We start from the raw sequence: 54,647 nt of genomic DNA, 5'->3' as shown, positions 1-54,647 counted from the left end.
GGGCATCGGCGTCGACCGCCATCTCCTCGAAGACGATCTGGCAGGTATCCGAGCATTTCTGGCCGAGTTTCTTCTCGATGCTGGCCACCCGGAAGCCGGGCGTGTCGGTCGGGACCACGAAACAGGAAATCCCGCGCTTGCCCTGCCCCGGATCGGTAACGGCAAAGACCAGGGCGGCCTTCGCGATCGAACCGGAGGTAATGAACTGCTTCACGCCGCTGATCACCCAGCGGTCGCCGTCGCGGCTGGCCCGCGTCTTCAGCGCCGAGGCATCGGAGCCGGCCTGCGGCTCGGTTAGGCAGAAGGCGCCGATCCATTCGCCGCGTGCCAGCGGCTTCAGATACCGTTCCTTCTGCGCCGCACTGCCGTAGCGCAGCAGGGCTGCGCATACAGGAGAGTTGTTGACGGACATGATCGTGCTGACGGCACCATCGGCCGCCGCGATCTCTTCCAGCGCCAGCACATAGGCGACGAAATCGGCGCCGGCGCCGCCCCATTCCTCTGGCACGCCCATGCCCAGCAGGCCGAGCCCGCCCATCTCGGCCAGCAGGTCGCGCGGCGGCTCGCCGCTGCGGTCGCGCTCGGCCGCGCCCGGCGCCAGCCGCTCGCGGGCGAAATCCCGCGCCATGTCGCGGACCATCTGCTGTTCTTCGGTCAGCATGGGTTCCCTTCCCTCAATGCCGGTCAGGTCCGGCGGCGGGCCGTCACTTCGATTTCGATTTTCATCTTCGGATCGATCAGCCGGCAGACCAGCGCCGTCGCCGCCGGCCGGGCCGTGGCGAAATGCCGGCCGCAGACCGGTGCGATCCGCTCAAACCAGGCGGGCTCGGTCAGGTAGTAATGCACCCGCACCACGTCATCGAGGCTGCAGCCGGCCTGCTGCAGGGCGGCGGCGATGTTGCGGAACGTCTGCTCGGTCTGCGCCACCACATCCTCGGCGATGGTCATCGACGCATAATCGTATCCGGTGGTGCCGGAGACATGCACCCAGTCGCCATCGACCACGGCGCGGGAATATCCCATCGCCTCTTCAAAGGGCGACCCGGACGATATCAAACGACGTTCTGCCACCATTCCCTCCGTTATTTCGGCGCCGACATTTTCAGATTGGCCGCCACCGCCGCGGCCGCCTCGGGCGGCAGCGGCTGGCCGGCAGCGACGCAGTAGACGGCGTCCATCCGCAGGCTGCCCTCGGTCAGCGGTTCGTCGGTGCGTGCGGGCTTGCCATTCGGCGCCGCATAAAGCCCCAGCACCATGCATTGCCGCGGTCCCAGTTCGAAGCGGCGCGACAGGCCGATGCCGGCGCCGGTGCCGAGCCGGCGGTCCTTGTCGTCCAGCGCCTTCGGCACCGGTGCTTCCAGCCCCTTCAGCACGGCGGTCGCGAATTTCATCAGGTCGACCGGCCCGCTGAGGTAATGGTCGTCATCCGTCAGGTCGCGCAGCACGGCGATGGCGAAGGTGCCGGCCGGCTTCTGCGCCTTCCACAGATAGCGCTCCAGCCGGTAGCCGAGCGGTGCGGTGAAGCTTTCGGCCATCTGCGGCATGTCGCTCAGTCCGGCGGCGGCCCAGCCGATCCGCCGCTGCGGCGGTTCGATCTCGGTCCAGCGCGCGGCATCGTCTGCATGCGCGGCCGTGCCGGCGATCAGACAGGACAGGGCGGCAATGACACAGGCACGGCGGACAGACACAGGATGCAACCCTCTCACTTGGTTTCTTCAAAAATCTCGCGGCCGATCAGCATACGCCGGATTTCCGACGTGCCGGCACCGATCTCGTACAGCTTGGCGTCGCGCAGCAGGCGGCCGGTCGGGTAGTCGTTGATATAGCCGTTGCCGCCGAGGATCTGGATCGCATCCAGCGCCAGCTTGGTCGCCTTCTCGGCCGCGAAGAGAATGGCGCCCGCGGCATCCTTGCGGGTGGTCTGGCCGCGGTCGCAGGCCTTCGCCACCGTATAGACATAGGCGCGGGCCGCATTCATCTCGGTATACATGTCGGCGACCTTGCCCTGGATCAGCTGGAAGCTGCCGATCGGCTGGCCGAACTGCTTGCGCTCGTGCACATAGGGCAGCACGACATCCATCGCCGCCTGCATGATGCCGAGCGGACCGGCAGCCAGAACGGCACGTTCGTAATCGAGGCCGCTCATCAGCACATTGACGCCACGGCCGACCTGGCCCAGCACATTCTCTTCAGGGATTTCACAATCCTGGAACACCAGCTCGCCGGTATCCGAGCCGCGCATGCCGAGCTTGTCGAGCTTCTGCGCGGTCGAGAAGCCCTTGAAACCCTTCTCGACCAGAAACGCCGTGATGCCGCGCGGACCGGCCGCCGGATCGGTCTTGGCATAGACCACCAGCACGTCGGCAGTCGGGCCGTTGGTGATCCACATCTTGTTGCCGTTGAGGATGTAGCGGTCGCCCTTCCTGTCGGCACGCAGCTTCATCGACACGACATCCGACCCGGCATTGGGCTCGCTCATCGCCAGGGCGCCGAGATGCTCACCGCTGATCAGCTTCGGCAGGTACTTCTTCTTCTGGGCCTCGCTGCCGTTGCGGCGCAGCTGGTTGACGCAGAGATTGGAATGGGCGCCGTAGGACAGGCCGACCGAGGCCGATCCGCGGCTGACTTCCTCCATCGCCACGCAATGCTCGAGATAGCCGAGGCCGGAGCCGCCGTATTCTTCCTCCACGGTGATGCCGTGCAGGCCGAGATCGCCCAGCTTCGTCCACAGGTCGCGTGGAAACTCGTTGGTCCGGTCGATGGCATCGGCGCGCGGCGCCAGTTCGGCATCGACGAAGCCGCGCACGGACTGGCGCAGCATGTCGGCGGTTTCCCCGAGGCCGAAATCGAGTGTCGGATAGGAATTGGAAATCATGGCGAGACCCTTTGCGGAATCGGTGGCGGGATATTAGCGGATCGCCCCCCGGCCTGCATCCCGGGGGCGGATGGCATCAGCGCGGCGTATCGGCCCGCCCATGCAGGCAGATCATGGTGGCGAGGCCGGTGGCGCAGTGGGTTTCCGCGCCGTCCACCCAGGAGAACACGTCGAGGCTGCAGATGGTCAGGGTACGGCCATGCCTCGTGACCCGGCTGCGGGCGACGAGACGGTCGCCGGCAGCCGGCGCCATCAGGTTCAGCTTGTACTCGACGGTCATCACCGTGGAATCGGCGGGAAACAGGCTGTACGCGGCATAACCGGCGGCGCTGTCGGCGATCATCCCCACCACGCCGCCATGGATCAGGCCATGCTGCTGGGTGATCTCGGCGCGCCGCGGCAGTTCGATCTCGCAATGGCCGGGGGCCACCAGGCTGAGCCGCGCCCCGATCAGGTGCATGGCCGGCTGACGGTTGAAGCTGTCGCGGACCCGGGCTTCGAAACCGGGGTCGCTGGGGCGGAATTCCGGCAGGGCGGTCATGCGGCGACCTTTCTGGGCGGTTCGGGCGAGATGCCGAAGGTATCGGCGATCCGGGCGACGAAATCCGCCGGAAAAGCCCGGGACCGGCGCTGCACGAGATCGATGCAGACCCCGGTCAGCCGCGCCGACATGGCCAGCTTCTCGTCGCCGATCCGGATCAGCCGGTGCCGGAACACGATCTTGCGTTCGGCAATGCTCTCCACGGTGCTCTCCATCCGCACCATATCGCCGCCGCGCAGTTCCGCCTGATAGTCGATTTCCATGCGAACGGCGGCCGTGCCGATCTGCTCGGCCTCCACCCTTTCGCGGGTCATGCCGTGCAGGGCACCGATGGCAAAGGCGGCATCGCCGAGCCAGCCCGCGTAAAAACTAACATTCACATGGCCCAGATGATCGCACTGCCAGGCCTGGGTCATCAGGCGCAGGGTTTCGATATAGCGGTCGGTCATGGCCGCCTCCTCCGGTCGTTTCCTCTCCTGCCCTGATACCGCGGCCCGATGAATAGAGAAAATCAATTGTTTTTATGATCCGGATAGGGTTTTTCTATGCCATGAACCTGACCCTGATCCGCTATTTCATGGCGGTGGCCGAAACCGGCAGCTTTACCCGGGGGGCCGAGCGCGCCAACGTGACCCAGCCCACCCTGTCGGCCGGCATCCGCCGCCTCGAGGACTCCCTGGGCGTGACCCTGTTCGAGCGCGGCCGCACCGCCCAGCTGACCCCGGCCGGCGCCCGGTTCATGCCGCGGGCCCGGCTGCTGCTGCAGGAATGGACCGCCGCGCGGCGGGAATTGCGGCAGGCCAGGCCGTCGCGCCAGCGCCTGCGGCTGGGCTACAGCCCCGGCCTGCCACCCCAGCGGCTGGCCGCCCTGCTGGGCGGCTTCGCCGCCGCACACCCGGATGTGGCGCTGGAAACCCTGGAGGCCCCGGCCGCCACACTGAGCCGGCGGCTGGATACCGGCCGCATCGAGGCCGCCATCCAGCCGCTGGAGGCCGAACGCGAGGACAACCTGCTGGTGCTGTTCCGCCAGCGTTACCTGCTGGCCGTGCCGCCCCGGCATCCCCTGGCCCACCGCAACACCGCGCGGGTCGCCGACCTGCAGGATCTGCCTTTCGTGATCCGGCCGCAGGCCGAGATCATGCCGGCCGCCGAGAAGCTGTTCGCCGCCCAGAATGTGCGGCCGCGCATCGTCGGGCGCGCCGAGAGCGATGCCGGCCTGCTCGGGCTTGTGGAAGCCGGGCTCGGCGTGGCGATCCTACCGCACTGGCTGGATGGCGGCGGCATCGCCACCCTCTCGCTGCCGGAACTGCGCGAGGTGCACCGCATCGGCCTGGTCTGGCGCAATGGCGAGGATGCAGCCGTCGCGCAGCTGCGCAGCTTTGCGGCCGGTCATGACTGGGATGCCGCAACGCGGCAGCCCGTCATCGGTCACTGAGCGGCGGTCATATCCGCAGGACCGTTACGTCCGCAGCCACTGCCCCATCACGCCATCGGCATGATCCTGCGCATCAACCACCGCCACCGCACTCATGTTGACGAGGCCGCGGACGGTGACATTGCGCGACACGATATGGGCCGACTTGCCGGCGCCCATCAGGATCGGGCCGACATAGAAGCCCTGCTCCATCTGCCGCACCAGGTTGGCCGCGATATTGGCCGCATCCAGGTTGGGCATGACCAGCAGGTTGGCAACGCCCTTCAGGTTGCTGTCGGGCATCAGCTTCTCGCGGATCGATTCCGAGACGGCGGCATCGGCCTTCATCTCGCCCTCGATCTCGATATCCGGCAGCATGTCCTGCAGCTTCTGCACGGCTTCGCGCATCTTGCGGGCCGAAGGCGCCGAGGACGACCCGAAGTTGGAATGCGACAGCAGGGCGATTTTCGGCGTCAGGCCGAAGCGGCGCACTTCCTCGGCTGCCAGCCGCGCGATGGCGACGATCTCGTCGGGCGTCGGGTCGAGATTGACGTTGCTGTCGGCGATGAACAGCATGCCCTGCGGCAGCACCAGCAGCTGCATGGCCGCCGGCAGCTGGGCGCCGGGCCGCAGGCCCAGCACGTCGACGATATGCGGCAGGTGCTGGTCATACTGGCCGATGGCGCCGCACAGCATGGCATCCGCCTCGCCGCGCTGCACCGCCATGGCGGCGATCACCGTTGGGTTGGTGCGGATGATGGTGCGGGCATCGTCGGGGGCCACGCCCTTGCGCTTCATCAGCGCCAGATAGCCGGTCCAGTATTCGTTGTAGCGGTCGTCCTTCTCCGGATCGACCAGCTCGATATTGCTGCCGATCTTCAGGCGCAGGCCGAGCCGTTCGATGCGGCTTTCGACCACCGACCGGCGGCCGATCAGGGTCGGCTGGGCCAGTTTTTCGTCCAGCACGATCTGGGCGGCGCGCAGCACGCGCTCGTCCTCGCCCTCGGCATAGATCAGCCGCATCGGCCGGCGCTTGGCGCGCTCCATAGTCGGCCGCATCACCAGGCCGGTGCGGTAGACGAACCGCTCCAGCCCGTGCCGATAGGCATCCATGTCGGCGATCGGCCGGCTGGCGACGCCGCTGTCCATGGCCGCCTGGGCCACGGCCGGCGCGATATGCAGGATCAGGCGGGGATCGAACGGTTTCGGGATGAAATATTCCGGCCCGAAGCTGAGCTGCTCGTCGGCGCCATAGGCGCGGGCGACGATGTCGGAAATCTCGGCCGTGGCCAGGTCGGCGATGGCGCGCACCGCCGCCAGTTCCATCTCGGTGTTGATGGTGGTGGCCCCCACATCCAGCGCGCCGCGGAACAGGAACGGGAAGCACAGCACGTTGTTGACCTGGTTCGGATAATCCGACCGGCCGGTGGCGATCACGGCGTCCGGCCGCGCCTGCTTGGCCAGTTCCGGCAGGATTTCCGGCGACGGATTGGCCAGCGCCAGGATCAGCGGCTTCGGCCCCATCGCCGCCACCATGTCCGGCTTCAGCACATTGGCCGCCGACAGGCCGAGGAACACGTCGGCCCCGGCAATCGCATCGCCCAGCGTGCGGTGATTGGTCGGCCGCGCATAGCGGGCCTTGAAATCGTCCATCTGCTCGGTGCGGCCCTCATAGACCACCCCGGCGATGTCGGTGACGACGATATTCTCCTTCTTCACGCCCAGCGCGACCAGCAGGTCGAGGCAGGCCAGCGCGGCGGCGCCGGCGCCGGAGGCCACCAGGCGGACCTCGTCGATCTTCTTGCCCACCACCCGCAGGCCGTTGAGGATCGCCGCCGCCACGGTGATCGCGGTGCCATGCTGGTCGTCGTGGAAGACCGGAATCTTCATCTTCTGGCGCAGGGCGCCTTCGACGATGAAGCATTCCGGCGCCTTGATGTCTTCCAGATTGATGCCGCCGAAGGTCGGTTCCAGCGCGGCGATGATGTCGACCAGCCTGGCCGGGTCGGTCTCGTTGATCTCGATGTCGAAGACATCGATGCCGGCGAATTTCTTGAACAGGACCGCCTTGCCCTCCATCACCGGCTTGGCGGCCAGCGGACCGATATTGCCCAGCCCCAGCACGGCGGTGCCGTTGGAGATGACCGCCACGAGGTTGCCGCGGCCGGTCAGCTCGGCGGCCTGGGCCGGATCCTCGACGATGGCGGTGCAGGCGGCGGCCACGCCCGGGCTGTAGGCCAGCGCCAGGTCGCGCTGGGTGCCGAGCGGCTTGGTGGGGGTGATCTCCAGCTTCCCGGGCTTCGGCAGCCGGTGGTATTCCAGCGCCGCGCGGTCGAGATCGTTTTTCATCGGATAGGGCTCTTCAGGAATCGTGATGGAAAATCAGGGTCCGGGCGCAGTATGCCGCAAAGCTGCCGTAACGGCAGCCTCGGGAGGGTCATAAATTGCAGGATCCTGGTCAGGTTTCCGCCCGGAAGGGAGAGGCGCCCGGCGGGGATGGTGCGGTCGAAAAGACTCGAACTTTCACGGCCTTTCGGCCACAGCGACCTCAACGCTGCGCGTCTACCAATTCCGCCACGACCGCATATCGGGCGACGCGGGGGAATAGCAAATCCCCGCGCCCGGTTCAAGGCCGGGCAAGGGTTAATCGTCCGACATCGTGTCGGTGATGGAGATCGCAACCTTTTCGCCGGAAATGACGATTTCGCCCCGGGCGATCAGCTTGTTGTTGGCGAAGATCCAGGCATGGTCGTCGACGCTGGCATCCAGTTCGATGACGGCGCCGCGGCCGACCTTCAGCACCTGGTGGATCGGCATCGTCGCCTTGCCGAGAACCACGGAAATCTCAACCGAGACATCGTTGACAGCCGTGTTGGTGGCCATGCCGCACCTTCCTTCCGCATGCCTGGGGCGTTAAATAGCCGGGTCAAGGTTAGCACAGGGTTAAGCCCGAGGTCGCCCAGAGATGTCCGCCCTGCCCGTCATCGAGGAAACACTGCCTGCCCCGGTCGAGGTCCTGGAAACCCCGGCCGGCCCTGTGGAATGGCTGGTCAGCGATTCCCCGGTGCCCTACGCGGCCGCGCTGGCGGCGATGGAAGCGCGGGTGGCCGGCATCCATGACGGCCGGGCCCGCGAGGCGATCTGGCTGCTGGAGCATCCGGCCCTGTACACGGCCGGCACCTCGGCCCGGGACGGCGACCTGCTGGACCCGCGCTTTCCGGTCTTCCGGACCGGCCGGGGCGGTCAGTATACGTATCATGGTCCCGGCCAGCGCATCGCCTACCTGATGCTCGACCTCAACCGGCGCGGCAGGGATGTCCGTGCCTTCGTCTGCCGCATGGAGGACTGGGTCATCGCCGCCCTGGCCAGCTTCGGCATCCGCGGCGTGATCCGCGACGGCCGGGTCGGGGTCTGGGTCGACCGCAGCGCCAGCCAGGGACCGGGCCGCGAGGACAAGATCGCCGCCATCGGGGTCCGGGTCCGCCGCTGGGTCACCTTCCACGGGCTCAGCTTCAACGTGGAGCCGGACCTGACCCATTACGATGGCATCGTCGCCTGCGGCATCCGGCAGTCGGAAACCGAACCCTTCGGCGTCACCTCGCTGGTCGATCTCGGCATCCCCGCCACCCTGCCCGATGTCGATGCCGCCCTGCGCGAGGCCGTCGGCCCCGCCCTGCTTGACCGGCTGGGAACGGGGCATTGCCAGCAGGACTGATCCAGAGGATCAGGAATTCATACTAACCATATATATTGTAATTACTTTATCTTTCTCTTTGCCGCCCTTTTCTGCTGGCGGCTCAGCCCGGCATCGGATTCGGCCGCCGGCCGACCTGACGTGAATTTTCCAGCAATGTAAAACACATAAACGGCTGTAAAGCCGATCAGAACGCCGCCGCCGATCCAGGCATCGCCGGTTGCCCACCAGGCCAGTCCGCCAAACCCGAGCGAGCCGGCATAGCAGATTGCCCACTGCCGGAATGTAAGCTTCATTTTCTCTTTTTTTTCAGCCATTTGTGTCAGATTTCAAACCTTCTCTGGAAACTTGGGCTGGTTACCCCCGGCCGCCACCCGGCCGTGCGATCCTTTCGTGACCGCTGGTGACCATTCCTGACCGCCAGTGACCGCTGCGGTTCGTTTCTGACCGCTGGTGACCGCTGATGACCGTTCCGGACCGCTGGTGACCGCTGGTGACCGCTGGTGACCGTTCCGGTCCGCTCGTGACCGCTGCGGCTTATTTCACCTTCCGGGTGTATAGACTCCCTTTTCAGCACACCTTTCATAGTCGAGCCCAATGCCCGATGGGCCTGGCCCTGCCCGCCGGCCGCACATCGCCGTGTCTCCATGCCAGCGTGAACATATAGGGCACACGCCCGGCCGGTCAAGCGGCCGCCGGCATCGCTGGTCCGCAGGGCTGTCATACGGTCTCGGTCTGCTCGAATGCCGTGGCCCTGGCCGCCAGCTCGGCCTCCTCCGGGGTGACCGGTGCCGGCTCCACCGCCGTCACCATGGCCGCGGGCGGCCCGCCGGCCAGTTCCCTTTCAAGGACATCGAGGATTTCCCTGTCGCCATAGGCGACCACCTCGACCCGGCCGTCGCGGCGGTTGCGCACCCAGCCGACCAGCCTGTGATGCCGGGCGCGGCCGACCACCCAGTAGCGGAAGCCAACCCCCTGGACGCGGCCGGTCACAAAGTAGCGGCTGGTCATTTTCGTGGGGTTCTTCGCCATGGGCAAAAGCTTACCGGCCCGGTCGCCCGGATTCCAGCCCGCGCCGCCCCCGCCAGTGCTGGCCCTGCCTGTGCCGCGCTGCCCGGGCCTCCCGGCGGACGCCGCCGGCAGACCGGCAGCGGAGACTTAAGGTGGGTTGTCTTCCGCGCTCCGCAATTTAAATTAGCATACAACTGGGGGACTACTACAAAGGGGGCGGCCATGATCCGTTGGCGTGTCGGAACCAAGATCATCAGCATCGGGGTCATCGTCCTGGTTGCTTTCGTGGCGATCACCGCCTTCTACACGGTGGTGAACCGGAAAGTGGACGTGCTCAATGCCGCCGACGAGGAAGCCACCTTCCATGTCGAAAAAACCTCGATCACCCGGGACGCCTTCCTGAAGGCCCGGATCGCGGAACGCAGCTTCAACGAGAACCCGGACGAAGCGACCGCCCGCATCGCCCGCGACCATACCGCCCTCGCCCGCCAGACCCTGGCCGCAATGGCGGCAAAGACGGTCCAGCCCGACGAGAAAACCGAGGTCGCCACGGCCATCGCCGCGCTGGAAGCCTATGGCCGCCAGTTCGACTCCCTGCAGACCCTGTGGGAGAAGCTGGGTTACGACGAGAACAAGGGGCTGCAGGGATCGCTGCGCAAATCGGTGCATGGCATCGAGACCGGCCTGAAGGATGCCGGCGCGGACCCGGCCCTGCTGTCGCAGATGCTGACGCTGCGCCGCCACGAGAAGGATTTCATCCTGCGCCGGTCGCGCAGCTATCTGGAGCGTTTCGACAAGACCGTCGACGAGTTCCGCAGCGCCCTGACCACCGCCGGCCAGCAGAACCTGCTGCCCATGCTGGACTCCTACCAGAAGGATTTCACCGCCCTGGTCGAGGGCACCCTGACCGTCAATGCCGCCAATGCCGCCCTGGAAAAGGCCGCCGCCGGTTTCCTGCCGCTGATCGATGCCCTGTTCCGGCGCAATCTCGATGAAATGAACGCGGCGAAAACCGCCGCCGCCGAGATGCGGGCCTTCGCCACCATGAGTTCCACCATCGGCCTGCTGGCGGTGGCCATTTTCAGCCTGCTGGTCGCCTATGCCGTCGGCCGCAGCATCGGCCGCCCGCTGGCCTACATGACCGACGTGATGACGGCCCTTGCCGGCGGCGACCTCAGCAAGGAGGTGCCGGAGATGAAACGCTCCGACGAGGTCGCCGACATGGCCAGGGCCTTGCGGGTGTTCAAGACCAATGCCGTCGAAAAGGCCAGGCTGGACACGGCCGAACGCACCCGGCTGGAAACCGAACAGCGCGCGGCGGCAGAAGCCCGCGAGCGCGATGCCCGGATCAGCCGCCAGATCGCCGAATTCTGTGCGGCGGTGGGCGGTGGCCGGCTGGACGAGCGCATTGCCACGGACGGCCTGCAGGGCGTGTTCCGCGATCTGGCCGGCCAGATGAACGGCCTTGCCGCCACCCTGCAGGGCATGGCGGGCGAGCTGGCCAAGGTGATGGGGGCGATGGTCGAGGGCGACCTGACCCACCGGGTGACCGGAAATTACGAGGGCGTCTTCGGTGACCTGAAATCCAGTTCCAACCGCATGGGCGAAACCCTGCGCGACTTCGCCCAGCGCCTGTCGCAGAATGCCGAAGCCGTGAAGGCCGCCTCGGCGGAAATCTCCTCCGGCAGCCAGGACCTGGCCCAGCGCACGGAATCGCAGGCCGCCTCGATCGAGGAAACGGCGGCATCCATGCACGAGATCACCACAACCGTGAAACACAATGCCGACAATGCCCAGGCGGCCAACCAGCTGGCCGGCACCGCGCGACAGACGGCCGAAAAGGGCGGCGCCGTCACCGCCGATGCCGTCGCCGCGGTGCGCCGGATCGAGGAAAGCGCGCAGAAGATCGCCGACATCGTCGGCCTGATCGACGAGATCGCCTTCCAGACCAACCTGCTGGCGCTGAACGCTTCGGTGGAAGCTGCGCGTGCGGGCGAAGCCGGCAAGGGCTTCGCCGTCGTCGCGCAGGAGGTGCGGGCTCTGGCGCAGCGTTCGGCCAATGCGTCGAAGGACATCAAGGCGCTGATCACCGAATCCAGCGGCCAGGTGAAGACCGGGGCCAGCCTTGTCGATCAGACCGGCGCCGCGCTGGAAGATATTGTCGAGGCCATCAAGAAGGTCAGCGACATCGTCGCCGAGATTGCCGCGGCCAGCCGCGAGCAGGCGACCGGGCTCGACCAGATCAACACCGCCGTCAGCAGCATGGACGAGATGACCCAGCGCAACGGTGCGCTGGTGGAGGAGACCTCGGCCTCGGCCCAGGCACTGGCCAACCAGGCGGCCGATCTCGCCCGGCTGGTCAGCTTCTTCCGCAGCTGATCCTCATCCGGCAGCCAGCGCCCGGTCCATGCTGTCATGGAACCAGGCGCAGCCCTGTTCGAAGCGGCCGAAGGTGATGTGGCTGTTGGCACCGGAGCGGAAGCCGGACTGGATCGCCTGTCCCATCTGGAAATCCTCGTCGAGGGCATCCCAGAAGATCTTCACGTTCCTGTCCCAGTGGACCCGCGCCTTCTCCGTGGCCGGTGCTTCGGGGATCAGCGCACCGCCCTGGATGCGGCACTCGTCCGTCCCGTGGGGGAAGGTGATCATCGCCGTGGCATGATCCGGCTGGATCAGGATGATCAGGTTCGGAAAGATGTAATAGAGCGGGTTGCCGTAATCGCGCACGGACCGGCTGCCTGCTCCGTCTCCGGTCCCGTCTCCGGCCAGCTCCTTTGCCGCGCGCTTGGTGAAATACAGCCGCATATGCGGGTCCAGCCGGTCGGCGACGGCAACGTTGTCGGCGAACATCGGCGCAATGGTGGCCCGGTGCGCATGCTGGACATGGTAGGTTTCCAGCCCGCCCTCGATCACCACCTTCCAGTTCGCCGCCACGGCGATCTCGCGCTCGTCATGCAGCACATGCCCGCCGAGGCCGAAACTGTCGAGATCGTCGCGGATGGGGGCGAGGAAACCGTCGAAATCGTAATCCTCGCCCGGCGCCGGCACGACGAAGACGATGCCGAATGCCTCGGCAACCGGCAGCCGCACCAGACCGTGGGTCGCCCTGTCGATGCCCGTGAAGCCGTCTTCATGGGGGATACCGCGCAGCCGGCCGGCCGGATCGTAGGTCCAGGCATGATACGGACAGACGAAGGCACGCCTGCCGCAGCCGCCGCGCTCCCAGACCAGCCTGACGCCGCGATGCCGGCAGACATTGAGAAAGGCATTGAGCCGGCCGGTCTGGTCGCGGGTCAGCAGGATCGGCAGGCCGAGCAGGTCATGGGTGACGTAATCCCCCGGCCTGGCCAGTTTCGACGAGAAGCTGACCGCCACCGGAAAGCGGCGGAACAGCATCCGCTCCTCGCGGGCCAGCCGCGCCGGATCGGTATAGCGCGCCGTGTCGATCCGCGTGATCGTCTCGGCCATGTCGGTGCTGCCCGCCGCCATATGCCGGCGGGTGCGGTCGAGCCAGTCGGTCTGGGTCGCTGCCTTCATGACGAAGCCTCCTGCAGCCGGGCGGCGCCGGCGATGAACTGCCAGAGCTGGGCGGCCAGCCGGTCGCGGGCCAGGCGATCATGGGCAGGCCGGCGCGACGACAGAGCATGCGACTGGGCCAGTGCCAGGCCAACCGCCTGCCGCAGGCCGCCGAGGATCATCGCCCCCAGCAGATGCGCATCCAGCCCGGCCGGAATCTCGCCGCGCCCCTGCGCCAGCTCGATGTTGCGGGCGGCCAGCGCGACATGGCGGGCGATGCGGTCGGCCTCGACCGCCGCCACTTCCGGTTCGCGCGCCAGCCGGCCCAGCACCAGCGGCGCCAGCGCATCGGCATACAGGAAGTCGACCAGGCGGCCGGTGCGGATTTTCTCGCGGTCGGCCCAGCCGGCCCCCGGTTTCGGATTCACGTCCATCACCGCGGCCTCGTAGCGGTCGTAGAAATCCTCGACCAGCGCGGCGATCAGCCCGGCCTTGGAGCCGAAATAGTGATAGCTGAGACCCGCCGACACGCCGGCCAGCCGCGCGACATCGCCGATCTCGCAGACGCCGCCGCCCTGCACCAGCGCCCGTGCCGCGGCATCGAGGATGCGCCGGCGCGTTTCGGCGCCGCGCGGCGGCGGCGCGGCATCGTCGGGCGGGCGGGCGGCCATGGGGCTCGGACGGGGCATCACTGCAGCTTAATTGAATTCAATTCAATTTTATAGAAGGAATATACACCCTATTCCCCTGCCTGCATCGCTGCGATATCAGAGTATATAAAGAACATTTGGAGGCATAAATGCGTATTCTTGCGTGGCTCGCCTTCCTGATCCTGCTGCCGGCCCTCTCCGCGCCGGCTTACACCCAGAATGACAACCGGCAGAATGATGGCCGGCAGAATGATGGCCGGCATCCACGGCAGATCGACGGCATCCCGCAGGATCGGCAGGACACCGCACTGCAGGGCAAGGACGCGCGGGAGGCCATGCAGAAAGCCGGATTGCTGGCGGTCATCAGCAGCCCCTACTGCAGCAAGCCGACCCTCCGCTACAGCACCGTGCCGCTGGCCGGCCCGGCCGGGATCGACAGGCCGGCCCAGCAGGCGGAAATCTGGTATTTCCAGTGTCCGGAAATCGCACCGGTCCTGGTGCACTATACGCAGGCGGATGACGGCACCGTCGGCAACATCCATGTCCACGAATTCTATACCTTCATGCGGGACCTGCCGCTGAGCCTGCTGGCGACCCGCCGCAACCCGGCCGTCAACGCCAAAAACTTCCCGAAGCGCAGCGCACTCCACGAGGCTTCCTGCTTCGGCATCCTGTCGGAAGACGTCCTGGAAAGGGTGATGGCCAAAGTGCCGCGCATGGCCACTGCCGATGCCGACAGAGAACAGCGCCAGATGTGCCTGCGGGCACGGGCCTGCAACACCATCGAACCCGAACTCGACATCCTGCAGGACATCTCGCTGGGCAGCGATGCCGACAGGGATTCACGCAACGCCCTGCAGGGTTTCGTGACCTGATGCAACGCCAGGGAGGCCCGCATCCTGCTGGCCGAGGAACCGGAATTCGCTTACGGCCTGATGCATCTGCTGCCGAACGTTCCGCAGATGACCGATCAGGATGAAGCCGCGTTCAAAAGGGACAGGCGGAAATAGCTAGAAACCGACCGGATAGCTGAGGAAGCCGCGGAAGCGCGCCCTGCCCCCGCGCACCGGATCGCCCGCGCGGCGGAAATCCGGGAACCGGGCCAGCAGCCGGCCAATGGCGATCTGCCCTTCGATGCGGGCCAGCGACATGCCGGCGCAGGCATGGATGCCGGCGCCGAAGGCCAGGTGGCGGTTCGGCTGGCGGCCGACATCCAGCCGGTCGGGATCGGGGAACTGCGCCGGGTCGCGGTTGGCCGCCCCGATGCACAGGGTGACCAGGCTGCCCGGCTGCAGGGTCACGCCGCCGATGACGACACTTTCGACCACCCGGCGGTTGCCCAGCTGGTTCGAGCTTTCGAAGCGCAGGAATTCCTCGACCGCCGTCTTCATCAGCCCCGGATCTCCGGTCAGCCGGCGGCGCTCCTCCGGCCAGTCCAGCAATGCCGCAATGCCGTTGCCGATCAGGTTGGCGGTCGTCTCGTGGCCGGCATTGAGCAGGAAGATGCAGTTCTGCACCAGTTCGTCGGCGGTCAGCGCCTCGCCATTCTCGCCGCGGACCAGGCCGGTCAGCACATCGCCATAGCCATCGGCACCGGCGGTGCCGTCGGCGTCCATCCGCTGCCGCCAGTGCGCCAGATGCCGGTCGAGATAGGCCTCGAATTCCTGCATGGCGCGGTTGCCGGCCTCGGCCCGCTCCGGCGTCAGCACCGGTTCCAGCGCGCCGAGGATGGCCAGCGACCAGTCGCGCAGCAGATGCCGGTCTTCCGATGGAACCGCCAGCATGTCGCCGATGATCTCCACCGGCAGGGCGGCGGCGAAATCCGTCACCACATCCATGCCGCCCTGCTTCGCCGCGCGGTCGAGCAGCCGGTCGACCAGCGCAACGAAGCGTGCCTCCAGCAGCTTCAGGGCGCGCGGCGTGAAGGCCGGCGCCAGCAGCCGCCGCACGCGGGTATGCAGCGGCGGATCGTTGAAGACCAGGCTGGTGGTGTGATGCCGGTAGAGCGGCGTGTCGCCGAATTTCGGCCGGAACTCGATCTTCTTGTCGGAGCTGAACCGCTTCGGGTCGCGGTAGACCGCCTGCAGGTCGTCGTAGCGGGTCAGGAACCAGCTGCCATCGGGCATCCGGCGCACCGGCTCATGCTGCCGCAGCAGGTGATAGACCGGATACGGGTCGTCGAGGAAGTCGCGGTCGAGGGCGCGCAGGTCGAAGGCGGCCACCGCCGCCCGGCAGGCGGCCTCGCCGGCGCCACGATAGCGGCCGAGATCGACGCCGTTCAGCCCGTCAGGGCGTGAATCCCCCGTTCTCGACGGATGCGGGTTTCCTGTCTGCACCGGCTTTTCCTCCAGCACCGCTCTTGACCGGCGGCATTTTCTCCGGCGGCACGATCACGCCGCAGGAGATGATCAGTTTCATGGCCTCGTCGACGCTCATCGACAGGATCACCACGTCACTGCGGCGGAAATAGGCCATGTAGCCGCCGGTGGGATTGGGCGTGGTCGGCACGTAGACGGTGACGAGCTCATCGTCGAGCCGCCTGGCGATCTCGCCCTGCACGTAGTTGGTGACGAAGGCGATGGTCCACGACCCCGGCGAGGGCCACGGCACCAGGGCCACCTGGCGGAAGGAATTGCCCGACTGGCTGAACACCGTCTCGAAAACCTGTTTCAGCGCGCTGTAGATGCCGCGCACCACCGGCATGCGGGCGACGATCCGCTCGCCCAGCCGCAGCAGGGTGCGGCCGAGGAAGTTGGTGGCCAGGAAGCCGATCAGGGTCAGCAGCAGCAGCGCCGCGACAATGCCGAGGCCGGGAATGCCATAGGGCAGATGCACCGGGATGAAGCGTTCGGGCTCGTAGCCCTGCGGGATCAGGCGCTGCACATTGCGGTCGATCGCCTCGATGGTGATCACCACCAGATAGATGGTCAGGCCGATCGGCGCCGTCACGATGATGCCGGCGAGGAAATAGTTGCGCAGCCGGGCGAACAGGCTCATCCGCGGCGGCGGCGGCAGCAGGATGCTGGGGCTGTCGGATGCGTCCGGGGTCGGATTGTCAGGCGGCGGTGTGGTCACGGCTTCCTCTTCCCGGCATCAGCCGGCAAAAAACTGCTGCAGCGCCAGCAGGGTTTCTTCCGGCGCCTCCTCGGGCAGGAAATGCCCGCTCGGCATGGCGGCGGCCCGGACCGGGCCCGCGGCCTTGTCCCGCCAGGCTGCCGGCACGTCATAGGCCCGGTGCATCAGCCCCTTCTCGCCCCACAGCACCAGCAGCGGGCAGGCGATGCGGGCGGCCTCGTCGGCGCGGTCATGCACGAGGTCGATGCTGGCGGCCGCGCGGTAATCCTCGCAGCTGGCATGGATGGTGGCCGGATCGCGGAAGCAGCGCGCATATTCGGCCCAGGCCTGCGGATCGAAGGCGAAGTCGGCGCCCGACCACTGCCCGGTCTTGCGGCGCAGGTAGTATTTCGGATCGGATCCGATCATGCGTTCCGGCATGTCGAAGGGCTGGATCAGGAAGAACCAGTGGTAATAGCCGGTCGCCACCTGCTGGTTCACCGTCTCGAACAGGGTGCGGGTCGGGATGATGTCGAGCACCGCCAGCTTCTCGACGGCGGCCGGATGATCGAGCGCCAGCCGGTGCGAAACCCGGCCGCCGCGGTCATGGCCGGCCAGCCGGAAACGGTCGAAGCCAAGCGCCTGCATCACCGCCACCATGTCGGCGGCCATCGCCCGCTTGCTGTACGGCATGTGCTCGGCATCGGTGGCCGGCTTCGATGAATCGCCGTAGCCGCGCAGGTCCGGGCAGACCACGGTATAGTCTGCCGCCAGACGCGGCGCGATGCGGTGCCACATGGCATGGGTCTGCGGATAGCCGTGCAGCAGCAGCAGCGGCGGTCCGCTGCCGCCGACCCGCAGGTTGATCTCCGCGCCGGCGCCGGCAAGGCGCTTCTGCTCGAAACCGGGAAACAACACGCGGCGGTCTCCTCCTCTGCTGCGGCCTCTGGCTGCGGGGCTAGGGCGCCCTGGTGAAAAACTCCGGCCTGCTCGCCAGGGCCGCGGCATCCCAGATCACCATGATCCGGCCGCGCTTCTGTTGTGCGTATACCGGTTTCGGGGCGCTGTCGAGTTGCGCCTCCCGGTAGCGGGTCACCACCCAGCCATCGGGATGGGCGGCGAGCCATGCCGGAATTTCCGAAACGCCGATCTCGGCCAGCGGCCTCGCCAGGCGGCCGAGAAACTGGTACTCGCCGGCATAGTCGCCGGCATAGGCCACCGCCCGCCCCTCGTCCTGGCCGCGCTTGATGACGGCCGCCGCCGGCGCAAGGTCATAGGCCGGCCGGCCCGGCGGAAAGCCCAGCAGATGCACGGCCAGGAACAGGGTCGCGGCCGGCACCATCATGCTGGCCAGGCCGGCATCCAGCCGCTGGCGGCCGGCCAGCCACCAGGCCAGCGCGGCGCCGCCCAGCAGCGCGGCGGCAATCTCCTCGTCGGTCTGCAGGGTCCAGTCCGGCACGTCGACCCTGTCCGCCAGTCCGGGCACGAGATCGAGTAGCCGGGTGAAGGCCAGCACGGCCACTGCCAGCAGCACCAGACCGGCCACGACCGGCAGGGCATCGCGGCGGCGCAGCAGGCCGCTCCACTCGGCGGTCAGGCCACGGGCCACCGCCAGCATGAAGGCCGGCGCCAGCGGCAGCAGGTAATGGGGCTGCTTGCCGCTGATCCCCGAGAAGATCAGAAGCCCGGCCAGGCTGACGATGAGGCCGAATCGCAGGCCCGGCTCGGCCGGATGTTTCCACAGCGCCAGCGCCCGCCAGACCGGCCGCCACAGCGACCACGGAAACAGCAGCAGCGGCAGCAGCGGCAGGTACCACCAGAAGGGATGCCGGTGGGCAAAGCTGTCGCGCACCCGGCCCGCCGTCTGCCCCCAGAGCAGTGCCTGCTTGTAGACCTCGCCGCCGGCTTCGGCGGCAGGCAGGGCCCAGGCCAGGCCGATCCCGGCGCCGATCGCGATCGAGGCCAGCAGGCCCAGATACCAGCCGGTCCAGCCCGGCCGGCGGTCAGCCCGCGCCCAGAGCGGCGCCAGCACGGCAACCGGCAGGATGTAGACGAGGATCACCGGCCCCTTGCCCAGCACGCCAAGGCCGATGGCCAGCCCGGTCAGCAGGATGCCGATCCAGCGCCGGCCGTAATGCAGATGCAGCACCAGACCGATCCAGCCCAGCACGGCGAAGCAGGCCATCAGCAGGTCGAAGAAGGTCAGGGTCGCGAACAGCATCCACCAGGCGCCCGACAGCAGCAGCAGCGGCGCGACATTGCCGGCCTGCCGGCCGGCCATGCCGGGCCACAGCAGCCGGCCCAGCCATGCGGTCAGCCCGAGTGCGGCAAGGCCGTAGAGCGGCGCCACCAGGCGCGCCCAGGTTTCGGAGACGCCGAAGACCAGCCAGCCGAGCCGGATCGTCCAGAACAGCAGCGGCGGCTTGTGGTGATAGGCTTCGCCGTTCAGCAGCGGCACCAGCCAGTGATCGGCCAGATGCATCTCCCAGGCGACCGTGACATAGCGCGTCTCGTCGATCGGCATCAATGGCCGCGCCCACAGGCCGGCGGCAACGATGACGATCCAGAAGGCCGCGGTGGCGATGGCCGCGGCGCGGGTACCGATCTGCGGAGGGGTCATGCCTTTATCTCGGCGGCGGCCCGCCGCGCCTTGTAGATCAGGTGCAGGTTGCGCAGATAGACGAACAGGCCGGATGCCTGCCCGACGATGAACACCATGTTGGCGATATGGATTGCGTAAAACAGCAGGGTCACGCCGCCGGCGATGCTGATATACCAGAAGGCCAGCGGAATCTCACTGCGGCGCACGCGCTCGGCATGCAGCCACTGGATGATGAAGCGCGAGGCGAAGATCGCCTGGCCGAGGAAACCGATCACGGCCCAGAAATTCAGGCTGTCTTCAAGCCGGTCCCAGTATTCCGCAAGCAGGGCAGTCATGCAGTCCCCTTGTTCAGTCCAGCGGATCGAGGCCGCCGCAGTCGCGCCAGCGCCGCTTCAGCCAGATCACGCCCAGCAGGTCGACAATGCCCGCCTTCAGCCGGCCCCAGGTGCCGTAATGCGAGGCGCCGCCGCCGCGCGGGCGATGGTTGACCGGCACCGAGCGGACGGCACCGCCGGCCCGCAGCACCAGGGCCGGCAGGAAGCGGTGCATGTGATCGAAGGCCGGCAGCCGCAGGAACAGGTCCCGGTGCAGCATCTTCAGGCCGCAGCCGGTATCCGGCGTGGCATCGCCCAGCAGCCGCGACCGCACGCCATTGGCGATCCGCGACGACAGCCGCTTCACCTGGCTGTCGCGTCGTTTCACCCGGTGCCCGGCCAGCAGCAGACCGGCCCCGCCATCGGGGGCGGCCATCAGGGCATCCCACAGGGCGGGAATGTCGGCCGGGTCATTCTGGCCGTCGCCATCGAGGGTCACGATCACCGGTGCCCGGGCGGCGCGCACCCCCGACAGGACCGCCATCGACTGGCCGGCATTGCGCCGGTGCCGCAGCGGCCGCAGCTCCGGCATCTGCTGCCGTGCGGCCGCCAGGATGGCCGGGGTCGCGTCGGTGGAAACATCGTCGACCGCCACGATCTCGAAATTGAGCCGCCCGCGCAGAGCCGCACAGATCTCGTCCAGCAGGCTGCGGATATTGTCGGCTTCGTTATGGACCGGGATGACGACCGACAGCGCCGGCAGGGTTCCGGTCCGGGTCTCGGCATCCGGCAGGATGGAGGATACGGTCATCGCACGATTCGTTCAGGGGCACGGGCCCGGCCGCCCTTAATAGTATCCCCGCTCCGGGGTCACAAGCGCCGGCCCGGCCCGACAGGGGTATAACTTGTCGCACCGGCTGCCGGCCGAGCCGGAATCCGTCTTGTTTACGAGCCACTTGCATGTCTTCCCGGCCCGGCTACAGTGCCTGCTGGCGCCGCCGCGGAAGACGGCGCCAGCAAAACAGGCAGAGACCCGATGGAGGACCCGACAATGCGGCTGGCCAACAAGGTAGCGATCATCACCGGCGGCGGCTCGGGTTTCGGCGAGGGGATTGCCCGGCGGTTTGCCGCCGAAGGCGCAGCGGTCGCGATCGGCGACCTCAACCTGGCCGGTGCGGAACGGGTCGCGGCAGAAATCGCGAAGGCCGGCGGCAAGGCCGTGGCCATGGCCGCCGATGTGTCGAAGACGGACCAGATGCAGGCGCTGGTGCAGGGCGCCGTGAAGGCCTTCGGCGGCCTCGACATCATGGTGAACAACGCCGGCATGCCGCAGCGCAACGCCCCCCTGCTCAACACCGACGAGGCCACCTTCGACCGGCTGTTCGCCGTAAACGTCAAGAGCATCTACCTGTCGGCCATGAATGCCGTGCCGGAAATGCGCAAGCGCGGCGGCGGCGTCTTCATCAACATCGCGTCCACCGCCGGCGTACGCCCCCGGCCCGGCCTGGTATGGTATAATGGCAGCAAGGGCGCGGTGATCACCCTGACCCGCGCCATGGCCGTCGAGCTGGCACCGGAGCAGATTCGCGTGAATGCACTCAATCCGGTGGCCGGCCTGACCCCGATGCTGAAGGAATTCATGGGCGGCGAGGAGACCGAGGAGATGAAGGCGAAATTCGTCAGCACGATTCCGATCGGCCGCTTCAGCACGCCGCAGGACATTGCCAATGCCGCGCTGTACCTGGCGTCCGACGAGGCCAGCTTCATCACCGGCGTCTGCATGGAGGTCGATGGCGGACGATGCATCTGAACCCGCGCCGGCCGCGCCGGCTTCCCGCGGCAGCCCTCTGCCTGCTGGCCCTGCTGCTGGGACCGGCGACCGCTCTGGCGCAGCAGCAGACCGGCCAGCCGAATGCCGTGCAGGCGCAGCCGGATCCGCGCCAGCCGCCGGCCGCCCAGCCGATAGACCCGGCCCGGGCTGCCGCACGCGAGGCGCAGGACAAGGCGCTGGAACAGGCGAAAGACAAGCCCGAGGAGGCGAAACCGAAACCGCCGGCCAAACCCGCCAATGCCAATGCGCCGCGCAACCGCACGATGCAGTTCAGCCTGCCCCCGCTGGTCGCCATTTCCGAGGTGCCGCGCGGCAAGGCCGTCATGATCCAGGGGCGCGTGCTGTCGCCGCAGCCGACCACCTTCGTGCTGAACGACGGCAATTCCTCGATGGTGATCAATCTTGGCCCGGCCTGGCGCGATCTCAGCAAGGTGCAGAGCGGCGATCGGGTCGGCGTGATCGGCCAGATGGACCCTTACGGCAGCCCGCTGTTCCGCGCCACCAGCATCATGCTCGACAACGGTCGCATCGTGGTGATCCCGAACGGCTGAAGCAGCCGCGCCCGCCCTATTGTCCCGCCGGGGCAGGCCCGGGCCGGCAGGTCCGGATCGCCGTCTTCACCTTGCCCAGTTCGGTGCGCCGGGCATGAGCGACCAGATCGTCCCAGACCTCCAGCCTGTCGACCACTGCTGCCGTCGCGATGCATTCCTGGGCCGACAGCGCGGTCAGTCCGCGTGAGGCCAGCGTGTCGTCGATGACCTGCTGGCCGGCATAGGGATTGTCGGGATAGCCGCGGGCAAAGGCGTCCGTGCGCTGCTGCACGGCATCGCGCAGGTTCTGTGCATTAGCCGCATCGAAGGCCGACCATTTCTGCAGGATACTGCCGTCGATGCCGCGCCGCGCGCATTCCCGGGCATAGGCGCGCAATACTATGCCGGTGCGCACGATGGCCTCGGCCTCGAGTTCCGCCGGCATCATGCAGGGCTGCGGGGATTTCGCCGATGCCGCCGCCTGGGCACCGGCCGCAGCCGGGAAGCCGCAGAAACAGAGCGCCACCAGGCCGCGGATCAGGGCGGCCGTCACGGCTTGCGCGAAACCGCCGCCACGAAGGTGGCCGCGGCATCGGCCGCCTGGTCGACCTGGGTCGACGGCAGCGGCGGCGTCTGGTCGAGAGCCTGCTGGATGGCCTGCGCCTCCTGCGGCGGCAGCCGGCGGAGGATCGCGGCGGTGCGTTCCGGCCCCGCCACGCGCAGGAAAGCGACAAGCTTGTCGCGGCTCATGCCTGCCCGTTCCTTCCGTTCACGTCCACCCCGATCCTGCCGCCAGCCCGGCCGACGGCAATGCGGCAAATCCCGTCATTTCGGCTTCGGCGCCGATTTCATCATCGCCAGATAGATCGGCATCACCACGTTGGTGAACTTGTTCTGCCCGTATTGCAGCTCGTCCATCGCCGCCTTGACCATTTCGACGGTCGGGTAATACGGCACGATCACATAGCCATGCTGTTTCAGCGTGCTGACAACCGCGGTCGCCTGCTTGCTGTAATTCTCGAAGAAATAGCTGTTGTCGGCCTTCTTGATCGCCTCGGCGATCACCTCCACCGCCGGGATCGGCTTGATGGCCTGCGGCTTCCAGCTGTAGCCGTCAGGTGGCTGGTTCTTGCTGTTGCGGTCGTCGGTCGCAGCCATGACAATCCTGCCCGCTCAGGCGGTCGGAAGCCTGACGCCGTTGGGCCATGCCCGGCCGGTATTGCGCAGGTCTGCCGCAGCCTTCGCCGCCGGCCGGGTGGTCGCGGCAGGCCGGCCACCGCCCAGTTCCCGCACGGCCGTGGCAACCTTGTGCTCGATGGCAATCTCGGACGGCGCCCGCAGCCGCATTTTCACATAGGCTTCGCGCAGCGCCTCGGCAACCCGGCGTTCCAGCACCCCGCCCAGACCGGACATGCGCCGGCGGATGATGATGCCCAGTGCGTCGATATTCAGACCGATGATCGCATGCAGGCGCGGCGAGGCCTGGGTCAGGTTCGCCGTCAGGTTCTTCAGCGTGTCGGCATACAGCGTGACCAGGGGATAGTCGAACACGCCCCCCTGCCCCTTCAGTTCGAGGGCCAGGTCGTGAATCCATTCGTAATACCGGGCGCGGCTGATGGTGTTGAAGGCAGCCGAGCCCCAGGCATCTTTCAGCTGGGCAAGCGTCTCGATCGCCGCCACTTCGAAATCGGCCTGGGTTTCGACGATAACCTTCTCGATCTTGCCGCGCAGTTCGGGATTGAGCCGGACATCCTGGCCCTGGCGGTAATTCACCGCCTTGCGCCGCAGGTCTCCGCGGTTGGCGATCAGCCGCCCCGCCGCGTAGGGATCCATTCTCCGCCTCCTAGTGTCACGCTGCCCGAATCGGGCGCCACAACTGGTAAATCATCGTGGCACCGGAACCGCTTAGCAACAGGAAAGCGCCGTGCGGCCAGACCCGCCGCACGTGGAAACCTCAGGCGTCGCGCTGGATGACGCGCAGCCGGTGATTGCAGATGTCGATCTTGTCGGCCATGCGGGCACGCCAGACCTGGTCGGCTTCCTTTTCACTGGGATAGGGGCCGTAGCGTTCCTCGGTGCCGGCGATCGGCGCCGGGTCGGCCAGGTCCTTGAAAATCCCGCCTTCAACGTAAAAAACAGCCATGATCATCATCCTCCGGGATGGATGCATTATTCCGCAACTGCGAAAAAAACGATAGGCCCGGAATGGTTGTATTCCGGTAACCTGCTGCAGGGCGGCCATGCGACCGGCGCGGGCCGCCTGCCCCGGCCGTATTTCGCGGGACCGGGCAGGTTGACGGCCGGAGGCGGCCGACCTATGGTCGCGGCGCCTTTCGAGGCCCCTTCCGACAGACCTCTGTGAGCCCGTAGCTCAGCTGGTAGAGCAAGCGACTTTTAATCGAGAGGTCCCGGGTTCGAATCCCGGCGGGCTCACCACCGGCTGCCAGCATCCCCCGAAATCTGCGAAATATATTCCTATTCCGCATACGGTCGGTGTATTCTGCCCGGCGAGGCTCACTGTGAACCGACTGCTGGTCGATAGCCGGTTCCGGCCAGACCCGGGGTTGAATTTCGGGCGACCGGAACTGAAGGCCCTCACCGCCCTCTGGCAGGCGCGGCGCGGGACCCGCATTGCACCCGACCGGGCCGACTTCGATCCGCTCTCGCTGCGTGATTACCTGTCCCGGATCATCATCTACGACGTGGTCGGCGACCCGCCGCAGCACCGCTTCCGGTTTCGCCTCTATGGTACTCTGATTGCGGAGCATTCCGGGCGGGATGCCACCGGCAAGCTGCTGGACGACGTCATGCCGCCGGAGGCCTGCGAGGATTACTGCCGGCTGCTGAACGGCCTGATGGAAAAGCCGCAGCCCCTGCGCGTGACCGGCACCCTGTATTACCTGGACCGCAGCTTCGTGCATTTCGAATGCGTCAGCCTGCCGCTGACCGTCAATGGCGGCGACCGGATCGGCCAGATCATGGATGTGCTGTACTATCCCGACGAAGCCTGACCGGAAAACCGGCATCCGGCCTCCCGGCCCCGATAAATTCCCTGACAGGTTGTCCGGTCGCGCTATGTTTATGGCCTCCGGAGGAATGCCGTGAACAGGCAGATCATCGAAAGCAGGTTCCGCCTCGATCCCCAGCTTCGGTTTTCCCGGCCGGAGCTGGTCGCGCTGGCGGCGCTCTGGGAGGAAAAGCGCGCCGGCCGGCCGCTGCCGGATCGTGCCGATTTCACGCCCTTTGTGCTGCGCCCCTACCTGCCCCGGGTGCTGATCTACGACGTGGTGCGCGAGAAGACGGTCCGGCGCTTCCGCATCCGGGTGTATGGCACGCTGATCAGCCAGTATTCCGGCCGCGACTCCACGGGGAAATTCGTCGACGAGGTGATGAACGAAGCCGCCTATGCCGATTTCAACCGGGGTCTGTCCTGGGCAACCGACGAGCGGCAGCCGCTGCGGGCGGCGGGCAATTACTATTTCGTCGACCGCAGCTTTCTCGAATTCGAGTCGATCACCCTGCCGCTGACCACCGGCGGCGCCGAGGTCGGACAGCTGCTCAACATCACCTATTATGCCGACGAGGCCTGATTGCCGGCCGGCTCAGCCCGCCGCCCGGACCAGCCGGTAGACCAGCTGCACCAGACCATAGGCCAGTGCGGCAAAGCCTGCGGCTATGGCAAAGACCTTCAGATGGCGGACCAGCCGCGCCAGCATGGCTAGCCCGGACCGGAATCCGGCAGGGCGGCAACATCCCCCTCTGCCTGGCCGGCATGGAAGTCGGCGGCAAAGGCGGCCAGCCGGCCTTCCGCAATGGCCGCCCGCATGCCGATCATCAGGTCCTGGTAGTAGGTCAGGTTATGCGCCGTCATCAGCATGGCGCCGAGAATCTCGTCCGACCGCACCAAGTGATGCAGATAGGCCCGGCTGTAGCTGCGACAGGCCGGACAGCGGCAATGCTCGTCCAGCGGCCGCGGATCCTCGGCATGGCGGGCATTGCGGATGTTGATGGTGCCGCGCCGGGTGAAGGCCTGGCCGTTGCGGCCCGAGCGGGTCGGCATCACGCAGTCGAACATGTCGATGCCGCGCTGCACGGCGCCGACCAGGTCGGAGGGCTTGCCCACGCCCATCAGATAGCGCGGACGGTCCTGCGGCAGGTGCGGCACCGTCACGTCGAGGGTGGCAAACATCTCCGCCTGGGTCTCGCCGACCGCGAGGCCGCCGACCGCATAGCCGTCGAACCCGGTGGCGATCAGGCCTTTCGCCGATTCCTCGCGCATCGCCGCATCGGTGCCGCCCTGCACGATGCCGAACAGCCCATAGCCCTCGCGCTGACGGAAGGCCGCCCTGCAGCGTTCCGCCCAGCGCAGGGACAGCCGCATCGCCTCGGCCACCCGTTTCGCATCGGCCGGCAGCTTGACGCATTCGTCGAGCTGCATGGTGATGGTGGCATCCAGCAGATGCTGGATCTCGATGGAGCGCTCGGGCGACAGGGCATGGCGGGCGCCGTCGATATGGGACTGGAAGGTGACCCCTTCCTCGGTGACCTTGTTCAGCTGGGCCAGCGACATCACCTGGAAACCGCCGGAATCGGTCAGGATCGGTCCCGGCCAGTTCATGAACCGGTGCAGGCCACCCAGTTTCGCCACCCGTTCGGCGGTCGGCCGCAGCATCAGGTGGTAGGTGTTGCCCAGAATGATCTGGGCACCGGTTTCGCGCAGGCCTTCCGGCGTCATCGCCTTAACCGTCGCCGCCGTTCCCACCGGCATGAAGACCGGCGTCTCGATCGCGCCATGGGCGGTCTCGAGCCGGCCGAGCCGGGCGGCACCATCGCGGGCGCGGACGGAATAGCGGAGGGTCATGGGTTCTTCACGGCTGGCGGAACAGCAGGCTTGTATCGCCGTAGGAGTAGAAACGAAAGCCCTTCTCGACGGCATGCCTGTAAATGGTCCGCTGGGCCGCGATCCCGGTAAAGGCGGCCACCAGCATCACCAGGGTGGATTTCGGCAGGTGGAAATTGGTCATCAGCCCGTCCGCCACGCGGAAATCGAAGCCCGGCGTGATGAAAATGTCGGTCTCGCCGGTGAAGCTTTCCAGATTGCCGGTGCGCCGGGCCGCGCTTTCCAGCAGCCGCAGCGAGGTCGTGCCGACGGCGATCACCCGGCCGCCGGCCGCCCGCGCAGCCCGCACGGCATCCACCGTTGCCTCGCCGACCTCGCCCCATTCGGCATGCATGCGGTGATCCTCGACCCGTTCGGCCTTCACCGGCAGGAAGGTGCCCGCCCCCACATGCAGGGTGACATGGGCGAAGCGGATGCCGGCCTCCTTCAGGCGGGCGGTCAGTTCCGGGGTGAAATGCAGGCCTGCGGTGGGGGCCGCGATGGCGCCGAGCTTGGCGGCGAACATGGTCTGGTAGTCGCTGCGATCGCGATCGTCGGCGGCACGCTGGGCGGTGATATAGGGCGGCAGCGGCATCGCCCCGACCTGCTCCAGCGCCAGCAGCAGCTCGGCATCGTCGCGGTCGAACCGCAGCAGCAGCTGGTCGCCCTGGCGCTCGACCATATCCGCCATGATGCCGCCATCGAAACGGATGGCATCGCCCGACTTCAGCCGCCGCGCCGGGCGCAGCATGGTCTGCCAGACCCGGCCGCCAAGCGGCTTCAGCAGCAGCGCCTCGATCCTCACATCCGAGGGGCCGCGTTCGCGGCGGCCGAACAGGCGCGCCGGAATCACCTTCGTGTCGTTGAAAACCAGCAGGTCGTCAGGCCTGAGCAGCAGCGGCAGGTCGCGCACCACCCAGTCCTTCGCATCGAGGCCGGTATCGGCGCGCCAGTGCAGCAGCCGGGCCGCCTCGCGCGGCACGGCCGGCCGCTCGGCGATCAGGTCCGGCGGCAGGGGAAAGTCGAAATCGCTGACCAGCATGGCGGCACCCCGGCCGCGGCCGGGCACGGTCCCGTCAGTCGACGTCGGCGGCGACGCGCAGGGAAACGATCTTGTCCGGGTCCTTCACGGTGCCGTTCTGCGCCTGGCTGCCGCGCTTGATGGCGTCGACATGCTCCATGCCCTCGGTCACCTCGCCCCAGACGGTATACTGGCCATCAAGGAAACGGGCATCGGTGAAGCAGATGAAGAACTGGCTGTCGGCCGAATTGGGATTCTGCGCCCGCGCCATCGAACAGGTGCCGCGCACATGCGGCGCATCGTTGAACTCAGCATCCAGCTTCTGGCCGGAACCGCCGGTGCCGTCGCCGCGCGGATCGCCGGTCTGCGCCATGAAACCCTCGATCACGCGATGGAATTTCAGGCCGTCATAGAAATTCTGGCGCGCCAGCTCCTTGATCCGGGCAACATGGTTCGGGGCCAGATCGGGGCGCAGGGCAATGGTTACCCGGCCGTCCTTCAGTTCCAGATACAGGGTGTTTTCAGCTTCGGCGGTCATCTCGGTCTCCGTTCATTTCACATCGGCAGCGAGGCGCAGGCGGATGATCTTGTCCGGATCCTCCACCGCACCGCTGCCGGGCGCACCCTTCTTGATGCGGTCGACATGTTCCATGCCGCTGATCACCTGGCCCCAGACGGTGTATTTCCCGTTCAGGTGCGGCGCCTCGGCAAAGCAGATGAAAAACTGGCTGTCGGCGGAATCGGGATCGTTTGTCCGCGCCATCGATACGGTGCCGCGCCGGTGCGGCTCGGCGCTGAATTCGGCCTTCAGCTTCTGTCCGGAGCCACCGGCACCGGTGCCGGTGGGATCGCCGGTCTGGGCCATGAAGCCGCGGATCACCCGGTGAAACACCAGGCCGTCATAGAAGCCCTTGCGTGCCAGCTCCTTGATGCGCGCCACCGTCTTCGGCGCCAGGTCCGGCCGCATGGCAATCACCACCCGGCCATAGGACAGGTCCATGACGAGGGTATTCTGCGGATCGGCGGCCTGCGCCTGCACCGGCAGCGCAGCACCGGACAACAGCAGTCCGGCCAGCAGACCGAAACCCAGGATATGCCGGCGGATCATGCGAAACTCCCTGACAGTGAGAAACCGGCTGCGTTCAGCCTTCGCCGCCCTGGGCCTTCACGGCGGCGACCCGGGTGCGCAGGCGTTCGGCAACCCGCGGCGAGACGAAGGGATTGATGTCACCGCCCAGCAGGGCGATTTCCTTCACCAGGCGCGAGGCGATGAACTGATGGTTGTCCGAGGCCATGAGGAAGACCGTCTCGATTTCCGAATTCAGCCGGGCATTCATGCCGACCATCTGAAATTCGTACTCGAAATCCGATACCGCGCGCAGGCCGCGGATGATCATCACGGCGCCGATATCCATGGCAAAATGCATCAGCAGGTTGGAGAACGGCTTGACCTCGAACTCGGTCGCGCCGGGCATCAGCGGTCCGATCTCTTCGCGGACCATCTCGACGCGCTCCTCCATCGAAAAGAGCGGCCCCTTGCCCGCATTCACCGCAACGCCGACCACCAGCTTGTCGACCAGCTTGCCGGCCCGCTTGATGATGTCATAGTGGCCCTTGGTAACGGGATCGAAAGTGCCCGGGTACAACCCGATCCGCTGCCTGGTCATCACTCCTCCCCAGAGTCGTCGCCTTCCATCGCCGGACCTTCGTCCTGGCCGTCTTCCTGACCGGCGCCACTTTCCGGCAAATGGGCGACCGACGCAACCTTCTCGCCGTCTCCCAGCTTGAAGATGATCACACCCTGGGTATTGCGGCCGGCGATGCGGATGTCGTCGACCGGGCAGCGGATCACCTGCCCGCCATCGGTAACCAGCATGATCTGGTCGTCATGCTCGACCGGGAAGGCCGCCGCGACATTGCCGTTGCGGGCGGTGGTCTCGATGTTGATGATGCCCGAGCCGCCACGGCTGGTGACACGGTATTCATAGGCCGAGCTGCGCTTGCCGAAGCCCTTTTCCGTAACGGTAAGGATGAACTGCTCGGCCGCCTGCAGGGCGGTGAAGCGGTCGGACGAGATGTCGGTCGGCACCTCGACGCCGGTTTCGCCGGCACGGATGCGTTCCTGAGCATTCTCGTAGCGGAAATAGGCTTCGCGCTCCTCCGGACCGACCTCGATATGCCGCAGCACCGACATCGAGATGACCCGGTCGCCTTCTGCCAGTTTCATGCCACGCACACCGGTCGACGACCGGCTCTGGAAGGTGCGCACATCGGCAACGGGGAAGCGGACGCATTTGCCGGCATAGGAAGCCAGCAGGATATCGTCCTGCTCGGTGCAGGAAAACACGCCGATCAGGCTGTCATCGGCATCCTCGCCCTCGAACTTCATGGCGATCTTGCCGTTGGCGTTGATGCTGACGAAATCGCTCATCGCGTTGCGACGGACATAGCCCTTGGCGGTGGCGAACATGACGTGGAACTCGCCCCAGCTGCCCTCGTCCTCCGGCAGGGCCAGCACGGTGGCGATCTTCTCGCCCTCGGCCAGCGGCAACAGGTTGACCAGCGCCTTGCCGCGCGACTGCGGCGTGCCCTCGGGCAGGCGGTGGGTCTTCATCCGGTAAACCCGGCCGATATTCGAGAAGAACAGCACCGGCTGGTGGGTATTGGCAACAAAGACCCGGGTGACGAAATCCTCATCCTTGGTGCTCATGCCGGTGCGGCCCTTGCCGCCGCGCTTCTGCAGACGGTAGGTCGACAGCGGCGTGCGCTTGATATAGCCGGCATGGCTGACCGTCACCACCATGTCCTCGCGCTGGATCAGGTCCTCGTCGTCCTGCTCGAATTCCAGCTCGGCGATCTGGGTGCGGCGGGGCGTGGCGAAACGCTCGCGCGCCGACACCAGTTCCTCGCGCAGCAGCGCCATCAGTTTTTCGCGACTGGCCAGGATCGACAGATACTCGTTGATCTCCAGCGCCAGCTTTTTCATCTCGTCGCCGATCTCGTCGCGCCCGAGCGCAGTCAGGCGCTGCAGGCGCAGATCGAGGATGGCGCGGGCCTGGGTTTCCGACAGCCGGTAATGGCCGTCGATCACCTTGTGGCTGAGATCATCGATCAGCGTGATCATGTCGGCCACATCGGCGGCCGGCCAGTTCCGGGCCATCAGCTGCTCGCGGGCGGTCTGCGGGTCCGGCGCGGCGCGGATCAGGCGGATCACCTCGTCGATATTGGCAACCGCGATGGCCAGGCCGACCAGCACATGGGCACGGTCGCGCGCCTTGCCGAGCAGGAAGCGGGTCCGGCGGGCGATCACCTCCTCGCGAAAACCGACGAAAGCGCCGACCAGCTGCTTGATGTTCAGCAGCTCCGGCTTGCCGGCATTCAGCGCCAGCATGTTGACGCCGAACGAGGTCTGCAGCGGCGTGAAACGGTACAGCTGGTTGAGGACGATCTCGGCCATGGCGTCGCGCTTGATCTCGATCACCACGCGCACGCCGTCGCGGTCGGATTCGTCGCGCAGGTCGGAAATGCCCTCGATCTTCTTCGAGCGCACGCAATCGGCGATCTTCTCGATCATCGAGGCCTTGTTCACCTGGTACGGGATTTCCGTGACGATGATGGCTTCGCGGTCCTTGCGGACCTCCTCGATATGCACCTTGCCGCGCATGATCACCGAGCCGCGGCCGGTCCACATCGCCGCTTTGGCGCCGGCACGGCCGAGAATGATGCCGCCGGTCGGGAAATCCGGCGCCGGCAGCATTTCCAGCAGTTCTTCCAGCGTCACCTCGGGATTGTCGACATAGGCGCAGCAGGCGTCGATCACCTCGCCCAGGTTATGCGGCGGGATGTTGGTCGCCATGCCCACGGCAATGCCGTTGGCGCCATTGACCAGCAGGTTGGGGAACCGGGCCGGCAGGACGCTGGGCTCCTGGGTGCTGTCGTCATAGTTCGGCTGGAAATCGACGGTGTCCTTGTCGATGTCGTCCAGCATCGCCTCGGCCGGCTTGTCCATGCGGATTTCGGTGTAGCGCATCGCTGCCGGCGGATCGCCGTCCATCGAACCGAAATTGCCCTGCCCGTCCAGCAGCGGCAGCCGCATCGAGAAAGGCTGCGCCATACGCACCATGGCGTCGTAGATCGCCTGATCGCCATGGGGATGGTATTTACCCATCACGTCGCCGACCACGCGGGCCGATTTGCGGTAGGGCTTGTCGGACGCATACCCATTCTCGTGCATCGAGAACAGGATGCGCCGGTGGACCGGCTTGAGCCCGTCGCGCGCATCGGGCAGCGCGCGCGACACGATCACGCTCATGGCATAGCCGAGATAGGAGCGCTGCATCTCCTGCTCGATGGAGATGGGCTGGATATCGTGCGAAGTCTTGGGCTGATCGGTCACGAAAAGGCGTCCGGGAAATACGGTTTCAGGGCTAGAATCGGATGCCCGTTCCGGCCCGGAAAAGGCCCTGGAATCAGGCCCCGGAAACTAGCATGTCGGGGGGAGCCGGAGCAACGCTGCCGCCCCCCTTTCACCCCCCAAAATCAGGGGTCAAAAATTCCGGTTTTCAGCCACTTCCACTGCTCTTCGCCGCAGGCCGCAACCAGCGGGCTGCCGCCTGGCGGATCGGCTGCCCGATACAGCTGTCCGTTCAGCCGTCTGGCCACCCCGCCGGCCTCCGAAACCAGCAGGCAGCCGGCCGCATGATCCCACGGAATGCCGCGCCCGTAGATCGCCCAGTGGATCTGTCCCAGCGCCATTGCCGGATATTCCTGGCCCGAGCAGCGCAGGTTCAGCGCCCCGGCCATACGATCCAGCCGCCGGGCAATCCTCTGCCCGAGGTCACGATCGGCAATCGTGACATTGGCCACCCCGGACAGATGGGCCAGAGACGGCGGTGCAGGCATGTGCAGGCGATGCAGGCTGCCATCGGGTTCGCGCAACCAGGCCCCGGCGCCCCGCTCGGCCATGAACAGCCGGCCGGTCGGCGGATCGAGAATCCAGCTCGCCACGGCATCTCCGTCCCGCACCAGCGCCACCATGGAGGCGAAAAAGCGTGCCCCCGCGGCGAAATGGGCCGTGCCGTCAATCGGATCGATCAGCCAGCACAGGCCGGGCTGGCGCAGCAGCGCCATCAGCCCCGGATCGCGGCCCACCGCTTCCTCGCCGACCGTGCGCGTGCCGGGCAGCAGCGCTTCGAGCCGGGAGGCGAGGAAGGCCTCGGCCTCTTCGTCGGCCACCGTCACGAGATCGGTATGGCCGGTCTTTTCGGCAATGTCCTCGCAGCGCAGCCGGCGGAAGCGCGGCATGATGATCTCGCGGCCGGCCTGCAGCAGCAGATCGGCCACGGCCTGCATGTCCACACCGGATGTCACGGGAACCGTGTCAGGGATCGAACAGGCCGGCTTTCAGCCAGCCCCATTGTTCCTCGCCGCAGGCAACCACCAGCGGGCTGCCGAAAGGCTTGTCGGCGGCGCGGTACGGACTGCCGTCCAGCCGCCGGGCGACGCCGCCGGCTTCCGTGATCAGCAGCGTGCCGGCCGCATGATCCCAGGGCAGCGCCCGGTTATACAGCGCGTAATGGATATGGCCCTCGGCCTGGGCGAGATATTCCTGGCCGGCACAGCGGAACATCACCACGCCGGCCGTGCGGTCGAGGCGATAGGCGATCTGCGCCGCAAAGTCGCGGTCGCCGTAACGCATGTTCGGCGCGCCGGACAGATGGGCCAGCGTGGGCGGCTTCGGTGTTGCCAGCCGGCGGGTTTCGCCACCGGCCTCGCGCAGCCAGGCCCCGTCGTCCTTCCGGGCCATCGCGGTCAGGCCGCGCACCGGATCGTGGATCCAGCTGGCGATGGCATCGCCATCCTGCACCAGCGCCACCATCACGGCGAATAACGCATTGCCGACGGCGAAATTGGCGGTGCCGTCGACCGGGTCGATGACCCAGACCATGCCCGGCCGGCGCAGGGCATCCATGAGGCTTTCATCGGCACTGACCGCCTCTTCGCCGACCACGGCGGAACCGGGGATCAGGGCCTGCAGGCCCGGGGCCAGAAAGGCTTCGGCCTCGCGGTCGGCCACGGTCACCACATCGTGCGGGCCGGCCTTCTCGTCGATCTCGTGACGGCCAAGCTGGCGGAAACGCGGCAGGATGATGCCGGCAGCCGCCTCCTCGATCAGCAGCCGCACCGCATCCATGTCAACGGCCGGACGCAGGAGCGATGCCGTCGCCGTCATGCCGGGCTGCCGTGCTGGCGCTTCTGCCACTTCCCGGCCTCGGCCTGGGTCATGGCGACCGACAGTTTCAGCCGCCCGTTATCTTCCCGCATGTCCAGAACCTCGCCGTGCCTGTGCAGCCAGGCAATGGCCGCCCCGTCCGCCGCATCGACGGTCAGATCCAGCTCGACCCGGTCATCGGCCAGCATGGCATCGATCCGTTGCAGCAGCGTGTCACAGCCCTGCCCGTCCAGCGCCGACAATGCGATGGCATTCTCCTGCCGGGCCGCCTGGTTCTGCAGGTTGGCACGGGCCTCGGGCTCCAGCCGGTCAGCCTTGTTCCAGGCCTCCAGCATGCGATGCCGGCTGTCCTCGCCGATACCGAGCGACTGCAGCACATCCCGCACATCGGCGGCCTGGGCCGCGCAGTCCGGATGCGACATGTCGCGCACATGCAGGATCACATCGGCAGCGATCACCTCTTCCAGCGTGGCGCGGAAGGCCGCCACCAGATGGGTGGGCAGATCGGAAATGAAGCCCACCGTGTCGCTGAGGATCACGTTGCGGCCCGACGGCAGGCGCACGGTGCGCATGGTCGGGTCCAGCGTCGCAAACAGCAGATCCTTGGCAAAAACCTCGGCCGCGGTCAGCCGGTTGAACAGCGTCGACTTGCCGGCATTGGTATAGCCGACCAGAGCCACCACCGGATACGGCACCTTCTGGCGCGCCCGGCGGTGCAGCGAACGGGTATTCACCACATGCTCGAGATCCGCCTTGATGCGGGCGATGCGTTCGCCGATCAGGCGGCGGTCGATTTCCAGCTGGCTTTCGCCCGGGCCGCCGAGGAAGCCGAAGCCGCCGCGCTGGCGTTCCAGGTGGGTCCAGGACCGCACCAGGCGGGACCGCTGGTAGTTGAGATGCGCCAGTTCGACCTGCAGCCGGCCCTCGCGGGTGCGGGCGCGGGCACCGAAGATTTCAAGAATAAGCCCGGTGCGGTCGATCACCTTGGCCTTCAGCGCGCGTTCCAGGTTGCGCTGCTGGACCGGGGTGACGGCGGCATCGACGATCACCACATCGACCGGGTTTTCGGCAATCCAGGCCGCCAGTTCCTCGACCTTGCCGGGCCCGATCAGGGTTGCCGGCCGCCAGGCCGAAACCCAGACCAGTTCGCTGCGCACGACCTGCAGGTCGATGGCGGCAGCCAGTCCGGCAGCCTCTTCCAGCCGCGCTTCCGGCTGGCGGCGGTCGCTGCCGGCCGGCGCCTTCTGGGCCGAGCGCAATGCCGGATGCAGAACAAGGGCCCGCATCGCGAGCCCTTGTCCGCCAGTGTCATGATCAGAAGTCAGCAAACGTTGTACAGCTCCCGGATGGTCGGCGGGCAGACGGCCCGCGGCTCAGCCTTCACCCTGGCTGGCGCCCTGGCCCTGCGCGGCCGGGTCGAACAGCTGGATCGGGCCGGACGGCATGACCGTGGAAATGGCATGCTTGTAGACCAGCTGCATGTGGCCGTCCCGGCGCAGCAGCACCGAGAAATTGTCGAACCAGCTGATGATGCCCTGCAGCTTGACGCCGTTCACCAGGAAAACGGTGACGGGGGTCTTGGTCTTGCGGATGTGGTTGAGGAAAACGTCCTGGACGTTCTGAGGCTTGTCGGCGGCCATAGTTGATAGACCTTTCTTTTCTTATGTCATTGTTATTGTTTTTGATTTCTGCCCGGACCGTCTTGGTTGCGGCGCCTTTGGCATTCCGGCGGGACGACCGTCCCTCCGGAATGCCCAGAGTAATACACTAAGCGGCCAAAGTGGCAAAACAATGGCGCGGGAAAAAAGCGCGGGTTGCGGCAAAACGCCCGGCGCGGTCAGGGGGCGAGGAATTGCGCCTGCCAGTCGGGCCGGCCCGCGCCATGACTGGCCGAATGCGCCTCGTAAATGGCCCGCAGCCGGCCCGCCACCAGGCCCGGCCCGCCATTGCCCACCGGCTTTCCGTCGATGCTTGTGACCGGCATCACATAGGACGAGGTGGAGGTCACGAAGGCCTCCCGGGCGGCCAGGGCCTCGGTCAGGGTGAAGGGCCGCTCCTCCAGCCGCAGCCCCTCCTGCCGGGCCAGCTCGAACACTGCGCTGCGGGTGATGCCGCCCAGGATGGCATGACCCAGCGGGCGGGTGACCAGGGCCCCGTCGGCGGTGACGATCCAGGCATTGGACGAACTGCCCTCGGTGACGAAGCCGTCGCGGTCGACCAGCCAGGCCTCGTAGGCGCCGGCTTCCTTCGCCGCCTGCTTGGCCAGGGCCGCGGCCAGCAGCCCCACCGTCTTGATGTCGCAGCGGCCCCAGCGGATATCCGGCTGCGAGATGGCCGCCACGCCCCGGCGGGCACTGGCATCGGCCTTCGTCATGTCGACATTGCGGGCGATCGCCACCACGGTCGGCGACACGCCGGCCGGGAAGGCGAATTCCCGCCGCGCCGCGCCGCGGCTGACCTGCAGATAGATATGGCCGGTCTGCACGCGGTTGCGCCGCACGGTCTCGGCCAGCACCATGGCCAGGGCTGTGCGGCTCATCGGCCGCAGGATACGCAGTTCGTCCAGACTGCGTTCCAGGCGGACCAGATGCCCCTCGGCATCGACCAGCCGGCCGCCGACCACCGCCACCACCTCGTATACCGCGTCGGCGAACTGGAAGCCGCGGTCCTCCACATGCACGGCGGCCTGGGCATAGGGCAGATAGCGGCCATTGACATAGGCGATGCGCGACATCGCAACCTTCCTTCGGATCGGGACTCAGAAGAATTCGAGGCGGACCGCGAAGAGCTTCTCGACCTTCTTCACGGCATCCTTGCGCACGAACAGGATGATGCGGTCGCCCGCCTCGATCTCGCTGTCGCTGCGGGCGATGATCACCTCGTCGTCGCGGATGATCGCGCCGATCATCATGCCCGCCGGCAGATCCAGCTCGCGCAGCGGCTGCCCGACCAGGGCGCTGGTCTCGACCGCTTCGGCTTCCATGACTTCGGCGGCACCGTCGCGCAGCGAATAGACGCCGCGGATGCGGCCGCGCCGCACATGCTGCAGGATCGACGACACCGTGGTCGAACGCGGGTTGACCACCACATCGATGCCAAGCGATCCGATCAGGTTCTCGTAGGCCGGGTTGTTGACCAGGGTGATCGCACGCTGGCTGCCCGCCCGCTTGGCCAGCAGCGAGGTCAGGATATTCACCTCGTCGTCATTGGTCAGTGCGATGATCGCCTCGGCCGAGCCCACCTTGGCCTCGTTGAGGATGTCGATATCCAGCGCATCACCATTCAGGACCACGGTGTTGTGCAGCTGGCCGGCGATGAACTCGGCGCGCGCCTTGTTGGCTTCGATCATCTTCAGCATCACCGAAGGCTGCGACTCCTCGATCTCGCGGGCGAGGAACAGGCCGATATTGCCGCCGCCGGACATCACGATCCGGCGGGCCTCGCGCTCCTCGTGGCCGAACAGCCGCATCGCGCGCTGCACATGATCCGGCCGGGCGCAGAAATAGACCTCGTCGGCGATCTCCATATGGTCATCTGCATCGGGCACGATCATCGAACCGTTGCGGTTGATGCCGCAGATGTTGATGCCAAGGTCGGGAAACAGCTCGGTCAGCTGCCGCAGCGGCGTGTTCAGCACCGGGCATTCCTCGCCGAGCCGTACGCCGATCAGGCGCAGCTTGTCGCCGGCGAAGGGAATCATGTCGAAAGCGCCTGGCGTCAGGATGCGCCGGTGAATGGCGCGTGCGACTTCGATCTCCGGCGAGATGATATAGTCGATCGAGATATGCTTCTCGTTGAACAGGTCCGACCATTCCGGCTGCAGGTAGCTCTGGGCGCGGACGCGGGCGATCTTGGTCGGCACGTTGAACAGGGCATGCGCCACCTCGCAGGCCACCATGTTCACCTCGTCGGCGAAGGTGACCGCGATCAGCATGTCGGAATCCGCCGCGCCGGCCTGTTCCAGCACGTCTGGGTGGGAGGCATGGCCGACGATGCCACGCAGGTCGTAGCTTTCGGCCACCTTGTGGGTACGCTCGGCCGACTGGTCGATCACCGTCACCTCGTTGCCTTCCGCGGCAAGCTGGCGGGCAATGGTGGTGCCGACCAGGCCGGCGCCGCAGACGATCACCTTCATGGCGCTGCCTCCACCTATCCGTTACGGTCGAGATTGGTCACGCCCAGCGCCTTCAGCTTGCGATGCAGCGCCGACCGCTCCATGCCTATGAAGCTGGCCGTGCGCGAGACATTGCCGCCAAAGCGGGTGATCTGCGCCAGCAGGTATTCGCGCTCGAACATCTCGCGCGCATCGCGCAGCGGCAGTGCCATCACTTCGGTGGTGGTTTCCGGCCGCAAAGCCACCGGCGGCGTCGCCCCGAGATCGGCGGGCAACATGTCGGCATGGATGGCGCCCTTCTGCTCGCCCGGCATCAGGATCAGCAGGCGGGCCAGCGCATTGCGCAGCTCGCGCACATTGCCCGGCCATTCCGCCGACTGCATGGCCAGCAGGGCATCCTCGGCCAGCTCGCGCTGCGCCACGCCCTGACGCTGCGCCTCGACCTGCACGAAATGCTTCACCAGAAGCGGTATGTCCTCGCGCCGGTCGCGCAATGCCGGCACCTTCAGCGGAACCACATTCAGGCGGTGGAACAGATCCTGGCGGAACATGCCCTGCCCCACCCGTGCGGTCAGGTCATGGGCCGTGCCCGAAACGATCCGTACATCGACCTGCACGCGGGTGCGCCCGCCAACACGCTCGAAGCTCTGCTCGGTCAGCACCCGCAGCAGCTTGGCCTGTGTCTCGGGCTGCATCTCGGCAACTTCGTCAAGAAACAGCGTGCCGCCATGGGCGGCTTCCAGCACGCCGATCCGATGATGGCGCTGGCCGTTCAGCGCCTCCTCGGCGCCGAACAGCTCCTCGTCCATGCGTTCGGGTGTCAGCGCCGCCACATTCAGCACCACGAAGGGGCCGCCGGCCCGGCGCGAGCGCTGGTGGATCAGCCGGGCAGCCAGTTCCTTGCCGGCACCGGGCGGGCCCGACACCAGCACGCGGCTGTTGGTCGGCGCCACCCGTTCGATCGCCTGGCGCAGGGCAATGATGGCCGGCGACTGTCCGATCAGTTCGAGGATGGCGCCGGAGCGCTGCCGCAGTTCCTCGTTCTCGCGCTTCAGTCGTGCCTGCTCCAGCGCGCGTTCGACGACCAGCAGCAGCCGGTCGCTCTTGAACGGCTTCTCGATATAGTCGTAGGCGCCGCGCTTGATGGCGGCAACGGCCGTCTCGATATTGCCATGACCGGAAATCATGATCACCGGAACGGTGTTGTGCTGGCTGATGATGCGGTCGAGGATTTCGAGGCCGTCCAGCCTGCTGCCCTGCAGCCAGATATCGAGGATCACCGCATTCGGCCGCCGGGCATCGATCTCGCGCAATGCCCCGTCCGAATCCCCGGCCATGCGGGTTTCGTATCCTTCGTCCTGCAGGATGCCGGCAATCAGATTGCGGATATCCGCCTCGTCGTCGACGATCAGAATGTCACGCGCCATGACCGCCCGAACCTGATTTACGCTGCACCATGTCGTCCCGGATAGCCTGCCCGGCACCGTCGCGGGCCGGCGCCTCATGACTGGCGCGGGCCGGCATGCGCGGCAACCGAATCCGCGCAAAGCTACCATTTTTCAGATCGGGATCAAATCCCGCCGCATCGGCCAGAACAATGCTGCCGCCATGGTCCTCAATGATCTTGCGCACGATCGCCAGCCCCAGGCCGGTCCCCTTGCTGCGGGTGGTGACATAGGGTTCGAACAGCCGGTCACGGTTTTCCTGCGGCAGCCCGCGTCCGTTATCGACAATCCGGATTTCCACCGCTTCGCCATCGGCCTTCATGTCGACCCGGATATGACCCAGGGGCAATGCGGTGCCGTCTCCCGGCCGTTCGCGGCCGTCGACGGCATCGATGGCATTCTGCAGCAGGTTGGTCAGCACCTGGGCGATCTGCCGGGCATCGCAGTTCAGCTTCACCGGCTCTGCCGTCTGCGCGTTCTCGAAACGGATATCTTGGCGCGCTACCTGCTGCAGGAAGACCGCCTGCCGCACCAGTTCGCCGATATCCTCCTCGCGGTAGACCGGCCGCGGCATGCGGGCGAACATCGAGAATTCGTCGACCATGCGTCCGATATCGCCGACCTGGCGGATGATCGTATCCGTGCATTGCGCAAAGACATCCGGATCGGTCTGCACTTCCTTGAGATACTTGCGCTTCAGCCGTTCCGCCGACAGCTGGATCGGCGTCAGCGGATTCTTGATCTCGTGGGCGATGCGCCGCGCGATATCGGCCCAGGCCGCATTGCGCTGCGCCGCCACCAGTTCGGTGACATCGTCGAAGGTGACGACATAGCCCAGCAGCTCGTTGCCAGTAACCTCGCGGGCGATGCGCACCAGCAGGGTACGGCTGGTCTGGTCGCGCCGCAGCACCACCTGGTCATGGGCCACTGCCGCCTCCGGATCGGCGGCGAGCTGGTCCAGCAGGCCGGCCATCTCCGGCGCCACCTCGGCAAAGGGCTGCCCGGCCACGCTGTCGAAATCCCGATGCAGCATGGCCAGCGCCGAGGGATTCGGCAGGGTGACCAGTCCCTGCGGATCGAGGCCGAGCACGCCGGCGCTGACGCCGCCCAGCACCGTCTCGGTGAAGCGGCGGCGTTCGTCCAGCTGGCGATTGGCGGCAATCAGTTCCGACTGCTGGGCGGCCAACTGGCCGGTCATGCGGTTGAAAGTCCGTCCCAGTGTGGCGATTTCGTCCTCATCGCCCAGCTCGGCCACCCGCGCGGTCAGGTCGCCCGCACGGATGCGCTCGGCGGCCATCACCACATCGCCGATTGGCGTCACCAGCCGGTTGGCGATCAGCAGGCCGAACCAGATCGCCGCCAGCAGCAGCAGCAGCGAGATCAGCATGAACAGGATGGCGAAGTTGATTTCCAGTGCCGACCGCGCCTGTTCCAGCCGGCTGTACTGCGCCGCCGCGTTGCGTGTGCGTTCGAGATCGGCAAGCACCCGGTTATCGATGAAGCGCCCGACATACAGATAGGCATCGAGATAGCCGTCGAGCTTGAACAGCGCCCGCACCCGGTCGTCGGTTTCGGCGGTCATGATCACCACCTGCCCGGCATTGGCATCCTTGACCGCCGCGGTCGGAATCCGGTCGAACTCCATCAGCAGGCTTAGTTCATTGCGGGCGAGGATCTCGCCGGTCGAGGTGAAGACCACGGCCTCACCCAGCCCGCGCAGGCGCGACAGCTGGCGCACGGCCTGCTGGAAGGCATAGGGATTCCGGGTCAGCTGCGGCGCCTCGCGATTGAGGTCCAGCGCCATCGCCAGCACATCGGCGCGGATCGTCTTGCGGTGTTCCTGGATATACGCCTCGGCAACCGCCACCGAGGCCTTGACCGCGGCGTTGACCCGGTCGCTGAACCATGTCTGCAGGCCGAGATTGAAGAACAGCACGGCGAACACGGTCATCAACACGGTGGGCAGGGCCGCCACTGCCGAGAACAGCACCACCAGACGGGCATGCAGCCGCGCGCCGGCGGCGCCGCGCCGCCGCTGCATCCACAGGATGACCAGCCGGCGGGCCACCAGGCTGGTCAGGCCCAGCAGCACCACAAGGTCGGTCAGCAGCAGGATCTGCACCTCGCGGGTGGTCAGGTCCTGGTTGGCGCCCGGCGTCATCGCCAGATAGGTCAGCGTGCCGCCGATCAGCGCCAGCACGGCCAGGGTGATCTCGATATGCCGGATCAGCCGGTAGCGGTGGAACCAGTCCAGCCCGCGCCGCAGCAGCCGGGCGCCCGGCGTGGGGGCGGCCGGCGGGCCGCCCGCCGGAAGGGTCTCGTCGGTCATGTCTGGTGAATCGCGATCCGGGGCATGGGCCCATCATAGCCCAGCCGGGCCCGGCAGGCATCCATCCGGGCCCGGCCATCGGGCCGGGTCCGGGCCGGACGGCCGTCGTTATTTCAGGCCACGGATGACCTGGATGTTATGGTCACGGATCTTCTTGCGCAGGGTGTTGCGGTTCAGGCCCAGCATGTGGGCGGCCTTGATCTGGTTGCCCCGGGTGGCCGCCAGGCTGAGGGAAATCAGCGGGATTTCCAGCTCCCGCAGCATGCGGTCATACAGGCCGGGCGGCGGCAGGTCGTCGCCCTGGGCGGAGAAGAATTTGGTCAGGTGCCGCTCGATGGCCCCGGTCAGGGTCTCCTCCTCGCTCGGCTCGGCGGTGCGGGGGGCCTGCGGCGGTTCGGCCAGCTCGTTCTCGATCACCTCTACGCCGATCACATCCTCGGCGTAGAGGGCACCCAGCCGGCGCACCAGGTTTTCCAGTTCGCGCACGTTGCCCGGCCAGCGGTAGCGGCGCAGCCGGTCCATCGCCTCGGCCGACACGGTCTTGGAGGGCAGCCCCTGGGCGCCCGCCTGGTTGAGGAAATGCCGAACCAGATCGGCAATATCCTCGTTGCGTTCCCGCAGCGGCGGCAGCCGCAGCGGTACGACGTTCAGGCGGTAAAACAGGTCCTCGCGGAACAGGCCCTGATTGACGGCCTGACGTAGGTCGCGGTTGGTGGCCGCCACGATGCGGACATCGGTGCGGATCGGCGTGCGGCCGCCGACCGTGGTGTATTCGCCCTGCTGCAGCACGCGCAGCAGGCGGGTCTGCGCCTCGATCGGCATGTCGCCGATTTCGTCCAGGAACAGCGTGCCGCCCTCGGCCTGCTCGAAGCGGCCGGCATAACGGTTGGCGGCACCGGTGAAGGCGCCCTTCTCGTGCCCGAACAGCTCGCTTTCGATCAGTTCGCGCGGGATCGCCGCCATGTTGATGGCCACGAAAGGCCCGTTGCGGCGCTTGCCGTAATCATGCAGGGCGCGCGCAACCAGCTCCTTGCCGGTGCCGGATTCGCCGTAGATCAGCACCGTCAGGTCGGTACCCATCAGGCGCGCCATCACGCGGTAGATTTCCTGCATCGCCGGCGAGCGGCCGATCAGCGGCAGCTTCTCCTCGTCGGCGGCGGCCTGTGCCTCGTCGGAGGGCATGCTCTTCGGCTGGCTCATCGCCCGTTCGACGACGCGCAGCAGTTCCTTCAGATCGAAAGGCTTCGGCAGGTAGTCATAGGCGCCGCGCTCGGCCGCCTTCACCGCAGTCAGCAGGGTCTTCTGCGCGCTCATCACGATGATCGGCAGGTCCGGGCGGATGCGCTTGATTCGGGGCAGCAGGTCGAGGCCATTCTCGTCGGGCATCACCACGTCGGTGATGATCAGGTCGCCCTCGCCTTCCGACGACCACCGCCACAGGGTGGCGGCGTTGCCGGTGGAACGCACCTGGTAGCCGACCCGGCCGAGCGCCTGATCCAGCACCGTGCGGATCGAGCGGTCGTCGTCGGCAACGAGAATGGTACCCTTGTTACTCATACAGACTCTCCGGAATCTTCCGCCGTGGGGTTGTGGACCGGCAGACGGGCGCTGAACACTGTCCGGCGGGGGCGGCTGTCGCATTCGATGACACCACCATGGTCGCCGATAATCTTGGCAACCAATGCAAGACCGAGGCCAGAACCGCTGGCCTTGGTTGTCACAAACGGGTCAAAGAGATAGCTGCGGATGTCCTCGGGCACCCCGGGGCCGTTATCCTGCACCGAAACCTCCAGCGGCAGATGCAGGCGGTCGCGCGACCCGCGCACCGCCAGCCGCACGCCATGGCGGTAGGCGGTGGTCAGCACGATCTCGCCGGCCGGGTCGTCGCCGACCGCCTCGGCGGCATTTTTCACCAGATTGAGAAAAACCTGCACCAGCTGGTCGCGGTTGCCGAAGACCGGCGGCAGCGACGGGTCGTATTTCTCGATGAATCGCAGATGCTTGGCAAAACCGGCCTGGGCCACCTTGCGGACATGCTCCAGCACCCGATGGATATTGACCGGGCCGCGGTTGATCGGCCGCTTGTCGGAGAAAATCTCCATCCGGTCGACCAGGCCGCAGATACGGTCGGTCTCGTCGCAGATCAGGCGGGTCAGCTCGCGGTCCGACTGGCTGGCATTCAGCTCCAGCAGCTGGGCGGCGCCGCGGATGCCGCTGAGCGGGTTCTTCACCTCATGGGCGAGGATCGCCGCCATGCCGACCACGGAGCGGGCGGCGCCGCGGTAGGTCAGCGCGCGGTCGATTTTGGCCGCCACGGTACGCTCGTCGAAACGCACCACGGCACGATTGGGCTGCTCGGGCACCGGCGAAACCTGCACGTCGACCAGCCTTTCGCCAAGCCGCGGCGAGCCGAGATCAACATCGTATTCCGACACGGTGTAACGCTCGCGGAAGACCTGGGCGATCAGCTGCAGGACCGGGCTGCCGAACGGCACCAGGTCGCGCAGGTTCTGCCGGTACAGGAATGCCGCGCCGGAATCGAAGAACTGTTCGGCGGCCGGATTGGCATAAAAGATTTCGCCCTCGTCGCCGACCACCAGGATCGGCGTCGGCAGAGCGCCGAGCACCTGCGACGTGTCGAAATCCGGCAGGTCGGCTGCACCGGCCGGGGGAGCCTTGGCTCTGCGCTCGGCATTCCGCATCAGGCCGCCATCCTCTCAAGCTGGGGGGCGTAGAAATCGCGAATGGTCTGACGGACCTCGTCGGGGCTGTCGATCTGCATGATGCGGGTGCGGAACTCGGCCGAACCCGGCAGCCCCCTGGAATACCAGGCGACATGCTTGCGGCCGATCTTCAGGCCGGTCTGCACACCGTAATGCGACAGCATGGCGTCGTAATGCTCCAGCACCGTCGCCTGCTGCTCGGCCAGCGACGGATCGGGCAGGCGCACGCCCGTCCTGAGGAATTCGATCACCTGCCGCAGGAACCACGGCCGTCCATAGGCGCCGCGGCCGATCATCACGCCGTCGGCGCCCGACTGCTCCAGTGCATCCTTCGCCTCGTCCAGCGTCGTGATGTCGCCATTGACGATCACCGGCAGCGAGACGGCTTCCTTCACCTTGCGCACGAAGCCCCAGTCGGCACGGCCGTTATACATCTGGTTGCGGGTGCGGCCATGCACGGTGAGCATGCGGATGCCCTCCCCTTCGGCGATGCGGGCCAGTTCCGGCGCATTGCGGTTGGCCTCGTCCCAGCCGGTGCGCATCTTCAGTGTCACCGGCAGCTTCACGGCCTTCACGGTTGCCGTCAGCAGACCCTTGGCATGCTGCAGATCGCGCATCAGCGCCGAACCGGCATGGCCGTTGACCACCTTCTTCACCGGACAGCCCATGTTGATGTCGATGATGGCGGCGCCCTTGTCTTCATTCAGCCGCGCGGCCTCGGCCATCACATGACCCTCGCAGCCGGCGAGCTGTACCGACATCGGAAATTCTTCCGGCGCCACTTCTGCCATCTTGAGAGACTGACGCGAAGCGCGCACCATGGCCTCCGATGCGATCATCTCGGACACGACAAGGCCGGCACCGCTTCGCTTGACGAGCCGGCGAAATGGCAGATCGGTGACACCTGACATGGGGGCCAGGATCACCGGGTCTGTTATCGAGACGGAACCAATCGTTATGCTCATTTTTTGCACAACACCCGGGGTGCACAGTTGTTGTTCACTGTAGAAGTTTTCCTACCGCACTGCAATATCATTCGTCTGCCTGCGGCCTTTGCCGGCCGGAATGGCCTCGGCTAGGCTGGCTGCCATGACCATTGCCGCCCTGATCGTCGCCGCCGGCCGCGGAACCCGTGCCGGCGGCGGAAAACCAAAACAATACCAGATGCTTGGCGGGCAACCCCTGTTGCGCCACAGCCTCCGGGCCTGTCTGGGCCACGGGGCAATAGCACGGGTGGCGGTCGTGATCCATCCCGATGATTCTGACTGGTACCATGCCGCGGCGACCGGCCTCGACCGGGATGACCGCCTGCTGCCTCCCTGCCATGGCGGCGCCGCCCGCCAGGACAGCGTCCGCCTTGGTCTGGAAGCACTTAGCAGCCACGCCCCCAGCGCAGTGCTCATTCACGATGCAGCCCGCCCATTTTTGCGCCACGACCGCATCGATGCCCTGCTCGATGGCCTGCGCGAGGCGCCCGGCGCCATTCTTGCCGTTCCGGTCACCGACACGCTGAAGCGCGAGGACCGCGGCTGCGCCCGCAGCGGCGTCGAGCGGCAGGGCCTGTGGCGTGCCCAGACCCCGCAGGCTTTCCGCTTTGCCGATATCCTGTCCGCCCACCGCAAGGCGGCCGGCCTCGCGCTGACCGACGACGCCGCCGTGGCCGAACAAGCCGGGCTGGCCGTGAAACTGGTGGCCGGCAGCGAGGAGAATTTCAAGGTGACCGAGCCCGACGATTTCCGCCGTGCCGAGGCCCAGCTGCTGCTGCGGCTGGGCGACATCCGCACCGGCCAGGGCTTCGACGTGCATGCCTTCGGCGACGAGCCGGACCGCAGGCTGATGCTGGGCGGTATCGAAATTGCGCATGACCGCAGCCTGGCCGGCCATTCCGATGCCGATGTCGCCCTGCATGCCCTGACCGATGCCATCCTCGGCGCCATCGGCGATGGCGATATCGGCGCGCATTTTCCGCCTTCCGATCCGCAATGGAAGGGCAGGGATTCGGCCGCCTTCCTCGCCCATGCCGCAGCCCTCGTGCAGGAACGCGGCGGCCTGATCGCCCATTGCGACGTAACCATCATCTGCGAGGCGCCGAAGATCGGGCCGCACCGCGAGGCCATGCGCAGCCGCATCGCCGACATCCTCGGCATTGATGTCGCGCGCGTCTCCGTCAAGGCGACCACCACGGAGAAGCTCGGCTTCACCGGCCGCCGCGAGGGCATCGCCGCCCAGGCGGTCGCCACCATCCGTTTGCCCGGCTGAGCGATGCACCCCCATCTCGCTTTTGCGCTCTGCACCTGGTTCGGCCTCGGCAAGCTGAAACCGGCACCCGGCAGCTGGGGCTCCCTCGGCGCCCTGCCCTTCGCCTGGGGCCTGCAGATACTGGGCGGCCCCTGGCTGCTGCTGTTGGCGGCGGTGGTGATATCGCTGCTGGCCTTCTGGGCGATCGACGCCTTCCTGCGCAAATGGCCCGGCGAGGATCCCGGTGAAGTCGTCATCGACGAAGTCGCCGGCCAGTGGCTGACCCTGGCCTTCGTGCCACCCGACTGGCAGCTCTACCTGATCGGCTTCGTCGTCTTCCGCCTGCTCGATGTCACCAAGCCCTGGCCGGCCTCCTGGGCCGACCGCGAACTGCCCGGTGCCGGCGGGGTGCTGGTCGACGATCTGTTCGCCGGTCTCTATGGCCTGCTGACCATGCTGCTGCTTCTGCAATTCTGGGGATGACCCGATGGACGACACCCTGCTGCGCCTTGCCGAAGACCTGCTCGCCCGCTGCCGCGCGGCGAAGCTGAAACTCGCCACGGCGGAATCCTGCACCGGCGGCCTGATCGCCGCGACCCTGACCGAAATCGCCGGTTCGTCCGACGTGGTCGAGCGCGGTTATGTCACCTATTCCAATGCGGCCAAGTCGTCCGATCTCGGCGTGCCGGCCGAGGTGATCGCCGGCCACGGCGCCGTTTCCGAGCCGGTGGCGCGTGCCATGGCCGAAGGCGCCCTGCGCCGCAGCCAGGCCGATATCGCCATGGCCTGCACCGGCATCGCCGGCCCTGGCGGCGGCACGCCGCAGAAGCCGGTCGGCCGCGTGCATATCGCCGTGGCCGGACGCGGCATGGCAACCATGCACCAGCAGATGGATTACGGCGATATCGGCCGCGCCGCGGTGCGCGCCGCCACCGTGGAGGATGCTCTCAATCTGGCCGGCGAGATGCTGGCAGAGATGCTGGCAAGCGCCGGCTAGAGATCTGCCAGCCGTTTCACTTCGTTCGAGGCGGCAATGGTGCCGTCGCGCACGAAGCGTTCGTGGTTCTGGTCGATGTCGTCCAGCCGGTAGAGATAGTTCACCATGATGCCTGCCGACTGCTTCAGGCCGTTCTTCGAGCGGTCGCCCAGCCAGTTCAGGCGATGCACGGCGGCGCCGTTGCTGAGGTGGAAACGCGCCACCGGGTCGCGTGGCCTGCCCTTCTCGTCCACCGTCAGCAGATAGCGCGCGCAGAGCCGCATCAGCACCGGCTTCAGCGCACCCGCCAGCGCCGCATTGTCCGGCCAGACGGCTTCCTTCAGCAGGCCGGGCAGCATGCCTTTCGAGAATCGCTGGCCCAGCACCTCGCGCAGATCCTCGCGCGCATCGGCTTCCACGAGGTCCGGCGCGCCCTGTGCCACCGTCTCGTCGAGCCATTTGCGGAAACCGGGGATCGGAGACAGGGTGGAAAACTGCTTCAGATGCGGCAGCTCGCGGCTGAGATCGTCCACCACCCGCTTGATCAGGAAGTTGCCGAAGGAAATACCGCGCAGGCCGGTCTGGGTATTCGAAATCGAATAGAAGATCGCGGTATCCGCCTCAGCCGGATCGAGCACCGGCGAAGACTGGTCCAGCAGCGCCTGAACATTGCCGGCGAGGCCCTTGACCAGCGCCACCTCGACGAAGATCAGCGGCTCCAGCGGCATGCGCGGATGGAAATAGGCATAGCAGCGCCGGTCGGCATCCAGCCGGTTACGCAGATCGTCCCAGCTCTCGATGGCATGCACGGCTTCGTAGGCGATCAGCTTTTCCAGCAGGGCCGCCGGGCTGTTCCATGTGATGCGCTGCAATTCGAGGAAGCCGACATCGAACCAGGAAACCAGCAGGTCTTCCAGATCGGCATCGAGGATCGCCAGTTCCGGCGCCTGCTTCGCCAGCCGCAGCGCGTCGGCGCGCAGGTCGACGAGGAATTTCATGCCCTGCGGCAGGCCGGTGAACTGGGTCAGCAGCTTCTGCCGTGGCGGCGTCATCGCCCGGCGCAGCCGGCGCTCGGCCCTGTGGCGGGCAACGGCGTCGCCGGCCGCCTGCTGCACCTCGGCCATGGCCTTGTCCAGGGCGGCCGGATCGGGGGCGAAACCCCTGGCCAGCACGGTCAGGAAGGCCTGCCGGCCCTCGTCATTCAGGCTGAGATACAGCCGGCCGAGCGCGGCGGCGCGGGCCCGGGCCGAAACCTCGCCGCCGCGGGCCTCCAGGCATTCGGCAAACAGGCCGTGCAGGCGGTCGACATCCTTCGGCCCCAGCGCCCCTTCACGGGCAATGGGCAGGTCCTCACCGCCGCCGGCAATCCCGCGCCACGCGCCGATCAGGCCGCGCAGGCCGCGTTCGAACAGGTTTCCGGTGGCAGGCAGGGCAACCATGGCTCCCCTCCATGAGGCAGGTCAGGATCAGGCCGTCCGGATGGTAGCACCGGGCGGCAGCGACAATCCATTCTCGCCGTAAAGATGACGGGCGCGTGTCTCGAAAGCGGCAACCATGCGGCGGACCGCCTCGTTGAACAGCAGTTCGATGGTTTTCTGCAGCAGCTTCGAGCGGAACTCGAAATCCACGTAGAAATCGATCTCGCAGCCCTCGGGATGAGCGACAAAAATCCAGTGGTTGCGCAGATACTTGAACGGCCCGTCGGTATATTCGACGTCGATCCGCATGGCCTCCGGATTCAGCATCACCTTCGAGGTGAAGCGCTCGCGGAACATCTTGAAGCCGATGATCAGGTCGGCCACCAGCCGCCGCTCCTCGCGCTCGCGGATGCGGGCGCCGATGCACCAGGGCAGGAATTTCGGGTAATGCTCGACCCCCGCCACCAGCACGTAAAGCTGGTCCGGGCGATAGGGCATCACACGCTTTTCCGCGTGGGTGGGCACGCCGCCTCTTATGCCCGGGCTGTCGCCAGCTTCGCGGCGCGGTTGGCCTTCAGCCGGGCGAAGTCGTCGCCGGCATGATGCGACGAGCGGGTCAGCGGCGAGGCCGAGACCATCGAGAAGCCCTTGGCATAGGCCAGCGTCTCGTAGGCCTTGAACTCGTCGGGCGTGACGAAGCTCTTCACTTCCGCATGCTTGCGGGTCGGCTGCAGATACTGGCCGATGGTCAGGAAGTCCACGTCCGCGGCGCGCAGGTCGTCCATCACCTGCATGATCTCGATCTTCTCCTCGCCCAGCCCCACCATCAGGCCCGACTTGGTGAACATCGACGGATCGACCTCCTTCACCTTGGCCAGCAGCTGCAGCGAGGCGAAATAGCGGGCGCCCGGCCGGATGGTCGGATACAGCCGCGGCACGGTCTCGAGATTGTGGTTGTAGACATCCGGCCGCGCGGCGACCACCGCCTCGATGGCGCCGGGCTTGCGGATGAAATCGGGGGTCAGGATCTCGACCGTGGTGGCCGGCGAGGCCCGGCGAATGGCCGCGATGGTCTTCACGAATTGGCCGGCGCCGCCATCGGCCAGGTCGTCGCGGTCGACCGAGGTGATCACCACATGGTTCAGCCCCAGCCGGCCGACGGCTTCCGCCACATGCTCCGGCTCGTCGGCATCGACGCCGGAAGGCTTGCCGGTGGCGACATTGCAGAAGGCGCAGGCGCGGGTGCAGACGGCGCCCAGGATCATCACGGTGGCATGCTTCTGCTGCCAGCATTCGCCGAGATTCGGGCAGGCGGCTTCCTCGCAGACCGTGTTCAGCTTCAGGTCGCGCATCAGCTGGCGGGTTTCCGCCACCTGCGGCGAGGTCGGCGCCTTGGCCCGGATCCAGGCCGGCTTGCGCAAAACCGGGCTGTCCGGCCGGTGCGCCTTTTCCGGATGGCGGACGGTCCTGGCGGCCAGGTCTGCCGGCGGCGGGTTGATGATCACGGTCACGATACGGTCCTCTCGGCCCTTCGTCGCTTGGCCCCTCGTCGCTTGAGGTAGCGCGCCCCGACTATACAGAAAAGCCCCGGGGCTGGCACCGGCCAGAAACGGCCAATCCGGCGCCGGTCGCCCGGAAACCTAGAAATTCAGCGCCTTGCCATAAGCGTCCAGGGTCGACTCGTGCATCATCTCGCTGAGCGTCGGATGCGGGAAGATGGCATGCATCAGCTCGACCTCGGTGGTTTCCAGCGTCCTGGCGATGCCGAAGCCCTGGATCAGCTCGGTGACTTCCGCACCGATCATATGGGCACCGAGCAGTTCGCCGGTCTTCGCGTCGAACACGGTCTTCACCAGCCCCTCCGGCTCGCCCAGCGCGATCGCCTTGCCGTTGGCGAGGAAGGGATAACGGCCGACCCGCACCTCATGCCCCTTCGCCTTGGCGGCGGCTTCGGTCAGGCCGACGCTGGCGACCTGCGGCGTGCAGTATGTGCAGCCCGGGATGTTGGACGTCTTCAGCGGGTGGACATCCTTCTCGCCGGCGATCTTCTCGACGCAGATCACACCCTCGTGGCCGGCCTTGTGGGCCAGCCAGGGCGGGCCCGTCAGGTCGCCGATGGCATAGATGCCGGGTTCTGCCGTGCGGCTCCATTCGTCGGTGACCACATGGGTCTTCTCGACCTTCACCTTCGTCGTCTCCAGGCCGATATTCTCGACATTGCCGACGATGCCGACGGCGAGGATGACGCGGTTGACGGTGATCTGGCTTTCCTTGCCGGCCTTGTCCTTCAGGGTCGCCGTCACGCTGTCGGCCGCCTTCTTCAGTGCGGTGACACTGGTGCCGACATGGATTTTCATGCCCTGCTTCTCGAAGGCCTTCCTGGCCAGACCGGAGATTTCCTCGTCTTCGACCGGCAGCACCCGGTCCATTACCTCGACCACGGTGACCTCGCAGCCGAGCGTGCGGTAGAAGCTGGCGAACTCGATGCCGATGGCACCGGAGCCGACCACCAGCAGCGATTTCGGCAGTGCCTCGGGGACCATCGCTTCCTTGTAGGTCCAGACCAGCTTGCCGTCCGGCTCCAGCCCGGGCAGCGACCGGGCCCGCGCGCCGGTGGCCAGGATGATGTGCTTCGCGGTCAGCTCGGCGACCGCCTTGCCGTCCTTGGTGACCTTCAGCTTGCCGGGACCGTTCAGCGCGCCATGGCCGTCAAAGACCTGGACCTTGTGCTTCTTCATCAGGAACTTGACGCCGTTCGACAGCTGCGCGGCGACCTTGCGCGAGCGTTCGACCACCGCCTTGGTGTCGATGGTCACCTTGCCCTCGACCTTGAAGCCGAAAGCCTCGGCATGCCGGATATGGCTGTAGATCTCGGCCGAGCGCAGCAGGGCCTTGGTCGGGATGCAGCCCCAGTTCAGGCAGATGCCGCCCAGATGCTCGCGCTCGATGATGGCGGTCCTGAAGCCGAGCTGGCTGGCGCGGATTGCCGTGGTGTAACCGCCGGGGCCGGAACCGAGGACGATGACGTCGAAACTGGTGTCAGGCATGAGGTTCCTCCTCAGACAGAACGGGTGATCCCGCCGTCGACGCGGATATTCTGGCCGGTGATGTAGCTGGCCTGTGCCGACAGCAGGAAGGCGACGGTGTCGGCGATCTCGCACACCGTGCCGTAGCGCTTCATCGGAATGCGCGCCACGCGCTCGTCTTTCGCCGGCAGGCTGTCGATGAAACCGGGCAGCACGTTGTTCATGCGGATGCCCTGCGCCGCATACTGGTCGGCATAGACCTTTGAGAAAGCGGCCACGGCCGCGCGTACCGGGCCGGAGATCGGGAAATCGGATTCCGGCTCGAAGGTGGCATAGGTCAGGAGATTGACGAAGACACCGCCGCTCTTCTGCTGCAGCATAACCGGCGTCACTAGGCGAACCATGCGGATCACCGCCAGATGCACCAGCTCGAAACCGGTCAGCCAGGCGGTATCGTCCAGATCCAGCAGCTTGCCCTTGGGCGGGTGACCGGTGTTGTTCACCACCGCATCGATGCGGCCGTACTTCTCCAGCGTCAGGTCGACCAGCGCCTTGACGTCCTCCGCCCTGGCATTCGATCCCGCCGTGCCGACGCCGCCGAGACTCTCTGCGAGAGTTTTCGCCGCGCCCGACGGCGACATCGCCGCCACCCTGTAGCCATCCGCCGCCAGCCTCTTCAGAATCCCGGCGCCCATGCCCTTGCCGGCGCCGGTGACGATCGCGACCTTGTCAGCCATGCCCATCGCCTTACAGCAGCATGGTCAGCGGGTCGTCGATGAAGCCCTTGAAGGCCTGCAGGAACTCGGCGCCCACCGCGCCGTCCACCGCGCGGTGATCGACCGAGAGCGTGCAGGTCATGATGGTGGCCGGCACGATCTGGCCGTTCTTCACCACGGCACGCTGCTCGCCGGCACCGATGGCGAGGATGCAGCCCTGCGGCGGATTGATCACCGCCTCGAACTGCTTGATGCCGAACATGCCGAGATTGGAGATCGAGAAGGTGCCGCCCTGGTATTCCTCGGGCTTCAGCTTGCCGTCCCGCGCCCGTACGGCGAGGTCCTTCATCTCGCCGGCAATCTGGGTCAGGCCCTTCTGTTCCGCCTGCTTGACGATCGGCGTGATCAGGCCGGCCGGGGTCGCCACCGCCACCGAGATATCGGCATGCTCGTAATACAGCATGCCGCTTTCATCGAAGCTGGCATTGGCCGCCGGCACCTTCTTCAGCGCCAGCGCCACGGCTCGGATGATGAAGTCGTTGACGCTGATCTTCGCTTCCGACTTGTCGTTCAGCCGCTTGCGCAAGGAAAGCAGCTCGTCGATCTCGGTGTCGATGGTCAGGTAGAAATGCGGCACCGTCTGCTTGGACTCGGTCAGGCGGCGTGCAATGGTCTTTCGCATGCCCGACAACGGTTCCAGCCGGTAGGGCATCTTGAGCAGGTCGGCCAGCTGACGCGCGCCCGGGCCGGAGGCCACAGGTGCCGCCGCCTTGCCAGCCGCAGCGGGAGCCGCCGCAGCCTTGGTACCGGCCGGCGTCTTCTCGATATCGGCCTTGACGATGCGGCCATGCGGACCGCTGCCCTGCACGGCTTTCAGGTCGATGCCGGCCTGTTCCGCCATGCGGCGGGCCAGCGGCGACGCGAAGACGCGGTCGCCGGACTTCGCAGCCGGAGCCGGCGCAGCGGCCGGAGCCGCAGCGGACTTCGGGGCTTCCGCCCTGGGTGCCTCAGCCTTCGGAGCCTCAGGCTTCTTCTCTTCCGCCTTCTTCGGCGCGGCCTTCACATCAGAAGCGCTTTCACCCTCTTCCAGCAGCACGGCAATCGGCGTGTTCACGGCGACGCCCTCGGTGCCTTCCGGCACCAGGATCCTGCCGAGCCGGCCCTCGTCGACCGCCTCGAACTCCATCGTCGCCTTGTCGGTCTCGATCTCGGCCATGATGTCGCCGGCCTTGACCGCGTCGCCTTCCTTGATCAGCCACTTGGCCAGCTTGCCCTCGGTCATCGTGGGCGAGAGGGCCGGCATCAGGATATCGATCGGCATGCCCTTCCCTCCCTCAGCGGTAGCAGACGGCCCTGGCCGCGGCGACGATATCGCCAACGGTGGGCAGGGCCAGCTTTTCCAGGTTGGCGGCATAGGGCATCGGCACGTCCTTGCCGCTGACCCGCGCCACCGGCGCATCGAGATAATCGAAGGCCAGCTCCATCATGCTGGCGGAGA

The 54,647-nt window shown here is 66.7% G+C and carries 58 protein-coding genes and 2 tRNA genes (2 of these 60 only partly in view); 12 read left to right on the top strand and 48 right to left on the bottom strand.

Annotation, left to right across the window (positions count from 1 at the left end; translation table 11 throughout):
• The 6 genes from ACEQZY_RS13955 to ACEQZY_RS13930 all read right to left on the bottom strand — a co-directional run.
• Nucleotides 1-661, bottom strand: the 5' portion of a protein-coding gene (locus tag ACEQZY_RS13955; RefSeq protein WP_370155252.1) for an acyl-CoA dehydrogenase family protein. 473 nt of this gene lie to the left of the window's left edge; the window shows 661 of its 1,134 coding nt (coding positions 1-661); its start codon is at nt 659-661; its stop codon lies beyond the left edge, outside the window.
• Nucleotides 662-684: 23 nt separating this feature from the next.
• Complete coding sequence (locus ACEQZY_RS13950; protein WP_370155250.1) at nt 685-1,023, bottom strand: RidA family protein; 339 nt, start codon at nt 1,021-1,023, stop codon at nt 685-687.
• 59 nt (nt 1,024-1,082) lie between these two features.
• A complete protein-coding gene (locus ACEQZY_RS13945; protein ID WP_341705531.1) occupies nt 1,083-1,688 on the bottom strand; it encodes a hypothetical protein in 606 nt (201 codons plus the stop codon).
• A gap of 14 nt (nt 1,689-1,702) precedes the next feature.
• Nucleotides 1,703-2,875 carry an isovaleryl-CoA dehydrogenase gene (locus ACEQZY_RS13940; protein WP_370155248.1) on the bottom strand — a complete coding sequence of 391 codons (1,173 nt, stop codon included), beginning with the start codon at nt 2,873-2,875 and terminating at the stop codon, nt 1,703-1,705.
• 76 nt (nt 2,876-2,951) lie between these two features.
• Nucleotides 2,952-3,416: a PaaI family thioesterase gene (locus ACEQZY_RS13935; protein ID WP_341705529.1), complete on the bottom strand. Its 465-nt coding sequence runs from the start codon at nt 3,414-3,416 to the stop codon at nt 2,952-2,954.
• A complete protein-coding gene (locus ACEQZY_RS13930) occupies nt 3,413-3,865 on the bottom strand; it encodes a thioesterase family protein (RefSeq protein ID WP_341705528.1) in 453 nt (150 codons plus the stop codon). The genes ACEQZY_RS13935 and ACEQZY_RS13930 overlap by 4 nt, the downstream gene beginning before the upstream one ends.
• A gap of 101 nt (nt 3,866-3,966) precedes the next feature.
• Here ACEQZY_RS13930 and ACEQZY_RS13925 point away from each other — a divergent pair, with 101 nt between their 5' ends.
• Nucleotides 3,967-4,851, top strand: coding sequence for a LysR family transcriptional regulator (locus tag ACEQZY_RS13925; protein ID WP_370155246.1), 885 nt, complete (start codon nt 3,967-3,969; stop codon nt 4,849-4,851).
• Between the two features lie 24 nt (nt 4,852-4,875).
• On the opposite strand, the gene ACEQZY_RS13920 is transcribed toward ACEQZY_RS13925, so the two are convergent.
• The 3 genes from ACEQZY_RS13920 to ACEQZY_RS13910 form a co-directional block, all read right to left on the bottom strand.
• Nucleotides 4,876-7,179, bottom strand: a complete 2,304-nt coding sequence (locus ACEQZY_RS13920) for an NADP-dependent malic enzyme (protein WP_341704802.1) — start codon at nt 7,177-7,179, stop codon at nt 4,876-4,878.
• A gap of 148 nt (nt 7,180-7,327) precedes the next feature.
• A tRNA-Leu gene (locus ACEQZY_RS13915) sits at nt 7,328-7,414 on the bottom strand.
• A 59-nt stretch (nt 7,415-7,473) separates the two neighbouring features.
• Nucleotides 7,474-7,713, bottom strand: a complete 240-nt coding sequence (locus tag ACEQZY_RS13910; RefSeq protein ID WP_341704803.1) for a FliM/FliN family flagellar motor switch protein — start codon at nt 7,711-7,713, stop codon at nt 7,474-7,476.
• A gap of 82 nt (nt 7,714-7,795) precedes the next feature.
• Between ACEQZY_RS13910 and lipB the strand changes: the two genes are divergently transcribed.
• Nucleotides 7,796-8,545 (top strand): lipoyl(octanoyl) transferase LipB, encoded by a 750-nt coding sequence (gene lipB, locus ACEQZY_RS13905; protein ID WP_341704804.1) that lies wholly within the window; start codon nt 7,796-7,798, stop codon nt 8,543-8,545.
• A gap of 41 nt (nt 8,546-8,586) precedes the next feature.
• On the opposite strand, the gene ACEQZY_RS13900 is transcribed toward lipB, so the two are convergent.
• Nucleotides 8,587-8,841 carry a hypothetical protein gene (locus ACEQZY_RS13900; RefSeq protein ID WP_370155243.1) on the bottom strand — a complete coding sequence of 85 codons (255 nt, stop codon included), beginning with the start codon at nt 8,839-8,841 and terminating at the stop codon, nt 8,587-8,589.
• Between the two features lie 403 nt (nt 8,842-9,244).
• Nucleotides 9,245-9,556: an acylphosphatase gene (locus ACEQZY_RS13895; RefSeq protein ID WP_370155241.1), complete on the bottom strand. Its 312-nt coding sequence runs from the start codon at nt 9,554-9,556 to the stop codon at nt 9,245-9,247.
• Between the two features lie 201 nt (nt 9,557-9,757).
• Here ACEQZY_RS13895 and ACEQZY_RS13890 point away from each other — a divergent pair, with 201 nt between their 5' ends.
• Nucleotides 9,758-11,914 (top strand): methyl-accepting chemotaxis protein, encoded by a 2,157-nt coding sequence (locus ACEQZY_RS13890; protein WP_370155239.1) that lies wholly within the window; start codon nt 9,758-9,760, stop codon nt 11,912-11,914.
• Between the two features lie 3 nt (nt 11,915-11,917).
• On the opposite strand, the gene ACEQZY_RS13885 is transcribed toward ACEQZY_RS13890, so the two are convergent.
• Both ACEQZY_RS13885 and ACEQZY_RS13880 read right to left on the bottom strand, forming a co-directional pair.
• The gene (locus ACEQZY_RS13885; RefSeq protein ID WP_370155237.1) at nt 11,918-13,072 is read right to left on the bottom strand and encodes an aromatic ring-hydroxylating dioxygenase subunit alpha; all 1,155 of its coding nucleotides are present in this window, start codon (nt 13,070-13,072) and stop codon (nt 11,918-11,920) included.
• A complete protein-coding gene (locus tag ACEQZY_RS13880; protein WP_372530181.1) occupies nt 13,069-13,740 on the bottom strand; it encodes a TetR/AcrR family transcriptional regulator in 672 nt (223 codons plus the stop codon). The genes ACEQZY_RS13885 and ACEQZY_RS13880 overlap by 4 nt, the downstream gene beginning before the upstream one ends.
• A gap of 110 nt (nt 13,741-13,850) precedes the next feature.
• On the opposite strand from ACEQZY_RS13880, the gene ACEQZY_RS13875 reads away from it, so the two are divergent.
• Nucleotides 13,851-14,576: a hypothetical protein gene (locus tag ACEQZY_RS13875; RefSeq protein ID WP_370155233.1), complete on the top strand. Its 726-nt coding sequence runs from the start codon at nt 13,851-13,853 to the stop codon at nt 14,574-14,576.
• A 135-nt stretch (nt 14,577-14,711) separates the two neighbouring features.
• Here ACEQZY_RS13875 and ACEQZY_RS13870 read toward each other — a convergent pair whose 3' ends face one another.
• From ACEQZY_RS13870 to ACEQZY_RS13845, 6 genes are read right to left on the bottom strand one after another with little or no spacing between them, the layout of a single operon-like run.
• A complete protein-coding gene (locus tag ACEQZY_RS13870) occupies nt 14,712-16,037 on the bottom strand; it encodes a cytochrome P450 (protein WP_370155231.1) in 1,326 nt (441 codons plus the stop codon).
• Complete coding sequence (locus ACEQZY_RS13865) at nt 15,988-16,776, bottom strand: DUF502 domain-containing protein (RefSeq protein WP_341704966.1); 789 nt, start codon at nt 16,774-16,776, stop codon at nt 15,988-15,990. The genes ACEQZY_RS13870 and ACEQZY_RS13865 overlap by 50 nt, the downstream gene beginning before the upstream one ends.
• An 18-nt stretch (nt 16,777-16,794) precedes the next feature.
• A complete protein-coding gene (locus tag ACEQZY_RS13860; RefSeq protein WP_370155228.1) occupies nt 16,795-17,673 on the bottom strand; it encodes an alpha/beta fold hydrolase in 879 nt (292 codons plus the stop codon).
• 40 nt (nt 17,674-17,713) lie between these two features.
• Nucleotides 17,714-19,375 (bottom strand): glycosyltransferase family 39 protein, encoded by a 1,662-nt coding sequence (locus ACEQZY_RS13855; RefSeq protein ID WP_341704964.1) that lies wholly within the window; start codon nt 19,373-19,375, stop codon nt 17,714-17,716.
• On the bottom strand, nt 19,372-19,692 hold the full coding sequence (locus ACEQZY_RS13850) for a lipid-A-disaccharide synthase N-terminal domain-containing protein (protein ID WP_341704963.1): 321 nt from the start codon (nt 19,690-19,692) through the stop codon (nt 19,372-19,374). Before ACEQZY_RS13850 ends, ACEQZY_RS13855 begins: the two co-directional genes overlap by 4 nt.
• A 13-nt stretch (nt 19,693-19,705) precedes the next feature.
• Nucleotides 19,706-20,482: a glycosyltransferase family 2 protein gene (locus ACEQZY_RS13845; RefSeq protein WP_341704962.1), complete on the bottom strand. Its 777-nt coding sequence runs from the start codon at nt 20,480-20,482 to the stop codon at nt 19,706-19,708.
• Between the two features lie 225 nt (nt 20,483-20,707).
• Here ACEQZY_RS13845 and ACEQZY_RS13840 point away from each other — a divergent pair, with 225 nt between their 5' ends.
• Both ACEQZY_RS13840 and ACEQZY_RS13835 read left to right on the top strand, forming a co-directional pair.
• Nucleotides 20,708-21,481: a glucose 1-dehydrogenase gene (locus tag ACEQZY_RS13840; protein WP_341704961.1), complete on the top strand. Its 774-nt coding sequence runs from the start codon at nt 20,708-20,710 to the stop codon at nt 21,479-21,481.
• Entirely contained in the window at nt 21,472-22,053 is a 582-nt protein-coding gene (locus ACEQZY_RS13835; protein ID WP_370155225.1) for a hypothetical protein, read from the top strand. The genes ACEQZY_RS13840 and ACEQZY_RS13835 overlap by 10 nt, the downstream gene beginning before the upstream one ends.
• Nucleotides 22,054-22,069: 16 nt before the next feature.
• Here the strand turns inward: ACEQZY_RS13835 and ACEQZY_RS13830 are convergent, their stop codons facing one another.
• The 5 genes from ACEQZY_RS13830 to ACEQZY_RS13810 all read right to left on the bottom strand — a co-directional run bounded on the left by ACEQZY_RS13830 (nt 22,070) and on the right by ACEQZY_RS13810 (nt 24,175).
• Complete coding sequence (locus ACEQZY_RS13830; protein ID WP_341703206.1) at nt 22,070-22,585, bottom strand: hypothetical protein; 516 nt, start codon at nt 22,583-22,585, stop codon at nt 22,070-22,072.
• On the bottom strand, nt 22,582-22,782 hold the full coding sequence (locus ACEQZY_RS13825) for a hypothetical protein (protein WP_341703207.1): 201 nt from the start codon (nt 22,780-22,782) through the stop codon (nt 22,582-22,584). Before ACEQZY_RS13825 ends, ACEQZY_RS13830 begins: the two co-directional genes overlap by 4 nt.
• 75 nt (nt 22,783-22,857) lie before the next feature.
• Entirely contained in the window at nt 22,858-23,190 is a 333-nt protein-coding gene (locus ACEQZY_RS13820) for a hypothetical protein (protein ID WP_341703208.1), read from the bottom strand.
• Between the two features lie 15 nt (nt 23,191-23,205).
• A complete protein-coding gene (locus ACEQZY_RS13815; RefSeq protein ID WP_370155222.1) occupies nt 23,206-23,865 on the bottom strand; it encodes a hypothetical protein in 660 nt (219 codons plus the stop codon).
• Between the two features lie 121 nt (nt 23,866-23,986).
• Complete coding sequence (locus ACEQZY_RS13810; protein ID WP_341703210.1) at nt 23,987-24,175, bottom strand: hypothetical protein; 189 nt, start codon at nt 24,173-24,175, stop codon at nt 23,987-23,989.
• A gap of 217 nt (nt 24,176-24,392) precedes the next feature.
• On the opposite strand from ACEQZY_RS13810, the gene ACEQZY_RS13805 reads away from it, so the two are divergent.
• The 3 genes from ACEQZY_RS13805 to ACEQZY_RS13795 all read left to right on the top strand — a co-directional run bounded on the left by ACEQZY_RS13805 (nt 24,393) and on the right by ACEQZY_RS13795 (nt 25,622).
• Nucleotides 24,393-24,468, top strand: a tRNA-Lys gene (locus ACEQZY_RS13805).
• Between the two features lie 128 nt (nt 24,469-24,596).
• Complete coding sequence (locus ACEQZY_RS13800; RefSeq protein WP_370155220.1) at nt 24,597-25,043, top strand: PAS domain-containing protein; 447 nt, start codon at nt 24,597-24,599, stop codon at nt 25,041-25,043.
• Nucleotides 25,044-25,133: 90 nt separating this feature from the next.
• Nucleotides 25,134-25,622 carry a PAS domain-containing protein gene (locus tag ACEQZY_RS13795; protein WP_370155218.1) on the top strand — a complete coding sequence of 163 codons (489 nt, stop codon included), beginning with the start codon at nt 25,134-25,136 and terminating at the stop codon, nt 25,620-25,622.
• A gap of 128 nt (nt 25,623-25,750) precedes the next feature.
• On the opposite strand, the gene tgt is transcribed toward ACEQZY_RS13795, so the two are convergent.
• The 17 genes from tgt to dusB all read right to left on the bottom strand — a co-directional run bounded on the left by tgt (nt 25,751) and on the right by dusB (nt 45,740).
• Nucleotides 25,751-26,893 carry a tRNA guanosine(34) transglycosylase Tgt gene (tgt, locus tag ACEQZY_RS13790; RefSeq protein ID WP_370155215.1) on the bottom strand — a complete coding sequence of 381 codons (1,143 nt, stop codon included), beginning with the start codon at nt 26,891-26,893 and terminating at the stop codon, nt 25,751-25,753.
• A gap of 7 nt (nt 26,894-26,900) precedes the next feature.
• On the bottom strand, nt 26,901-27,953 hold the full coding sequence (queA, locus tag ACEQZY_RS13785; RefSeq protein WP_341703214.1) for a tRNA preQ1(34) S-adenosylmethionine ribosyltransferase-isomerase QueA: 1,053 nt from the start codon (nt 27,951-27,953) through the stop codon (nt 26,901-26,903).
• 34 nt (nt 27,954-27,987) lie between these two features.
• Nucleotides 27,988-28,470, bottom strand: a complete 483-nt coding sequence (locus tag ACEQZY_RS13780) for a peptidylprolyl isomerase (protein WP_341703215.1) — start codon at nt 28,468-28,470, stop codon at nt 27,988-27,990.
• 12 nt (nt 28,471-28,482) lie between these two features.
• On the bottom strand, nt 28,483-29,040 hold the full coding sequence (locus ACEQZY_RS13775; RefSeq protein ID WP_341703216.1) for a peptidylprolyl isomerase: 558 nt from the start codon (nt 29,038-29,040) through the stop codon (nt 28,483-28,485).
• A 34-nt stretch (nt 29,041-29,074) separates the two neighbouring features.
• On the bottom strand, nt 29,075-29,599 hold the full coding sequence (gene coaD, locus ACEQZY_RS13770; RefSeq protein WP_341703217.1) for a pantetheine-phosphate adenylyltransferase: 525 nt from the start codon (nt 29,597-29,599) through the stop codon (nt 29,075-29,077).
• Nucleotides 29,599-32,328 carry a DNA gyrase subunit A gene (gyrA, locus tag ACEQZY_RS13765; protein ID WP_341703218.1) on the bottom strand — a complete coding sequence of 910 codons (2,730 nt, stop codon included), beginning with the start codon at nt 32,326-32,328 and terminating at the stop codon, nt 29,599-29,601. Before gyrA ends, coaD begins: the two co-directional genes overlap by 1 nt.
• Nucleotides 32,329-32,471: 143 nt before the next feature.
• Nucleotides 32,472-33,302: an inositol monophosphatase family protein gene (locus ACEQZY_RS13760; protein ID WP_341703219.1), complete on the bottom strand. Its 831-nt coding sequence runs from the start codon at nt 33,300-33,302 to the stop codon at nt 32,472-32,474.
• Nucleotides 33,303-33,312: 10 nt separating this feature from the next.
• Entirely contained in the window at nt 33,313-34,164 is an 852-nt protein-coding gene (locus ACEQZY_RS13755; RefSeq protein ID WP_370155212.1) for an inositol monophosphatase family protein, read from the bottom strand.
• Complete coding sequence (gene hflX / locus ACEQZY_RS13750; protein WP_341703221.1) at nt 34,161-35,450, bottom strand: GTPase HflX; 1,290 nt, start codon at nt 35,448-35,450, stop codon at nt 34,161-34,163. Before hflX ends, ACEQZY_RS13755 begins: the two co-directional genes overlap by 4 nt.
• An 87-nt stretch (nt 35,451-35,537) precedes the next feature.
• Nucleotides 35,538-35,804 (bottom strand): RNA chaperone Hfq, encoded by a 267-nt coding sequence (gene hfq, locus ACEQZY_RS13745; RefSeq protein WP_341703222.1) that lies wholly within the window; start codon nt 35,802-35,804, stop codon nt 35,538-35,540.
• Nucleotides 35,805-36,001: 197 nt separating this feature from the next.
• Entirely contained in the window at nt 36,002-36,898 is an 897-nt protein-coding gene (locus tag ACEQZY_RS13740) for a D-amino-acid transaminase (protein WP_341703223.1), read from the bottom strand.
• A 24-nt stretch (nt 36,899-36,922) separates the two neighbouring features.
• The gene (trkA, locus tag ACEQZY_RS13735; protein WP_341703224.1) at nt 36,923-38,299 is read right to left on the bottom strand and encodes a Trk system potassium transporter TrkA; all 1,377 of its coding nucleotides are present in this window, start codon (nt 38,297-38,299) and stop codon (nt 36,923-36,925) included.
• A gap of 14 nt (nt 38,300-38,313) precedes the next feature.
• A complete protein-coding gene (locus tag ACEQZY_RS13730; protein WP_341703225.1) occupies nt 38,314-39,705 on the bottom strand; it encodes a sigma-54 dependent transcriptional regulator in 1,392 nt (463 codons plus the stop codon).
• Entirely contained in the window at nt 39,695-42,052 is a 2,358-nt protein-coding gene (locus ACEQZY_RS13725) for an ATP-binding protein (RefSeq protein ID WP_370155208.1), read from the bottom strand. The genes ACEQZY_RS13730 and ACEQZY_RS13725 overlap by 11 nt, the downstream gene beginning before the upstream one ends.
• Nucleotides 42,053-42,160: 108 nt before the next feature.
• The gene (gene ntrC / locus ACEQZY_RS13720) at nt 42,161-43,609 is read right to left on the bottom strand and encodes a nitrogen regulation protein NR(I) (RefSeq protein ID WP_341703227.1); all 1,449 of its coding nucleotides are present in this window, start codon (nt 43,607-43,609) and stop codon (nt 42,161-42,163) included.
• Nucleotides 43,606-44,754 (bottom strand): ATP-binding protein, encoded by a 1,149-nt coding sequence (locus ACEQZY_RS13715; RefSeq protein ID WP_341703228.1) that lies wholly within the window; start codon nt 44,752-44,754, stop codon nt 43,606-43,608. The genes ntrC and ACEQZY_RS13715 overlap by 4 nt, the downstream gene beginning before the upstream one ends.
• Nucleotides 44,754-45,740, bottom strand: coding sequence for a tRNA dihydrouridine synthase DusB (gene dusB / locus ACEQZY_RS13710; RefSeq protein ID WP_341703229.1), 987 nt, complete (start codon nt 45,738-45,740; stop codon nt 44,754-44,756). Before dusB ends, ACEQZY_RS13715 begins: the two co-directional genes overlap by 1 nt.
• Before the next feature lie 124 nt (nt 45,741-45,864).
• Here dusB and ACEQZY_RS13705 point away from each other — a divergent pair, with 124 nt between their 5' ends.
• The 3 genes from ACEQZY_RS13705 to ACEQZY_RS13695 are packed head-to-tail and all read left to right on the top strand — an operon-like array spanning nt 45,865 to nt 48,010.
• The gene (locus ACEQZY_RS13705; RefSeq protein WP_370155204.1) at nt 45,865-47,034 is read left to right on the top strand and encodes a bifunctional 2-C-methyl-D-erythritol 4-phosphate cytidylyltransferase/2-C-methyl-D-erythritol 2,4-cyclodiphosphate synthase; all 1,170 of its coding nucleotides are present in this window, start codon (nt 45,865-45,867) and stop codon (nt 47,032-47,034) included.
• Nucleotides 47,035-47,037: 3 nt separating this feature from the next.
• Entirely contained in the window at nt 47,038-47,496 is a 459-nt protein-coding gene (locus ACEQZY_RS13700) for a phosphatidylglycerophosphatase A (RefSeq protein WP_370155202.1), read from the top strand.
• Between the two features lie 4 nt (nt 47,497-47,500).
• Nucleotides 47,501-48,010, top strand: a complete 510-nt coding sequence (locus tag ACEQZY_RS13695) for a CinA family protein (protein ID WP_341703232.1) — start codon at nt 47,501-47,503, stop codon at nt 48,008-48,010.
• On the opposite strand, the gene ACEQZY_RS13690 is transcribed toward ACEQZY_RS13695, so the two are convergent.
• The 7 genes from ACEQZY_RS13690 to ACEQZY_RS13660 form a co-directional block, all read right to left on the bottom strand.
• The gene (locus tag ACEQZY_RS13690; RefSeq protein ID WP_341703233.1) at nt 48,007-49,428 is read right to left on the bottom strand and encodes a malonyl-CoA decarboxylase; all 1,422 of its coding nucleotides are present in this window, start codon (nt 49,426-49,428) and stop codon (nt 48,007-48,009) included. The two genes, ACEQZY_RS13695 and ACEQZY_RS13690, sit on opposite strands and share 4 nt — an antisense overlap.
• Nucleotides 49,429-49,455: 27 nt before the next feature.
• A complete protein-coding gene (locus ACEQZY_RS13685) occupies nt 49,456-49,932 on the bottom strand; it encodes a type II toxin-antitoxin system RatA family toxin (protein ID WP_341703234.1) in 477 nt (158 codons plus the stop codon).
• 8 nt (nt 49,933-49,940) lie between these two features.
• Nucleotides 49,941-50,912: a lipoyl synthase gene (lipA, locus tag ACEQZY_RS13680; RefSeq protein WP_370155291.1), complete on the bottom strand. Its 972-nt coding sequence runs from the start codon at nt 50,910-50,912 to the stop codon at nt 49,941-49,943.
• A 135-nt stretch (nt 50,913-51,047) separates the two neighbouring features.
• On the bottom strand, nt 51,048-52,454 hold the full coding sequence (lpdA, locus tag ACEQZY_RS13675; protein WP_370155199.1) for a dihydrolipoyl dehydrogenase: 1,407 nt from the start codon (nt 52,452-52,454) through the stop codon (nt 51,048-51,050).
• Between the two features lie 11 nt (nt 52,455-52,465).
• Nucleotides 52,466-53,170 (bottom strand): SDR family oxidoreductase, encoded by a 705-nt coding sequence (locus ACEQZY_RS13670; protein ID WP_370155197.1) that lies wholly within the window; start codon nt 53,168-53,170, stop codon nt 52,466-52,468.
• Between the two features lie 10 nt (nt 53,171-53,180).
• Nucleotides 53,181-54,470 (bottom strand): pyruvate dehydrogenase complex dihydrolipoamide acetyltransferase, encoded by a 1,290-nt coding sequence (locus tag ACEQZY_RS13665; RefSeq protein ID WP_370155195.1) that lies wholly within the window; start codon nt 54,468-54,470, stop codon nt 53,181-53,183.
• 13 nt (nt 54,471-54,483) lie between these two features.
• On the bottom strand, nt 54,484-54,647 hold the final stretch of the coding sequence (locus ACEQZY_RS13660) for a pyruvate dehydrogenase complex E1 component subunit beta (RefSeq protein ID WP_370155193.1). 1,219 nt of this gene lie beyond the right edge of the window; only the last 164 of its 1,383 coding nucleotides appear in the window; the start codon falls outside the window, past its right edge; the stop codon is at nt 54,484-54,486.

Origin of the sequence: Ferrovibrio sp., from assembly GCF_964218355.1 — a bacterium.
Taxonomy (GTDB): Bacteria; Pseudomonadota; Alphaproteobacteria; order Ferrovibrionales; family Ferrovibrionaceae; genus Ferrovibrio.
Note: the sequence above shows the minus strand (reverse complement) of the source record. Positions and strands in the feature narration are given on the sequence as shown.

Excerpts from the sequence above, each read along its gene's own strand:
- ACEQZY_RS13700 (WP_370155202.1), top strand. The coding sequence starts at position 47,038 with ATGCACCCCCATCTCGCTTTTGCGCTCTGCACCTGGTTCGGCCTCGGC.
- ACEQZY_RS13820 (WP_341703208.1), bottom strand. The coding sequence starts at position 23,190 with ATGGCTGCGACCGACGACCGCAACAGCAAGAACCAGCCACCTGACGGC.
- ACEQZY_RS13725 (WP_370155208.1), bottom strand. The coding sequence starts at position 42,052 with ATGACCGACGAGACCCTTCCGGCGGGCGGCCCGCCGGCCGCCCCCACG.
- dusB (WP_341703229.1), bottom strand. The coding sequence starts at position 45,740 with ATGAGCATAACGATTGGTTCCGTCTCGATAACAGACCCGGTGATCCTG.
- ACEQZY_RS13910 (WP_341704803.1), bottom strand. The coding sequence starts at position 7,713 with ATGGCCACCAACACGGCTGTCAACGATGTCTCGGTTGAGATTTCCGTG.
- lipB (WP_341704804.1), top strand. The coding sequence starts at position 7,796 with ATGTCCGCCCTGCCCGTCATCGAGGAAACACTGCCTGCCCCGGTCGAG.
- ACEQZY_RS13845 (WP_341704962.1), bottom strand. The coding sequence starts at position 20,482 with ATGACCGTATCCTCCATCCTGCCGGATGCCGAGACCCGGACCGGAACC.
- ACEQZY_RS13755 (WP_370155212.1), bottom strand. The coding sequence starts at position 34,164 with ATGACGGCGACGGCATCGCTCCTGCGTCCGGCCGTTGACATGGATGCG.
- ACEQZY_RS13665 (WP_370155195.1), bottom strand. The coding sequence starts at position 54,470 with ATGCCGATCGATATCCTGATGCCGGCCCTCTCGCCCACGATGACCGAG.
- ntrC (WP_341703227.1), bottom strand. The coding sequence starts at position 43,609 with ATGAGTAACAAGGGTACCATTCTCGTTGCCGACGACGACCGCTCGATC.
- hfq (WP_341703222.1), bottom strand. The coding sequence starts at position 35,804 with ATGGCCGCCGACAAGCCTCAGAACGTCCAGGACGTTTTCCTCAACCAC.
- ACEQZY_RS13740 (WP_341703223.1), bottom strand. The coding sequence starts at position 36,898 with ATGTCGCGCATCGCCTATGTCAATGGCCGCTATCTGCCCTATGCCCAG.
- ACEQZY_RS13775 (WP_341703216.1), bottom strand. The coding sequence starts at position 29,040 with ATGATCCGCCGGCATATCCTGGGTTTCGGTCTGCTGGCCGGACTGCTG.
- ACEQZY_RS13890 (WP_370155239.1), top strand. The coding sequence starts at position 9,758 with ATGATCCGTTGGCGTGTCGGAACCAAGATCATCAGCATCGGGGTCATC.
- queA (WP_341703214.1), bottom strand. The coding sequence starts at position 27,953 with ATGCTGGTCAGCGATTTCGACTTTCCCCTGCCGCCGGACCTGATCGCC.
- ACEQZY_RS13670 (WP_370155197.1), bottom strand. The coding sequence starts at position 53,170 with ATGGCTGACAAGGTCGCGATCGTCACCGGCGCCGGCAAGGGCATGGGC.
- ACEQZY_RS13730 (WP_341703225.1), bottom strand. The coding sequence starts at position 39,705 with ATGGCGCGTGACATTCTGATCGTCGACGACGAGGCGGATATCCGCAAT.
- ACEQZY_RS13815 (WP_370155222.1), bottom strand. The coding sequence starts at position 23,865 with ATGGATCCCTACGCGGCGGGGCGGCTGATCGCCAACCGCGGAGACCTG.
- ACEQZY_RS13840 (WP_341704961.1), top strand. The coding sequence starts at position 20,708 with ATGGAGGACCCGACAATGCGGCTGGCCAACAAGGTAGCGATCATCACC.
- ACEQZY_RS13880 (WP_372530181.1), bottom strand. The coding sequence starts at position 13,740 with ATGCCCCGTCCGAGCCCCATGGCCGCCCGCCCGCCCGACGATGCCGCG.
- ACEQZY_RS13825 (WP_341703207.1), bottom strand. The coding sequence starts at position 22,782 with ATGAGCCGCGACAAGCTTGTCGCTTTCCTGCGCGTGGCGGGGCCGGAA.
- lpdA (WP_370155199.1), bottom strand. The coding sequence starts at position 52,454 with ATGCCTGACACCAGTTTCGACGTCATCGTCCTCGGTTCCGGCCCCGGC.
- tgt (WP_370155215.1), bottom strand. The coding sequence starts at position 26,893 with ATGACCCTCCGCTATTCCGTCCGCGCCCGCGATGGTGCCGCCCGGCTC.
- ACEQZY_RS13900 (WP_370155243.1), bottom strand. The coding sequence starts at position 8,841 with ATGGCTGAAAAAAAAGAGAAAATGAAGCTTACATTCCGGCAGTGGGCA.
- ACEQZY_RS13885 (WP_370155237.1), bottom strand. The coding sequence starts at position 13,072 with ATGAAGGCAGCGACCCAGACCGACTGGCTCGACCGCACCCGCCGGCAT.
- ACEQZY_RS13950 (WP_370155250.1), bottom strand. The coding sequence starts at position 1,023 with ATGGGATATTCCCGCGCCGTGGTCGATGGCGACTGGGTGCATGTCTCC.
- ACEQZY_RS13935 (WP_341705529.1), bottom strand. The coding sequence starts at position 3,416 with ATGACCGCCCTGCCGGAATTCCGCCCCAGCGACCCCGGTTTCGAAGCC.
- ACEQZY_RS13920 (WP_341704802.1), bottom strand. The coding sequence starts at position 7,179 with ATGAAAAACGATCTCGACCGCGCGGCGCTGGAATACCACCGGCTGCCG.
- ACEQZY_RS13940 (WP_370155248.1), bottom strand. The coding sequence starts at position 2,875 with ATGATTTCCAATTCCTATCCGACACTCGATTTCGGCCTCGGGGAAACC.
- hflX (WP_341703221.1), bottom strand. The coding sequence starts at position 35,450 with ATGCGGGCCCTTGTTCTGCATCCGGCATTGCGCTCGGCCCAGAAGGCG.
- ACEQZY_RS13715 (WP_341703228.1), bottom strand. The coding sequence starts at position 44,754 with ATGCGGAATGCCGAGCGCAGAGCCAAGGCTCCCCCGGCCGGTGCAGCC.
- coaD (WP_341703217.1), bottom strand. The coding sequence starts at position 29,599 with ATGACCAGGCAGCGGATCGGGTTGTACCCGGGCACTTTCGATCCCGTT.
- ACEQZY_RS13690 (WP_341703233.1), bottom strand. The coding sequence starts at position 49,428 with ATGGTTGCCCTGCCTGCCACCGGAAACCTGTTCGAACGCGGCCTGCGC.
- ACEQZY_RS13895 (WP_370155241.1), bottom strand. The coding sequence starts at position 9,556 with ATGGCGAAGAACCCCACGAAAATGACCAGCCGCTACTTTGTGACCGGC.
- ACEQZY_RS13780 (WP_341703215.1), bottom strand. The coding sequence starts at position 28,470 with ATGACCGCCGAAGCTGAAAACACCCTGTATCTGGAACTGAAGGACGGC.
- ACEQZY_RS13875 (WP_370155233.1), top strand. The coding sequence starts at position 13,851 with ATGCGTATTCTTGCGTGGCTCGCCTTCCTGATCCTGCTGCCGGCCCTC.
- trkA (WP_341703224.1), bottom strand. The coding sequence starts at position 38,299 with ATGAAGGTGATCGTCTGCGGCGCCGGCCTGGTCGGCACCACCATTGCC.
- ACEQZY_RS13925 (WP_370155246.1), top strand. The coding sequence starts at position 3,967 with ATGAACCTGACCCTGATCCGCTATTTCATGGCGGTGGCCGAAACCGGC.
- ACEQZY_RS13695 (WP_341703232.1), top strand. The coding sequence starts at position 47,501 with ATGGACGACACCCTGCTGCGCCTTGCCGAAGACCTGCTCGCCCGCTGC.
- ACEQZY_RS13930 (WP_341705528.1), bottom strand. The coding sequence starts at position 3,865 with ATGACCGACCGCTATATCGAAACCCTGCGCCTGATGACCCAGGCCTGG.
- ACEQZY_RS13855 (WP_341704964.1), bottom strand. The coding sequence starts at position 19,375 with ATGACCCCTCCGCAGATCGGTACCCGCGCCGCGGCCATCGCCACCGCG.
- ACEQZY_RS13810 (WP_341703210.1), bottom strand. The coding sequence starts at position 24,175 with ATGGCTGTTTTTTACGTTGAAGGCGGGATTTTCAAGGACCTGGCCGAC.
- ACEQZY_RS13850 (WP_341704963.1), bottom strand. The coding sequence starts at position 19,692 with ATGACTGCCCTGCTTGCGGAATACTGGGACCGGCTTGAAGACAGCCTG.
- ACEQZY_RS13705 (WP_370155204.1), top strand. The coding sequence starts at position 45,865 with ATGACCATTGCCGCCCTGATCGTCGCCGCCGGCCGCGGAACCCGTGCC.
- ACEQZY_RS13835 (WP_370155225.1), top strand. The coding sequence starts at position 21,472 with ATGCATCTGAACCCGCGCCGGCCGCGCCGGCTTCCCGCGGCAGCCCTC.